The organism is Candidatus Amarolinea dominans (assembly GCA_016719785.1).
Lineage (GTDB): Bacteria > Chloroflexota > Anaerolineae > SSC4 > Amarolineaceae > Amarolinea > Amarolinea dominans.
Genome location: JADJYJ010000006.1, coordinates 288358 through 337034 on the forward strand (window position 1 = coordinate 288358; position 48677 = coordinate 337034).

Annotated in this window: 35 protein-coding genes, 1 pseudogene and 1 riboswitch (1 of these 37 running past the window's edge); of the genes and pseudogenes, 14 read left to right on the forward strand and 22 right to left on the reverse strand. The window is 62.2% G+C overall.

All coding sequences use genetic code 11. From position 1 onward, the window contains the following. Window positions 1-284: the beginning of an ATP-dependent zinc metalloprotease FtsH gene (gene ftsH / locus IPM84_09695; protein MBK9093038.1), read on the reverse strand. Its footprint begins 1702 nt before the window's first position; 284 of the gene's 1986 nt are visible here — the first part of the coding sequence; it begins with the start codon at window positions 282-284; its stop codon lies off the left edge, out of view. 219 nt (window positions 285-503) lie between these two features. Next, window positions 504-648, forward strand: a riboswitch (cobalamin riboswitch). Window positions 649-670: 22 nt separating this feature from the next. Between ftsH and IPM84_09700 the strand changes: the two genes are divergently transcribed. From IPM84_09700 to IPM84_09750, 11 genes are all read left to right on the forward strand, one after another. Beyond that, window positions 671-1828 carry a terpene cyclase/mutase family protein gene (locus tag IPM84_09700; protein MBK9093039.1) on the forward strand — a complete coding sequence of 386 codons (1158 nt, stop codon included), beginning with the start codon at window positions 671-673 and terminating at the stop codon, window positions 1826-1828. Between the two features lie 76 nt (window positions 1829-1904). Beyond that, complete coding sequence (locus tag IPM84_09705) at window positions 1905-5414, forward strand: hypothetical protein (GenBank protein MBK9093040.1); 3510 nt, start codon at window positions 1905-1907, stop codon at window positions 5412-5414. Window positions 5415-5436: 22 nt separating this feature from the next. Then, window positions 5437-6510 carry an energy-coupling factor transporter transmembrane protein EcfT gene (locus tag IPM84_09710; GenBank protein ID MBK9093041.1) on the forward strand — a complete coding sequence of 358 codons (1074 nt, stop codon included), beginning with the start codon at window positions 5437-5439 and terminating at the stop codon, window positions 6508-6510. Between the two features lie 89 nt (window positions 6511-6599). Continuing rightward, window positions 6600-7799, forward strand: a complete 1200-nt coding sequence (locus IPM84_09715; protein ID MBK9093042.1) for a site-specific DNA-methyltransferase — start codon at window positions 6600-6602, stop codon at window positions 7797-7799. A 47-nt stretch (window positions 7800-7846) separates the two neighbouring features. Then, window positions 7847-8290, forward strand: a complete 444-nt coding sequence (locus IPM84_09720; GenBank protein MBK9093043.1) for a rhodanese-like domain-containing protein — start codon at window positions 7847-7849, stop codon at window positions 8288-8290. 52 nt (window positions 8291-8342) lie between these two features. Next, the gene (locus IPM84_09725) at window positions 8343-10049 is read left to right on the forward strand and encodes an energy-coupling factor ABC transporter ATP-binding protein (GenBank protein MBK9093044.1); all 1707 of its coding nucleotides are present in this window, start codon (window positions 8343-8345) and stop codon (window positions 10047-10049) included. A 142-nt stretch (window positions 10050-10191) separates the two neighbouring features. Further along, entirely contained in the window at window positions 10192-11250 is a 1059-nt protein-coding gene (locus IPM84_09730) for an N-6 DNA methylase (GenBank protein ID MBK9093045.1), read from the forward strand. Window positions 11251-11927: 677 nt separating this feature from the next. Then, window positions 11928-12719 carry an ECF transporter S component gene (locus tag IPM84_09735; GenBank protein MBK9093046.1) on the forward strand — a complete coding sequence of 264 codons (792 nt, stop codon included), beginning with the start codon at window positions 11928-11930 and terminating at the stop codon, window positions 12717-12719. A 182-nt stretch (window positions 12720-12901) separates the two neighbouring features. Next, window positions 12902-13192, forward strand: a complete 291-nt coding sequence (gene groES, locus IPM84_09740) for a co-chaperone GroES (protein MBK9093047.1) — start codon at window positions 12902-12904, stop codon at window positions 13190-13192. A gap of 54 nt (window positions 13193-13246) precedes the next feature. Beyond that, on the forward strand, window positions 13247-14890 hold the full coding sequence (gene groL, locus IPM84_09745) for a chaperonin GroEL (protein ID MBK9093048.1): 1644 nt from the start codon (window positions 13247-13249) through the stop codon (window positions 14888-14890). A gap of 316 nt (window positions 14891-15206) precedes the next feature. Then, entirely contained in the window at window positions 15207-18596 is a 3390-nt protein-coding gene (locus tag IPM84_09750) for a response regulator (GenBank protein MBK9093049.1), read from the forward strand. A gap of 2658 nt (window positions 18597-21254) precedes the next feature. On the opposite strand, the gene IPM84_09755 is transcribed toward IPM84_09750, so the two are convergent. From IPM84_09755 to IPM84_09810, 12 genes are all read right to left on the reverse strand, one after another. Next, on the reverse strand, window positions 21255-21803 hold the full coding sequence (locus tag IPM84_09755; protein ID MBK9093050.1) for a hypothetical protein: 549 nt from the start codon (window positions 21801-21803) through the stop codon (window positions 21255-21257). Between the two features lie 3 nt (window positions 21804-21806). Further along, window positions 21807-22889, reverse strand: a complete 1083-nt coding sequence (locus IPM84_09760; GenBank protein MBK9093051.1) for a hypothetical protein — start codon at window positions 22887-22889, stop codon at window positions 21807-21809. 604 nt (window positions 22890-23493) lie between these two features. Further along, window positions 23494-24228, reverse strand: coding sequence for a histidine phosphatase family protein (locus IPM84_09765; protein MBK9093052.1), 735 nt, complete (start codon window positions 24226-24228; stop codon window positions 23494-23496). Window positions 24229-24264: 36 nt separating this feature from the next. After that, complete coding sequence (locus IPM84_09770; protein ID MBK9093053.1) at window positions 24265-25233, reverse strand: fructose-bisphosphatase class II family protein; 969 nt, start codon at window positions 25231-25233, stop codon at window positions 24265-24267. Between the two features lie 79 nt (window positions 25234-25312). After that, window positions 25313-27427 carry an STAS domain-containing protein gene (locus tag IPM84_09775; GenBank protein ID MBK9093054.1) on the reverse strand — a complete coding sequence of 705 codons (2115 nt, stop codon included), beginning with the start codon at window positions 27425-27427 and terminating at the stop codon, window positions 25313-25315. Between the two features lie 50 nt (window positions 27428-27477). Then, window positions 27478-29181 (reverse strand): hypothetical protein, encoded by a 1704-nt coding sequence (locus IPM84_09780; GenBank protein ID MBK9093055.1) that lies wholly within the window; start codon window positions 29179-29181, stop codon window positions 27478-27480. Between the two features lie 56 nt (window positions 29182-29237). Continuing rightward, on the reverse strand, window positions 29238-30020 hold the full coding sequence (locus IPM84_09785; GenBank protein ID MBK9093056.1) for an ABC transporter ATP-binding protein: 783 nt from the start codon (window positions 30018-30020) through the stop codon (window positions 29238-29240). 24 nt (window positions 30021-30044) lie between these two features. Then, window positions 30045-30929: a tetratricopeptide repeat protein gene (locus IPM84_09790; GenBank protein ID MBK9093057.1), complete on the reverse strand. Its 885-nt coding sequence runs from the start codon at window positions 30927-30929 to the stop codon at window positions 30045-30047. Window positions 30930-30954: 25 nt separating this feature from the next. Continuing rightward, window positions 30955-31824, reverse strand: coding sequence for an NAD(+)/NADH kinase (locus IPM84_09795; GenBank protein MBK9093058.1), 870 nt, complete (start codon window positions 31822-31824; stop codon window positions 30955-30957). Between the two features lie 43 nt (window positions 31825-31867). Next, on the reverse strand, window positions 31868-32890 hold the full coding sequence (locus IPM84_09800; GenBank protein MBK9093059.1) for a TIGR03617 family F420-dependent LLM class oxidoreductase: 1023 nt from the start codon (window positions 32888-32890) through the stop codon (window positions 31868-31870). Between the two features lie 24 nt (window positions 32891-32914). Further along, entirely contained in the window at window positions 32915-35152 is a 2238-nt protein-coding gene (locus IPM84_09805) for a DUF2723 domain-containing protein (GenBank protein ID MBK9093060.1), read from the reverse strand. Beyond that, window positions 35109-35453 (reverse strand): DUF2007 domain-containing protein, encoded by a 345-nt coding sequence (locus IPM84_09810; protein ID MBK9093061.1) that lies wholly within the window; start codon window positions 35451-35453, stop codon window positions 35109-35111. Before IPM84_09810 ends, IPM84_09805 begins: the two co-directional genes overlap by 44 nt. Before the next feature lie 207 nt (window positions 35454-35660). Here IPM84_09810 and IPM84_09815 point away from each other — a divergent pair, with 207 nt between their 5' ends. Then, entirely contained in the window at window positions 35661-36416 is a 756-nt protein-coding gene (locus IPM84_09815) for a hypothetical protein (protein MBK9093062.1), read from the forward strand. 106 nt (window positions 36417-36522) lie between these two features. Here the strand turns inward: IPM84_09815 and IPM84_09820 are convergent, their stop codons facing one another. From IPM84_09820 to IPM84_09835, 4 genes are all read right to left on the reverse strand, one after another. Continuing rightward, window positions 36523-37674, reverse strand: a complete 1152-nt coding sequence (locus IPM84_09820; protein MBK9093063.1) for a site-2 protease family protein — start codon at window positions 37672-37674, stop codon at window positions 36523-36525. After that, window positions 37671-38114, reverse strand: a complete 444-nt coding sequence (locus IPM84_09825) for a dehydratase (protein MBK9093064.1) — start codon at window positions 38112-38114, stop codon at window positions 37671-37673. Before IPM84_09825 ends, IPM84_09820 begins: the two co-directional genes overlap by 4 nt. A 27-nt stretch (window positions 38115-38141) precedes the next feature. Further along, window positions 38142-38591: a MaoC family dehydratase N-terminal domain-containing protein gene (locus tag IPM84_09830; GenBank protein MBK9093065.1), complete on the reverse strand. Its 450-nt coding sequence runs from the start codon at window positions 38589-38591 to the stop codon at window positions 38142-38144. Between the two features lie 154 nt (window positions 38592-38745). Next, the gene (locus IPM84_09835; GenBank protein MBK9093066.1) at window positions 38746-41490 is read right to left on the reverse strand and encodes a DUF11 domain-containing protein; all 2745 of its coding nucleotides are present in this window, start codon (window positions 41488-41490) and stop codon (window positions 38746-38748) included. 60 nt (window positions 41491-41550) lie between these two features. Between IPM84_09835 and IPM84_09840 the strand changes: the two genes are divergently transcribed. Continuing rightward, window positions 41551-44151 carry a CHAT domain-containing protein gene (locus IPM84_09840; protein ID MBK9093067.1) on the forward strand — a complete coding sequence of 867 codons (2601 nt, stop codon included), beginning with the start codon at window positions 41551-41553 and terminating at the stop codon, window positions 44149-44151. A gap of 1 nt (window position 44152) precedes the next feature. Here IPM84_09840 and IPM84_09845 read toward each other — a convergent pair whose 3' ends face one another. The 5 genes and pseudogenes from IPM84_09845 to IPM84_09865 all read right to left on the reverse strand — a co-directional run bounded on the left by IPM84_09845 (window position 44153) and on the right by IPM84_09865 (window position 46971). Continuing rightward, entirely contained in the window at window positions 44153-44944 is a 792-nt protein-coding gene (locus tag IPM84_09845) for a hypothetical protein (protein ID MBK9093068.1), read from the reverse strand. Window positions 44945-45035: 91 nt separating this feature from the next. Continuing rightward, the gene (locus tag IPM84_09850; protein MBK9093069.1) at window positions 45036-45821 is read right to left on the reverse strand and encodes a sigma-70 family RNA polymerase sigma factor; all 786 of its coding nucleotides are present in this window, start codon (window positions 45819-45821) and stop codon (window positions 45036-45038) included. A 91-nt stretch (window positions 45822-45912) separates the two neighbouring features. Then, the gene (locus IPM84_09855; GenBank protein MBK9093070.1) at window positions 45913-46077 is read right to left on the reverse strand and encodes a hypothetical protein; all 165 of its coding nucleotides are present in this window, start codon (window positions 46075-46077) and stop codon (window positions 45913-45915) included. 407 nt (window positions 46078-46484) lie between these two features. Next, window positions 46485-46649 (reverse strand): annotated as a pseudogene (locus IPM84_09860) (nucleotidyl transferase AbiEii/AbiGii toxin family protein). Beyond that, window positions 46642-46971 (reverse strand): hypothetical protein, encoded by a 330-nt coding sequence (locus IPM84_09865; GenBank protein MBK9093071.1) that lies wholly within the window; start codon window positions 46969-46971, stop codon window positions 46642-46644. The pseudogene IPM84_09860 and the gene IPM84_09865 overlap by 8 nt, the downstream one beginning before the upstream one ends. A gap of 256 nt (window positions 46972-47227) precedes the next feature. On the opposite strand from IPM84_09865, the gene IPM84_09870 reads away from it, so the two are divergent. Then, window positions 47228-48625 carry a cation:proton antiporter gene (locus tag IPM84_09870; protein ID MBK9093072.1) on the forward strand — a complete coding sequence of 466 codons (1398 nt, stop codon included), beginning with the start codon at window positions 47228-47230 and terminating at the stop codon, window positions 48623-48625. Window positions 48626-48677 lie beyond the last annotated feature (52 nt).

Sequence of the window (48677 nt, forward strand, 5' to 3'; positions counted from 1 at the left end):
TCGGTCAGGCCGATGATCGGTTCTTTGCGCGAAATGATGACCTGGTCACTCGCCTTACAGGCTGTCTCTGTGGCTCTGCGACCGTCGGCGCACACACGCACGCGCACTTCGTCGCCCACAATGGCGACCGAGGCGACTTTGCCTTGTTTGATCCATTCGGCAATCGTGGAAATTTCCTGCGTTTCAACCTGGCTGGTCTGAGGGAACAGGCTGAAGAAAAGCGCCGCCACAGCCACCAGGATGAGTAGATATACAAAACCGTTCTTTGTCCAATTGGCGTTCAAGGAGTCCTCCCCGCCCGGCTAATGTGAGTTGGCTGCCGGACGGCGGTTACCTGCAACCGTGGCGGCATTATACCAGAAACTCACTGAATACGCTAGCTGTTTAGATTACAATCAATTATGCGGCGCAGACCGCCAAATCAACCCTGAACAGACCTTTGACAGCCTGCCTGCACCGTGCTATACTGCCGTCATTCAACAATCTAGCAGGGCCATGCAAGCGCAGGCACACCGCTGTGTCGTGCGCAACGTGGGGGAAACCGGTTCGAAGCCGGTGCTGTGCCGCAACTGTCATCATGGAACATTGATCTGTCACATTGATCTGTCCATGTAAGCCAGAATACCCACCTCATGGTCGCTCTGGAACCTTCGAGCGAAAGGGTCTGGGCATGAATTTTTTTCATGATCTGTCACCCTTGTCAACCGACAAGGGTATTTTATTGCGCCGCCTTCTTTTAGACCACGGACAGTCTGTAAACGTCACTCCGCGGCGCCAGCTCCTGCGCGCTGGCTTCTCCTGGCTACTGCTGGCAATCCTGGCACTTTCCGGGCCAGGCCAGGCGCGTGCAAATCCCCTCGATGGGTACGCAGTCCACCTGCGCGACCCGGATCCCGAAACGGGGATCCGTTCCACGCCTGCGAACAACACCTGGCCGGCGCGCACCGCGGCGGTCGTGCGCGCCATCAATTGGCTGCACACGCAGCAGCAGCCCGATGGCAGTTTTGGCGTGCGAACCGCAGACGCCGTTTTTCTGATCGCCCGTGCGGGCGAAGACCCGGACGGCCCGGCCTGGCGGCCTGCCAGCTTCAGCGCGCTCGATGCCTTGCGCAGCCAGATACCCGCGTATCTGACTGACGCCGGCCGCACGGCCAAGTTCCTGCGCGCGGTTGCGGCCGCGGGCCGCGACGTGCATCACTTCGCCGGCATAGACCTGGCCGCACACCTCTCCAGCTACTACCAGCCAGCTACTGGTTTGTATCATCCCGGACACCTCTATTACCACACCCTGGCCGTGCAGGGCCTGCGCCTGGCCTCGCAACCACTGCCGGCGCCGGCCGTGACCGCCATCATCGCCCAGCAGCATGCCACCGGCGGCTGGGAATGGCGCATCGGCGGCCCGTTGGATGAGGTTGACACCACCGGCCTGATCCTGGAGACGCTGCCCCTGGCCGCTGTACCCGTCAGCAGCACCACGGTGATTTCCGCGGTCAGTTTTTTGGCTTCGACGCAGCACCCCGATGGCGGCTGGAGCCTCGGCGCCGCCGGTACCACCAACAGCAATTCGACGGCGCTGGCCCTGGCCGGCCTGCTCGCCGTGGAACATCACCCCCTGGCCGCGCCATTCGTTCATGGCAGCAACACGCCGCTGTCAGCCTTACTGGCGTTGCAGGCGGCCGATGGCGGCTTCAATTTCATGGCGACGGCCGCGGGCGAGCGCTTGATGGCGACCCTGGACGCGCTGGATGCCCTGCTGCGCCCCTATCCAGGCGATGTGCTCCCGCCGCCGCGCCTGTTTCTGCCATTCGTCGCCCGCCCGCCCATCTGAGATTCCCGAAGCCTGCGAGGCTGCAGAAGCCCAGCAAACAAGCTAATTTGGTAGGATTATGTTTTCAAGACGCACATTGTCAGTTATTCTCTTAGTCGGCGCCCTCCTCATATCCACCCTCCCCACGCGCGCGGCCAAAACCATCCCCAATACCATTGGCCTTGTGGTTCAGCACGCCGACGGCCGCGTGGAGACGCGCACGGTGCTGTTTTCTGAGCCGACCATCAGCGGGCTGGAAGCCTTGCAGCGCTCTGGCCTCGCGCTGGAGCTGAGCGGCGCCCTGGTCTGCCGCATTGGCGGCACGGGCTGCCCCAGCGCCGATTGTTTCTGCGGCTGCCCAGCGCCGTTCGATCCCTGCTTCTACTGGTCCTATTTCAATTGGAACGGCCACGCCTGGGACTTTGCCGCCGTGGGCGCAGGTGAACGCCAGTTGCACGACGGCGATGTAGATGGCTGGCGCTGGAGCCAGGGACAGCCGCCGGACGCCAGCGCCTTCACGCAGTTGGCCGTGCAGCGGGCGCTCGCCTGGCTACACACCCAGCAGCAGGCCGATGGCAGTTTTCCCGGCTTTGGCGTGGGCGCCACCGCGGACGCGGTCATCGCCCTGGCCGCCGCCAACGAAAAAGCGGCTGACTGGCGAGTAGGACAAGGCCCCAGCGCGCTCGCTTACCTGGCGACTCAGGCGGGAACGTTTGCCAGCAGCGCCGCAGCCACCGGCAAACTGATCCTGGCCGTTGCCGCGGCCGATGCCAACCCCACGGATTTTGGCGGTCTCAACCTGTTGACCCGGCTGGCGACGTTTGCGGACGCCGGCGGTCGCTTCGGCGCCAGCAATTGGGATCAGGCGTACGCGATCCTGGCCTTGCGCGCCAGCCAGGCGCCGATTCCCGATGGCGCCGCCGGCCACCTGCTCGCCGCGCAAACGACGGCGGGCGGCTGGGGCTTCATGCCCGGCGACACTGCGGACGTGGACAGCACCGCCCTGGTCATGCAGGCGCTCAGCGCGGCCGGCGAACCGCTTGCCAGCCCGGCCATGACCCAGGCGGTCGCGTTTCTGCACACGCAGCAGAACCAGGATGGCGGATTCCCCTACCAATCTCCCTTCCCCACCAGCGTCAGCTCCACCGCCCTGGCCTTGCAGGGACTGCTGGCCGTGAGCGACAACCCGTTGGCCGCGGGCTGGACGATCAGCAATACGACACCGTTCCAGGCCCTGTTGGCGCAGCAGAGCGCGGCCGGCGGCTTTGTCGGCTTCAGCGGCCCCAACGATCTGTTTTCAACGGTGTCTGCCTTGCCGGCCCTGGTGGGTAAACCGCTGCCGCTGCGCGGGCGCCAGGTGGCGCTCGATCACGCGCTGACCTGGCTGCACAGCCAGCAGCAGGCGGACGGCAGCTTCGGCGCTCCCGGTCAGAGCGCGGATGCCGTGTTCGCCGCGGTCAGCGGCGGGCAAGATCCGGCCACCTGGACACAAGGCGGTCCCAGCCTGCTCGCTTACCTGGCATCGCAGGCCATGACCTACACCCTCTCCTCCACCGCGGCCGCGGGCAAGCTCACCCTGGCCGCGCTTGCCAGCCGGCCGGACCGTGCGCCGAACGATTTTGGCGGCGTCAACGTTGGCGCCCGCGTGCTCGATGCCTTCGACCCAGGCAGCGGCCAGATCGGCAGCAGCCTGTTCGATCACGGTTTTGGCCTGTTGGCGATGTCCGCGCAGTACGCGCCGGGTCGTTGGCTGAGCCGCGCCTGGCTGCGTCAACAGCAGCTTGCCAACGGCGGCTGGGAACTCGGCAGCGGTTGGGGCGCGGACACCAATACGACGGCCGTCGCGCTGCAGGCCCTGCTCGCCGCGGGTGAGCCGGCTGACGCGGCCTCCGTGCAGCATGGCTTGACCTTCCTGCGCCAGCAACAGAACCCGGACGGCGGCTTCCCCTATCAGAAACCGTGCGGCTATCCGGCCTGTGATGCCACCGATGTCAATTCGACCGCCTATGTGGTGCAGGCCCTGGTCGCAGCCGGGCATGACCCGGACGGCTGGGCCTGGAGTCAGCACATCACGGCCACGAATCAGATTACACTGACCCTGCACACCCCGCTTGATGCGCTGTTGGCGCGGCAGAGCCAGGATGGCGGCTTTGCCGGTTTCAGCGGCGCCAATGACCTCTATGCCACCGTGCAGGCCGTACCCGCCGTGGCCTTGCGTGCCCAACCGTTGGCGAGCCGCGCACGTGGTATTATCCGGGCATCCGGCGGTAGAACCCGGCCACTGGGACAAACGATGACCCAACTGCACCATCACCCCCCTGACCGCAATCTGTTCGGCTTTGCCCGTCCGCTGGGCGCGCGCGGGCTGCTCCTGGGCCTCCTCCTGGCGTTGGCGTGCGGATTTGGCGTCAATCAGACGGCCGCGCGGCCGCTCACCCACCAGGCCGGTCTGGTGGTGCAGTTTGACAATGACCAGGTGCAGACCTACTGCGTCAATTTCGAGGCGGAAACGATCAGCGGCCTGCAGTTGCTGAAGAGCGTCTCCAGTTTGCAGGTCATTTACGATGCCACCAGCACGGGCATGGGCGCCGGCGTCTGCAAGATCAACAACGACGGCTGCAGCTTCCCCATCGAGGACTGTTTCTGCCAGTGCCAGGGGCTGGCGTGCGTCTACTGGTCCTACTGGCATCTCAGGCCCAACAACACCTGGGACTATTCACAACTGGGCGCCAGCAGTTTTGTGCTGAGCAACGGCCAGGTGGATGGTTGGCGCTGGGGCGCGGGTGCGGACGGCAACGGCCAGCCGCCGCCGGTCATCACCCTGGGCGAAATCTGTCAGCCCGCGGCGACAGCCACGCCCACGCCAACCCCTTCGCCCACGGTCACGGCCACGCCAACCCCGACACCCACGGCGACTCCGACGAATACGGCGACCGCCGCGCCCGGCGCAACGCCCACCCCGACGCCCGTGGTGCAGATCAGCTTCAGCGCAGCGCCGCTGACGTTGACCGCGGGGCAGTGCAGCAGCGTCAGTTGGAAAGTCAGCGGGCCGTGGACCGCCATCTACTACAACGAGGCCATCGTCACGCCCGAGGAGCAGCGCCAGGAATGTCCACAGCAGACGCAGCCATTGGTTTTGCGGGTAGATACCGGCGCGGGCGTATTGACGCGCAGCATCACGCTGCAAGTGACGGGCGCCACCGCCACGCCACCCCCTGCGCTGACCGCGACGCCAACGCCCGCGCTCACGCCGACGCCGACGGTGACGCGCGCACCCGTGGCGACCGCAACGCCCGCGCCCACTCAGACGGCGGTCGGGACGGCCGCGCTTGCAGGTGAGACGGCCGCGCCCACTCAGACTGCGGTCGGGACGGCCGCGCCCACTCGGACTGCGGTCGGGACGGCCGCGCTCCCAGGAGGGACGGCTGCGCCCACTCAGACTGCGGCCGGGACGGCTGCGCTCCCCGGTGGGACGGCTGCGCCCCCGGATCGTCATAGCGGCGGGCTGTTGTGGCAATACGCCCTGTTTGGCTTGATCCTGCTGGCGCTGGGCGGCGCGGTGATCTTTGTCCTGGGGCGCCAGGGCGGGACGGAGGAGGAACCGTGAGCTTAGCCCGCGGCGCGCATCTGTGAACGAGACTTTTCATCCCATCGCCTGGCTGTTGTGGTTGACGGCCGCCGCGTTGCCGGCTATGCTGACGCGCAATCCGTTGTATCTGCTCCTGCTCCTGCTGGCCACTGCAGCCGTCTATGGCACGCTGCAGCGCCGCACACCGTCGGCGCAAGCGTGGGGTGTTTTTTTGCGTGCCGGGCTGTTCCTGGTGGCATTCAGCGTGCCGTTCAACGCGCTGATGGTTCACGCCGGCAACCTGGTGCTGCTGCGCTTACCGGCGGCCTGGCCGATCGTGGGCGGGAACATCACGCTGGAGGCGCTGCTCTACGGCCTGAGCAGTGGGCTGAACCTGCTGGCCCTGCTCCTGATCTTCGCCGCCTTCAACCTGGGCCTGGATCAGTCGCGGCTGCTGCGCCTGATCCCCAAGCCGTTTTACACCGTTGGCGTGGTAGCCGCCATTGCTGTGACCTTCGTGCCGCAGATGCTAACCGCCTTGCAGGAGATTCGTGACGTGCAGCGCCTGCGCGGTTTTCGGCCGCGTGGTCTGCGCGACATGGGGCCGTTGTTCCTACCGCTGCTGACCACCGGGCTGGAGCGGGCCATTCAACTGGCCGAATCCATGGAGGCGCGCGGCTTCAGCAGCACGCAAACCCGGCTGAGCGGCCGCGCCGTGCTCGGCCTGCGCCTGGCGCTGATCGTCTCCCTGGCTCTGCTGCTCGTGGGTCAGTTTGCGGCCAGCTATTGGCCAACCGCGCGGGCCTGGGCGCCGCTGTTGTCGGGCGCGGGGCTGCTGTTGTTGGCGTATCTTTTTTGGCGGCAAGGGCGGCAAATTCAGCGCACACGCTATCGCCGCTGGGTGTGGCGCCGGCGCGACACCTGGCTCAGCCTGGCCTGTCTCGTTACCCTGAGCGTCACCGGCACGCTGTGGTTGACCAGCCGCATCGGCCTGCTCTACTACCCCTATCCGCCCTATTCCCCCTGGCCGTCGTTTCAACCGGTGCTGGGCGCGGCCCTGGCCCTGCTCATCGCGCCCGCGCTGCTGCTGCCTCCGCCGCGCCGCGGCGCGAACGCCGAGACAACTGACGCGTGACGGTTATGCAAATGGGCAAGCCGCGATGATAGGGCTATAATCACAGCCACTAAGATGATGAGAGAGGTGTCGCGATGACGCGTGGGCGTATGGTAACGCAGTTGAGGAAATATAGCATCATTGATGTACAGGCGGCCAAAGAGGTCGCCATGGTTTGGTTGGAACAGGCGCAACTGCAAAATGCTGTGACCTTTGGCCTGCCGGAAGTAGATGACCGCTACCATGTTTGGCGTGTGCCGTTGCTCAACCAAACGGGCCAAGAGCGCATCGGGGAAGTGGTCATAGATGCACGGACATCGTTGATTCTGGAAAACAAATCAACGGCGCCGGGCACGCTTGAGGCGCGTCTTTTGGGCCGCAAGGTTGAATCGGCACCATCGGCGCCGCGTGCGCGAGATACGTATGCGCTCTCTGCGCTGCGGAATACGGTGATCCAGGGTGACTCGGAAGCAATACTGTCTGATTTGCCGGCCGGCAGCGTTGACCTGATTTTTACGTCGCCGCCCTATTACAACGCACGACCGGAATACACGGACTATGTGACGTATGAAGAATATCTACTGAAAATTCGAAAGATCATGCAGCAAGCGCATCGGGTACTGGCCGAAGGGCGCTTTTTTGTGATGAACGTGTCGCCGGTGCTGATCCGACGCGCCAATCGCAGCGAAGCCTCGCGTCGTATCGCCGTGCCGTTCGACATGCACCGCCTGTTTACCGAAGAAGGCTACGAGTTCATTGACGACATCATTTGGGAAAAACCAGAGGGCGCCGGATGGGCCACCGGACGCGGACGCCGCTTTGCCGCCGATCGCAATCCACTGCAGTACAAGCCGGTGCCGGTGACCGAGTATGTGCTGGTTTATCGCAAGCAAACCAGCCGCCTGATTGACTGGAACATTCGCGCCCATTCGAACCAGGCGTTAGTGGAAGCCTCGAAAATTGGCGATGATTACGAGCACACCAACATCTGGCGCATCAAGCCCGCGTACGATGAGCGCCATCCGGCCATTTTTCCGCTGGAATTGGCCGAAAAGGTCATCAGCTACTACTCGTTCAAGGATGATGTCGTGCTTGATCCGTTCGCGGGCGCCGGCACGGTCGGCAAGGCGGCCATCAAGCTGGGCCGGCGTTTTGTCTTGATCGAACAAAATCCACAGTACGTGGCGGTAATACGCGAAGAGATGCCCAAATGGTTGGGCAAAGAAGCTGAGCAAGTCCTGACCATCAACTGCGCCGCGGTTGACTCCCAATTACTCGAGGCGCCTTTGGAGAGTTTTGTTGGTCTGTAGTCTAATCAAACGAAAATTTGGTGTAGATATTCCAAGGAGTTGAGACGATGGGTGTTTTCGATGCCATCAAGCGCGCGGTTGGCTTGGGCAAGCAGGAGAAGCCGGTTTCTTGGCCGGCCAGTGTGCCGGAGCCAGAACCGGAACCGATCCAGGTAGCGGAGTTGACGCCGGCTGAGCTTGTGGCGCAGCAGGCCGCCGGCAAGCCGTTTGTGTTGGTGGACGTGCGCAGTTCTGGCGAGCAATTTATTGGCCACCTGGTTGGCGCGCGCCTGCTGCCCATGCCGACGTTGCCGCGGGCCATCAGTGAGTTGGACAAGACCGCGCCCACGGTAGTTTACTGCGCCCATGGCTACAGCAGCGTGGCCGCGGCCGGCTATCTCATGCAACAGGGTTTCGGCGAAGTCTACAGCCTCAAGGGCGGTATTACAACCTGGCAAGCTGAAGGCAATCCGGTGGAGGAGCCTTACAAGCAAGCGCGCAGCGGGAAATGAGAAGTGGGAAGTGAGGGGGAAGAAGAAAAATGACAGAGGCGCGGTATGGGCGGTGATTAAGTTCGAGCGGGTGTCGTATGCCTATCCGCAGCAGAGGGCGCCGGTGTTGCGCAACCTGTCGCTGGAGATTGCGGAGGGGGAGTTTGTCCTGGTGGTGGGGCCATCGGGCGCGGGCAAGTCAACGTTTCTGCGCTGTCTGAACGGCCTGGTGCCCCATTTCTACGGCGGACGCTTCAGCGGGCAGGTGCGCGTGGCGGGTCGCGATCCGGTCAACCTGGAGCCGCGCGGCATGGCCGACGCGGTTGGCTTTGTGTTCCAGGACCCGGAGGCGCAGTTCGTTGTGGACACCGTGGAAGATGAACTGGTCTTTGCGCTGGAGAATTTCGCCCTGCCGCAGGCCGTGATGCGCAAACGGGTCGAAGAGGTGCTCGATCAACTCGGCATCGCGCACCTGCGCAGCCGCCGCGTCTCCACCCTGTCGGGCGGTGAAAAGCAGCGCGTGGCCCTGGCCGCCGTGATGACGCTGCATCCGCAGGTGCTTGTGCTGGATGAACCAACCTCTCAGCTCGACCCGCAGGCGGCCGAAGAAGTGCTGATCGCCCTGCGCCAGTTGAACGAAGACCTGGGACTGACGGTCATCCTGTCTGAGCATCGCCTGGAACGCGTGGTGCAGTACGCGGACCGCATTCTCTACTTCCCCGGCGCCGGCGCACCAATCGTGGATGGCACGCCGGATGATGTCCTGAGCCAGGTGCCGCTGACGCCGCCGCTGGTCACGCTGGGCAAGGCGCTGGGCTGGCGCCCGCTGCCGCTCACGATCAAGGACGCGCGTCGCTTTGCCCGTCAGTTGGACCTGACACCCCTGCGCGGCCAGGCCGTAGCCCCCCAGCCAGGCGACAAGGTGGCGCCCAGCGTGCAGATCGAGAACGCCTGGTATGACTACGCGGGTCGCGAGGCGTTGCGTGGGGTGTCGCTGACCTTTCGCCCCGGCGAACTGGTGGCATTGATGGGGCGCAACGGGGCCGGCAAAACCACCCTGATGAAGCTGCTGGTGGGACTGCTGCGCGCCAAGCAGGGCCGCATCCGCCTCGCCGGCGCCCATGGCTATGCGGGCCGTGCCGCGCCTGGTCACAGCCAGGGCAACGGCCAACACGCCGCGGACCTGTTGGTGGACACGAGCAAGCTCTCCCTGGATGAGATCGTCAAGACCGTGGGCTATGTGCCGCAGGACCCCGGCCTGCTGCTTTTCCAGGACACTCTGGCGCAGGAATTGACCTTCACACGCAACGGACATGCCCTGCCGGCCGATCGGCCGGCCGACCAGGCGCTGCTCGCCAGCCTGGGCCTGGCGCATTTGAGCGATCATTACCCGCGCGACCTGAGCGGCGGCGAACGCCAGCGCGCGGCCCTGGCCGCGATCCTGGTGGCCGATCCACAAGTGCTGCTTCTGGACGAACCGACGCGGGGCTTGGACTATCAGCAGAAAGCGGAGTTAGTCAAGCTGCTCAGAAGTTATCGCCAGGCCGGCAAAACGATCATCATGGCGACGCACGATGTCGAGTTGGTGGCGGGGTGCGCCGATCGTGTCATTCTGTTGGCCGAGGGACAGGTGGTGCTCGATGCGCCCACGCGTATCGCGATGAGCGAATCGTTGGTCTTCGCCTCGCAAATCAACAAGCTCCTGCGCGATCCGGCGTTTCTGACGGTAGATGACGTGCTGCGTAACATGCAGCGAAACGGCGCCAATCCGTGGCAGTGAGCGCAGGCAGCGATGTTCTTGCCACGAATTACACGAATTGACACGAAACGAGGCTTGAAGTTTCTCTAGCTGTGTAGTAGAATCGTGCCATAGACAATGAAATCATCGTCACACCAGAGACACAGGAATCTCTCAACCTCCAATGAGCATTGCACGACTATCCAGAGACCGAAAGCGACAACTGGGGCAGTTCTTTACGCCACCGGCGACGGCTACAGCCATCGTACGCGATCTAACGATCTTGCCTGCGTACCGGGTTCTTGAGCCGTCGTTCGGCAATGGGTCATTCGTTTTTGCAATCGTGGATGCACTAACCAAAGTCATTCGATCCACCGAAATTCAAACCTGGCGCCGCGATCATCTCTACGGCTGTGAAGTTGACGATGTAGCATTCGCACGATTCTCAGAGAAGTGGGACAAGGCGGGGCTTGGCCCTCTTCCTCCCCACATGGAGAATTCCGATTTCTTCAGGTGGATGCCTCCCGGATCTGATCGAAGCGCGGCCACCAACCGGCAACGATACTTTGCCAGCCGCCTTGAAATGTTCGATCTAATCATCGGAAATCCTCCTTTTGGTGGCAGCATTGATCCCTCTATTCAAGATGAACTCGACGACATATTCGGGGTGCGAAACTCTCGCAAGATCAAGAAGGAGACATACGCATTTTTCATCGTCAAGTGTGTTGATCTGCTCAAGCCGGGCGGCAAGCTTGTTTTCATCTGTAGTGACACGATTTTGACAATTCCCACTATGACCGGCCTACGTTCATGGCTCCAGGAAACCTGCCTTGTGGACGTTTCGGTTGTGCCCGGTTCATTTGCAGATACGAATCAGGACATGCTTCTCCTTTCGCTGACCAAGCGGGCCAACGAACCCCGGCGTGTCTCGATATTTGGAGTGGACATGTCGTTGATTGAGATCGAATCTACCCCAAACGTCAGTTGGAGGGTCAACGGCGAGTATGCGAAATACTTCACCGGCGTCCTCGTTGGCGACAAAATGGTTGCCACCTCCGGCATGACGATCGGCAACAATGAGCTGTTCCTTCGCCCAATCCAGCAAGGCGCAGTTGATGAACCTTACGAGTTTCGGTTTGATTCACAGGCTATCACGGTAAAGAATGCAATCGCGCACGTCTGGGCAAAGTCTCCCAGGGCCAATTGCAGCATATCGCAGAACAGGAGGCGCGCGGTGCAGTAGAGAAGATCGTGTCTTGGCAGAAGCTAGATACAACGCGTCGAATCGCATTACCCCACAGTGACTATTGTTCCTATAACAAAGCAACGTCACGAATCCTCTACTCCGAACCCGAGTGGGTCATCTTCTGGCGTGACAATGGTGATTATGTTTATACGTTCAAGAAGACAGGAAATTGGTATCTTCATGGTGTTGGCGGAATGAAGTATTTTGGGCGAGAGGGTTTGACGTGGTCACTTATCGCACCGAGACTCTACGCACGGTACCTGCCATCAGGGTATATTCTCGATAGCGGCGCGCCGTGTGCCTTTCTGCGACCGGGAGTTCCTCACGATGAACTATTCTTCATTATCGGATGGGCGCTCACTGACCTTTGCACGCGCATTCTAAAGGATGTTCTGAATCACACGAGAAACATTCAGAGTAAGGACTTCGAGCGGCTTCCATACCCAACATGGGTTCCGCCGCACCTCAAGGCGGAAGCCATTCGTCATGTTCAGGTCATCATTTCGCTCGCTATGTCGGGGCGAGAGTTCACCTTCAAAAGCGAGGAGGTGCAATCTCTCAACGAGCTGTACGCCTGGAGGCAGGAGCCTGTCCAAGCGTGCTCACGCAGGACGTCACCGAAGCAAATGGCTTTGTTCTGATGTTGTACATAGGACTTCCTACTGTTGACCAAAATGACTCACTGGCTCAACGCCGCTATCCTGCTCCTTGCCAGCGCCATCGGCGCGGTGGCGTTCGTGGCGCCCTTTTTCAGCCTGGAGACAGCGCTGCCCGGCGACGGCGGCGCGCTATCGCACGCGGCCGATGCGCCTTTCTTCCTCATCCTGCTGATCGTCATCTGCCTGGGCGCGGTGCTGTTGAACCTGTCGGCTGGGCAGATGAACACGCGCACCGTCGCGGTGCTTGGCATTTTGACCGCGTTCAACGCGGTGTTGCGTGCGCTGCCCGGCCCTGGCGGCTTCAACGCCATCTTTTTCCTGCCCATCCTGGCCGGGCATGTCTACGGCGCGACCTTTGGCTTTCTGCTCGGTTCCCTGTCGCTCCTGGTATCGGCGCTGTTGGGCGGCGGCGTGGGGCCGTGGCTCCCCTTTCAGATGTTCGCCACCGGCTGGGTGGGAATGCTGGGCGCATTGGCGCCGAGTTGGCCCCGCCATCCCCGGCGTGAAGTGCTCCTGCTGGCCGTCTGGGGATTGTTCCTCGGCCTCCTGTTCGGCGCCATCATGAACCTCTGGTTCTGGCCTTTCGTCTTTCGCCCCGATCAAGCCGCCCTCTACTGGCAGCCTGGCCTGGGGTTGGCGGGCATCCTGCAGCGCTACCTGCCTTTTTACCTGGTCACCTCACTGGCCTGGGACCTGTGGCGGGCTGGCGGCAATGCCCTGCTCATCCTGTTTCTCGGCCTGCCGGTGCTGCGCCTCCTGCGCCGCTTTCAACTGCGCTTTCGCTTCGAGATCACTTCCGAAGAATAAGCCGATTTTTGATTTTCGATTTTCTTCTCACACCTCGCATCTCAAATTTGACCAATCGTACCCTTTTGGATAAAATGGCCCCGGATTAGCACTCTGATATTTTGAGTGCTAACCGGTGTGTAGAAAAAACGAATCAATTCTAACACATCAATCATGGGATACCATTGAGGAGGCATAAGCATATGAAGCTTCGACCACTAGGTGATCGGATCGTTGTTGAGCCGGCAGAGCAGGAAGAGCGCACGGCAAGCGGAATCATCTTGCCGGAGACCGCAAAAGAGAAGCCACAAGAGGGTAAGGTCATTGCGGCCGGCCCGGGCAAGCTGAACGAAGACGGCAGCCGCAGTCCGATGGACACCACCGTTGGCGACCGTGTTTTGTACGCCAAGTACGCGGGCACCGAAGTGAAGTTGGACGGCAAGAAGTTACTCATCCTGCGCGAGAGTGACATCCTGGCAGTACTCGAATCATAATTGTCACCTGTTGACAGCGCGCAAATCAAACAAGAACCTGGGAGATAGAGCAATATGGCAAAGCAGATCAGTTTTAGCGAAGAAGCACGACGCAATTTGAAGGTGGGCATTGACGCTCTGGCCAATGCCGTGAAGACCACCCTTGGCCCTAAGGGCCGCAACGTAGCCCTGGATAAGAAATGGGGCGCCCCTACCGTCACGCATGACGGCGTCACCGTGGCCAAGGAAATCGAACTGGCCGATCCGTATCAGAATATGGGCGCGCAGCTTCTGAAGGAAGCCGCCACCAAGACCAACGACATTGCCGGCGACGGCACCACCACCGCGACCGTGTTGGCGCAGGCGATTGTACACGAAGGTCTGCGCAACGTGGCTGCGGGCGCCAACCCCATGCTGCTCAAGCGCGGTATCGAGAAGGGCACCGCTGCGGTTGTCAAGGCCATCCGCAGCCAGGCGATTGAAATCACCACCAAGGAAGAGATCGCGAACGTGGCTGCCATTTCCGCGCAGGATCGCGAGATCGGCGACCTGATTGCCGCTGTCATGGACAAGGTGGGCAAGGACGGCGTCATCACCGTGGAAGAGAGCAAGGGTTTGCTCTTCGAGACCGAGTATGTCGAAGGCATGCAGTTCGACCGCGGCTACATCAGCGCCTATTTCATCACCAACGCCGAGCGCATGGAAGCGGTGCTGGAGAATCCTTACATCCTGATCACCGACAAGAAGATCTCCGCAGCCGCCGACATCGTGCCGCTGTTGGAAAAAGTGATGGTGTCGGGCCGTCGCGAAATCGTCATCGTTGCCGAAGACGTGGACGGCGAAGCGCTGGCGACCCTGGTCTTGAACAAGCTGCGTGGCATGTTCAACGTCGTGGCGATCAAGGCCCCGGGCTTTGGCGATCGCCGCAAGGCCATGTTGCAGGACATCGCCGTGTTGACCGGCGGCAGCGTCATCACCGAAGAACTGGGCCGCAAACTGGAAACCACCCAGATTACCGACCTCGGCCGTGCCGACAAGATGGTCTCCACCAAGGATAACACCACGTTGGTGGGCGGCGCCGGTGAGTCTGGGGAGATCAAGGGCCGTATCGAGCAGATTCGGGCCGAGATTGATAAGAGCACCAGCGACTACGACAAAGAGAAGCTGCAGGAGCGCCTGGCTCGTTTGGCCGGCGGTGTGGCGATCATCCGCGTCGGCGCGGGTACCGAAGTCGAACTCAAGGAAAAGAAACATCGCGTCGAGGATGCGTTGAGCGCGACCCGTGCAGCCGTCGAAGAAGGGATTGTTCCCGGCGGCGGCGTGGCCCTGTTGAACGCCGTCAGCGCCCTGGACGACGTGGCGACTGACTTCGAAGATGAAAAGACCGGCGTCAAACTTCTGCGCCGCGCCCTCGAAGAGCCGATGCGCCAACTCGCTGTGAATGCCGGTCAGGACGGCGCCGTGGTGGTCGAGAATGTCCGCCGCGCGCAGGATGCTGCGGGCAACCCACGCATTGGCTACAATGTGATGAGCGAAACCTACGTTGACATGGTCAAGGAAGGCATCATTGACCCGGCCAAGGTAACTCGCGGTGGTCTGGAGAATGCGGCCTCGATCGCGGCCATGATTCTGACGACCGAAGCCCTCATCACCGACATTCCTGAAAAGGAAAAGGCCCCGGCTGGGCCGCCTCAGGGCGGCGGCGGTATGGACTTCTAGGACCGACCCGCCTGCCGATAGCCTTATCCGCCATCGGCGCCAATGGCGTCAATGCATGAAACAAAAGCCCACCTCAGTACTGAGGTGGGCTTTTCATTCTGCCCTGACCTATGGTAAACTATCTGCCCTGACCTATGGTAAACTATCTGCCCTGGCCTATGATAAACTATCTGCCCTGGCCTATGATAAACTATTTATGCGCATGACCAGCCAGGCAGTCAGAGTCACTCGCCTTCCCTTGTCCTGTCAACCCCCCCGAATATCCATCCGGCGCCTTCCTCCGATGAGGCTCTGGCCGATTGGGAGCTTCACATCTATGCCAAACGAGAGCAACGATCAACGCACCTGGGACGCCTTTTTCTGGATCCAGACTGGCAATCTGGCGCTGATCTATGTCATCATGGGGGGCATTGGCCTCGCCTTTCGCGCCTACAACCAGATCGTGGTGGGTAGCATCATTGCGGTTGCCGCCATTCTGGTCTACTACCGCCTGTGGCGTGTCGGCCGTCAGCAGCCCTATCGTCCTCTGCGCATCGGCATGCTGATTCTCATCAGTTGCATCCTCTATACCGGCGGTATCTTCGTCATGGGCGGGGCGCGCAGCCCTGCTATTTTTCTTTATGTGATTCCCATCCTGACCGCCGGCCAATTCCTCCCGCCGCGTTGGTTTGTCGCCATCGCCGCCTTCTGCTTTGGGATCTTCAATCTGCTGGCTGTGATCGAATGGCAGCAGCAGATTGACACCACTCCCTGGTTGTTCTACGCACCGCCTGGCCCTTTCACCGTGGCCGATCTTGTGCAAGCCAGTATGCTGGTCCTGCTGCTGTGCGCGGTGACAATGTTGAGCTACTGGCGTTCCAACCATGCCATGCACAGTTCGTTTGCCGCGCTGCGCGATAGCGAAGAGCGCTTTCGCGATCTGTTCGAAAACGCCACCGATCTCATCCAAATTGTGAATGGCGACAGTCATTATCAATTCGTCAATCACGCCTGGCGCCGCACCCTGGGCTATACCGACGCCGAAGCGTTGCAGTTGACGCTGGCCGACGTGATTGCACCGGAATCATGGCCGGCATGCCAGGTTGCATATCAGCAGGTGTTGCAAGGCCAATCGGCGCTGGACCTGGAAGCCGCCTTTGTCACACACCAGGGTGGCCGCGTCATCGTGCAAGGCAATGTTACGCCCAACATCAAAGACGGCAAATTTTTGGCGACGCGGGGTATTTTTCGCGATGTCACCCAACAGAGAAAGGATGAAGCACGTCAGCGCCGCCTGTTGGAGTTGGCGGTGGTGCATGGCGACATGTCCAAGCAGTTCTTGACCAGCGGGCTGCAGGCCGTGGATGAGGTTTTGCTGCGCCTGGGAAAGACGCTCGATGTGTCGCGTGCCTATATCTTCCGCTATCGAACCACGGACCGCCTGTTGGACAATACGCATGAGTGGTGCGCAGAGGGGGTCGCGCCGGAGATTCAGCATCTGCAGGGTATTGCCGTCGAAGAAACCATTCCTTCCTGGCAGCACATTCTCGATGAACAGGGCCTGATCATTGCCTCAACCACGCAGCATCTGCCCGAAGAAGTACAGCGCCTTCTGCGCCCGCAGGGCGTGCAGGCGCTCTTGCTCGTCGTTTTTTCCGTCAACAACCAACTGGCAGGTTTCATCGGGCTGGACGAGGTACGCCACGCGCGGCAATGGCTGCCGGAGGAGGTGACCGCGGTGCGCAACACCGCCGAGGCCTATGCGCGCCTGTTGGAACGTGAGCAAGCCGAGCGCGAACTGCTGCGCGCACGCGATGCCGCGTTGGAATCGGCGCGCTTGAAGAGCCAGTTCGTGGCCAACATGAGCCACGAGATTCGCACCCCGATGAACGGCGTCATCGGCATGCTTGATCTGTTGCACGCCAGCGACCTGAACCCGACGCAGCTCGACTATGTCAACACCGCACACCACAGCGCCGAAGCGCTGCTGTTCATCATCAATGACATTCTCGACTTTTCCAAGATCGAGGCCGGCAAGATGGAACTGGAACATGACGATTTCGACCTGCAACATGTGGTGGAAGATGTGGCCGAACTGCTGGCACGACCGGCGCAGAGCAAGGGACTCGAACTGGCAACCCTCATCCATCGCGATGTGCAGACCCGTCTGCATGGCGACCCCATGCGCCTGCGCCAGGTGTTGACCAACCTGGTCAGTAATGCGATCAAGTTTACGGAGCATGGCGAGGTCATTGTCCAGGTGACACGTGAACAGGAGACCGACACGCAGATCATCGTGCGCTTTGTGGTCTCCGATACCGGCATCGGCATTGTCCCAGAACAACAGAAAACCATTTTCCAGAGTTTCGTGCAGGCCGATGGCTCCACCACGCGCAAGTACGGTGGCACTGGGCTGGGCCTGGCCATCAGCAAACAACTGGTGGAGTTGATGGGCGGCAAGATCGGCACGCAGAGCCAACTGGGCCGGGGCAGCATTTTCTGGTTTACGGCGGTGTTCGGCAAACAAGCGGCGTTGGCAACTGGCGAGGCAGCGACACCGGCCGATCTCCGCAACGTGCGCGTGCTCGTCGTGGATGACAATGCCACCAATCGCCTCATCCTGCATCAGCAGTTGTTGAGCTGGGAATGTGTACCGGTGGAAGTGACCGGGGGCGCCGAAGCGCTGACCGCGCTGCGCGACGCACAGCGGTCGGGCAATCCCTTCCGCGTGGTTCTGTGTGATTGGCAGATGCCCGACATGGATGGTGGCATGTTGAGTGTACAGGTCAAGCGCGACCCCGTGCTGGCCGCGACGCCGCTGGTCCTGCTGACGTCGGTCGGTGAATTTGGCCTGGAGCGTATGGCCGACACCATCGGTTTTACCGCCAGTCTCACCAAACCGATACGCCAGCTTGCGCTCTACGATACCCTGGTCACCGTGCTTGGCGCCACACATGAGCCACGCACACCTCGTCAGGCTGGCATGACGGAGACACCCGGACCGGCGCCGGCACTGATCGCAGGGGGGCATGTCCTCTTGGCCGAAGACAACCCGGTCAACCAGAAGCTCGCCACGCACATCCTCACCCGTCTGGGGTACCAGGTTGATGTGGTGGACCATGGCGGGTTGGCGGTGCAGGCCTACATGGAAAAACCCTATGACCTGATCCTGATGGATGTGCAGATGCCAGAGGTGGATGGGTTTACCGCGACGGAACAGATACGCGAGTTCGAGGCCCGTCGCGGCGGGCATGTGCCCATCATCGCGCTGACCGCCGGCGCGCTGGCCGGCGATCGCGAGCGCTGCCTGGCGGCGGGCATGGACGCCTACGTCAGTAAACCGTTCAAGACGGAGGAATTGCGCCAGATGGTCACCCAGTACGCTGCCGCGCCGCCTCTCGATCCCCTGGTTCTGGCCGAGCTGCGCTCCATCGGCGGCAGTATGCCCGGGCAGCCGGACATCCTGGATGAGATCATGCATCAGTTCACGGGCGACCTGCCGCAATATACCGCCAAGATGCGCCAGGCGCTGCAAAGCCAGGACGCCAACGCGTTGCAGCGCACCGCGCACAGCCTCAAAGGCAGCGGCGGCAGCTTCGGCGCACAACGGGTGGCTTACCTCTGTGCCCACCTCGAAGACATGGGACGCAGCCAGGACCTGAGCAACGCACAGCCCTGGCTCGACCGCCTCGAAGTTGAGATCGAACGCATCCGCCGCGCCGACTGAGCATGACATCCCCTCGCAGGGCTGCAGCAAGATGACGACCTCAGAGGCACGCGACACCGTGCCAAGTCAACGCTGCGATGTGTACGTACCCCTGCGAGGGTTGGGCAGCCGAATAATCGTCCAACCTTGCGCAGTTGTCGTTGTAACACGGTCTTCAGACCGTCCCCCTCGCAGGGCTGCAGCAAGATGACGACCTCAGAGGCACGCGACACCGTGCCAAGTCAACGCTGCGATGTGTACGTACCCCTGCGAGGGTTGGGCAGCCGAATAATCGTCCAACCCGGGCGTTGTGTTGTACGGGGGCAGCAGGCCGGCGGACACGCCAGTCACCGTGTACGTACCCCTGCGAGGGTTGGGCAGCCGAATAATCGTCCAACCTTGCGCAGGCCCGCCAGGGCCTTCCACCTCGTAGCCCGATCCGTTTACGGTCGGGCGCTGTCGGCTTGCCCGGTGATTTGTGTGGCAGCCAGCCTGCGCAAGAGGAGGGGAGCGTCCAACCTTGCGCAGGCCCGCCAGGTAAGGAGCGTGCGCCGCGGCAGGCGCTTCCCACCCCACCTCCGGTCCAATTTCCCTGCAGCCAGTAGGTGCATGCTTTATTGACAGCGCATGCGCCGCATCCGGCGTCTAAAGAAGCTGTCCAGGAAAAAGTACACTCGCCGGTAGCATATGTCCCATTGGGTGTAACGGGTACTGACGGCGCAGAGATGTCTCTGCTGATATTCGCCCAGTTTGACCAGTTTCCGTTTTGTCCGGATACGTTTTTCCCTGCGACGCGCACGCCATAGCTGCCGGTTGAAAAACCCGAGTTGAAATTGGATGTAAAAGAGATCGCTGTCTGATTGCTTGTCCAGTCCCATCCGCTTCCCTGTCGTTGCAGATCATAGGATGCTGCTGCGGGAGATACTGCAGACCATGTCCATGTACCATTACCGCTTGTACAGGCAGGACTCGCATTTACCACCGGTGTACCCGGTGTGGGCGACGGGATGGCAGTTGGAAAAACACAAGAATCATTTGTTGCCCATGCTGATTGCGTATCAAAACTATCGCGGGAGCGGACTCTGCCGTAGACCGTGATGCCCGGGCCAAAAGCGCTGGCCGGCGTTGATTTGGTAATACCCGATGTCCAACCGTCGGGCCAGGTATCGTTTGAATAGATGACAGATGATGAGCCAAAATTGGGATCTGTGGAAAGCCGCGCCCAGTACGGATAGTTGTGCAACCCGCCGCAGCCTGTATCGGTCGCAGGGCTCCAAGAGGCCGAGACTGAACCGTTGGTGTTACAGATTAAGTTCAGCCCGCCGGGCGTTGTGGGAGCTGTGACGTCGCGGCCGATGTTGAGCCAGGAGGACCAGATCGGCTCTGCCATTTTCCAGGAAACACGAATACCGTAGTTGCCGGTCGCGTAGCCTGAAAAAGATGGGGTGAACGAGTTGCCGGAGACAGAGCTTGTCCAGTTCCAGGCAGTGGCGCCGGCCGAGTTTTGGCGAGAGACATCATAGTTTCCGGCTTGTCCTGTCCAGCTCCAGGTGCTGTTGGTGTTCGTGCAAAGAGGAGATGCAGATAAAGTAACCGGCGTTGGCGCCGGCCACAAGGAACCGCAGCAGGTGTCTTTACAGTTGAACGTATTATCCTCACACCACTGATCTTCGCAGTTGGCATCGCCAATGCCCCCGTCCCCGGGCGTCCATCTATAATGTCCAGCCAGATAGGTTAAGTTACACTGGCTGTTACCATTAGTTCCGCCACGCCATATATTATCCGGATCAAATGGGTTACCTTTCCGACAGTCTCCTGTACATGCATTACCGGAACAACTACAGTTAGTACTATTATATGTGCTCGCACTTCGACAACACGAGCCGTTGTTTTGACACATAAACTCACCCGGTTGACAGCCTGGCGGTTGTACATCGCACGCACCGCAGGTACACGTATTGTTATTGCTGCAATAGTTACAGCTTGGTGCCCCGTTAAACTGTCCATTACTCCAACATCCGCTGGCATTTCCATTCCAGTTGCTACATGGCCCTCCCCAGTTCGAACCTTCGCATCCTTGCGGAATGGGTGTTATGGTAGGACTTCCCGGAGGGGCAGATGAAGAGCTTCCGCTTCCGGCGCAGTCACTGCTCACGCCGGATCCCCAGACTGTCTGATTGGGTGTACAAATGCCGTCGTACTCACCGTTAAAGCAGGTCACAGCCTGACCATAGGCGTTACAGCAGGTTTTATAAATAGAAGTTCCAATAGCACACCCATCAGAAGTACATTTTCCCGGCCGCAGGCCAGTCTGGCCCAGACAACTGTCTGTAACAGGGCAGCGCACAGGCTCCCAGTGGTAGGAGCAGTCTGTGACGAATCGAGGATCTACCTCATCAACAAGGCATTCCGCATTATGAAAATAGGTCCAGATCCGCTCTCCCTGACACACAGACTCTCCGCTCCCCGGCACACAACAAACATTGGGAGGAGGAGGTCGGGTACAGCCGTCTTCCCGGCAGAGCGCGCCGGGCGCGCAGTCCGGGTCTCCCTCATAGGTACAGTCGCAGTTTTCCGCACAGCTTCGCGCCTGAACGGAAAAATCCGCCGAATGCCGAAAATACACGTTGGCAACACTCAAGACAAGGAAAGCAGCAATGGCGCAGACAAATGCGTTTCTCATAAGGTTGTAAAATCAGCCGGCTGGATCAGCATAACCGGCTTGCTCTTGGCATCTGTCCGGCGAAGATAAATAACTATGTTGAAGCCTGATCCGACCAAGCGCGCTTCCTGCGCCTCCGCAATCTTTTCCCCTTGCCTGGCCACATCATAGCGGGTGAAACTTTGGCCGGTGATACGGTACACGGCCTCCAGTTTCAGCTTCTTGTTTTCCAAAATGATCAGAGGCTCCCGGCTGGCAGACGATACTGCCCACCCGGGCCGCAGACCCCCGCCAAACACCGCGAACAGGCCTGCTCCGACCGGCAAAGCATAGCCCACCCCGGCGTATTGGCCTTCGAGGGTGACGACTTTGCCTGTCTTGCAGTACTGTTTGGAAACCGGACAGAAAAAACGGGTAGCAGGAGTAGGAGTGGATGCAGTCTGCTTGCCGGGCCGGCGGGTCGTCAGCAGCACGACAGTGAAAACAAGAACAACGACAGACAGAGCAAGAAAAAGTAAAAGTAGTTTGCGCCTCATATACATCAGTATAGAGGAAAGTCCGCGCAAAAATCAACTCATTTTGTTGCCGGCAAATACAAATGCGCCGTTGGCCTGAAGCACATGGTGAAATGAAAAATCGCCGGCTTTACTCAAGTCAAGGGAACCAATATACAATTCTACCTGTACATTTTTCCCATACATTGAAACCGGTAGCAGGTCTCCTCTGACTCCTTTGAGTATTGCTTCTCCGGGCGCCACTTGCTTGCCCGCGTTATCTACAAATACCGCGTCGGCGTTATAGAAGGTCAAACCGGGACCCCAATTAATATCTTGGTAAGGAGCAAGTTGGTTCGGTACAAAAAACTTGACCTTACTGATCTGAACGCTTTTTGACAGCCCTGCACCCGGCTTGTAGCTCTTAATTTTCATGGGAATGTGGTATGGATTTACTATGACGTTATCTTTTGGCAGGCCATTGATGTCTATCATTATTGGCCCAGCCGGACTTGGAACTTCCCACATCCTCGTCTCAGGTCCGGGTTCAAATGGCAGGGCGATTTTCCAGTTGCCTTTCTTTATCTCCTCCGGGGTGTTAGCTTGCTCTGTCAGCCTCGCAAGCACCTTTGGCTCCGTGATCACCACGGCCGGCGCCGGCGCAAACTCGCGAATCGTTTTTTTCTGCTGGCCGTCCCACCTCGGCGCGCCCAACACCTGCACCGACGACACTCGCCCCACCACCTCGCCCACAGTAACGCCGTAGGGATTGCCCTTTTCCGCCACATACTGCATCCCGCCCTTGCCATCAGGCTTGAGGCTCAGCCCCGCAATGGCCGGCCCCGTCACCATCTCGGCCGTTGGGGTGGGTGTTGATGTTTCGGTGGGGTCTACAATCGGCGTGTTGGTGTCGGTTGGGGTGGCGGTGTCAATGGCCGGCCGGGTGGGGGTGGCGGTTGGGGTGGCGGTGTCAGGGGCGGGAAGCGGCGTATTCGATGCGCCCCTCGTGGCGGTGATCTCAGCCACGCGGCCGGCGATGGGCGTCGGCCCGCGGCAGGCGCTCAGCAGGAGCAGCGCGCAGACAGCAAGCCAGGCTACGCATAGGAATTGACGCTGCGTTTTCATCGTCAGCCTCCAGACAGGGAAATACTTCTTCAAGGAATTCTCACACAAAGCCACTAAGACACAAAGGAATCGGTTGGCGTCTTGGTGTCTTGGTGTCTTGGTGTGAGCTATGTTGCGCCCTCGGCGGTGATTTCCGCCTTGCATTCTCCACTTTACCGTAGTTTCGGGCCTTTGGCAAGGGCTGCCGGCCTGCCTCAGCAAATCCAGACGAATTCACCGCGGAGTATCAAGCCCACCGAATGAATTCGGTGTCTGATACGTCAAACCCGCTCAAGCGGGTTACGCTGGTGGGAACTGGTCTTGTGGGGTTGTGGTGGTTGGGGTTATGAATTCGCTCTGCCATGAATTTTACGCCTTGAACTGACACACCCAACACCAACCTGCTTCAGCAGGTTTCGGTGTATCAGACCGTGAATTCATTCACGGGGCGGTCCTCAACGCAGAGACGCCAGGGCGCAAAGACGCAAAGGATATTCGGGAGAGCGCTGCTCATTCACGGGTGATTCAGCTTGTGAATTCGTTCTGCCACGAATTTTACGCCTTGAACTGACACACCCAACACCAACCTGCTTCAGCAGGTTTCGGTGTATCAGACCGTGAATTCATTCACGGGGCGGTCCTCAACGCAAAAGCATTTTTACGTGAGCAAATCGGCCGGCAGATGTGCGCAGCGGTTGAGGTAGCGAATAGAGATGCGGCCCGCGGCTGGCACATCCAGGCGCGAGATCGCGGTGTTGACCAAGAAATAGGCCACGCCATCCAACGCCTGCTGGCCGTAGACTTTGAGCAGGCGGTCGCTGAACGCGCCGTGCGTCATCATGCAGATGCGCTCGTCCGTGCCAGCCCATGCGGCCAGGCGCTCCATCACCCGGCCGGCGCGCAGCAGGCTCTCCGGCCGGGTTTCGCGGCCGCCCCACCACCAGCCATCTTCGCCGATGGCGTCCGGCAAGATCGCCTGCGGAAATTCGGCCTGCAGATCGGTGCGCGTGCGGCCCGGCAGTCCCACCTCACCAATCGGTCCGCCATAGTCCAGATAAATCCCGCCGACCTCGAAAATGTCAGCCCACACCTCTGGAATCAACCCCAGCGCGTCGGCCAGCACCTGGGCGGTTTGCAGCGTACGCGTCATCGGGCTGACCAACAGGCGCGTGAAGCTGTAGCCCTGCTGATTGAATTGATTGAATTCATTGCTGCCGTTGGTCGCCAGGTGCGCCGCCTCGGTCGCGGGTAGGCGCTGCGCGGCCAGGTAATCGGCCAGACGCCGCGTCTGCTGCCAGCCCACGTCGGTCAGGCGTGGGTCTTCCACACGCAGGGTCTGGTCAGGCAGGGCGTTGTTGGTGGACTGGGCATGGCGAATCAGATAAAGCTCCACGACTCGAAGAACCTCCGCACAAAGGAGATGAATGAGTTAGTGTAGCACGTGCTCGGCGTAGATCAGACGCCGCGTGCCGGTTTCGCCGCGCAGGATCAACGAATGGGTCTCGGCCCGTTTGCCGTGATAGCGCACGCCAGACAGGAGCGGCCCATCGGTGATGCCGGTGGCGGCAAAGAAGATATTGTCGCTGGCGATGATCTCGCGCGCGCTGAGGATCTGTCGCGTGCTCAGCCCGGCAATCTTGATCTCCTCACGCTCGACATCGCTTTGCGGCGCCAGGCGTCCCAACATGCCGCCGCCCAGGGCGCGCACCGCACAGGCCGCCATGATGCCCTCGGACACGCCGCCCACGCCCATCAGCATGTCGGCGCGGCCGTTGGGCGCCACCACCAGCAGCGCGCCAGCCACGTCGCCGGCCGCGCGCAGCATGACGCGGGCGCCGGCGCGGCGGATTTCATCCACCAGCTCGGCATGGCGCGGCCGGTCGAGCACGAAGACCACCAGGTCGTGAATGTCCTTTTTCTTGAGGCGCGCCACCAGCGCCAACGTCCAGGCGGCCGGCGCGTCCATGCACTCCGGCACCAGCGCGGGGGCCACCTCGGCGTCCACGATGATCTTCTCCATGTAGATGGCCTGCTGCGGCGCCCACATGCTGCCGACCGGCGCCACCGCGCAGGCGGCGATGGCGCCGGATCGTCCCGAAGCCAGCAAACTGCGGCCTTCGATGGGGTCCACCACGACATCCAACATCGGCCCTTTACCGGTGCCGATGCGGGCGCCGGTGTCGAAGGGTGAATGCATTCCCAGTTTGAGTTCTTCGCCGGTGACGATATAGCCGTCCATGTCTAGCGAGTTGAGGATCTGGTACATCGCGTCACCGGCGATGTGATCGGCCTCGTCGGGATGATCCAAGCCCACATAGCGCCCGGCCGCCAGGGCCGCAGCTTCCGTCGCGCGGACCAAATCCAGACCCAGGTTGCGTGAGGTGACGACTTTGACCATCGAAGGTGCGTTTGGCATATCTCAAAACCTCTCTTGGCGGCTCCCCGAACGAGTTCGGAACTCCCGGCCGCGAAAACAGTTACCCATCCACCGCTTCCAGCAGGCCGGCATCTTCCCAGGCTTGCATGCCGCCCTTGAGCACGCCGCAGTTGTTATAGCCCTGGTTGTGCAGCGCGTAGGTGGCGCGTGCGCTGCGCCGCCCGGCGCGGCAGGCCAGAATGATCAAACGGTCGTGCGGCAGGGTCAGCGGTCGGGTCAGCAGCTCATTCAATGGGATATTCTGTGCCTGGGCAATGTGTCCCCGCATGAACTCACGCGGCTCACGCACATCCACGACAATGGGCGCGCTTTGTTCGCGCAGGCGATTCCAGAGCGCGCGCGGTTCGATCTCGGTCAGCATACCGGCCGGAATGTCGGTATGCAGGACGATCGGCACGCTGTACTCTGGCCGCGGCAGGTTCTGGCACTCGCGGAAGACGCGTACATCGCTCTCGTAGATGCAGATGGCGGGGTCGAGCACATGGTAGAAGAGGTGTTCGACCGCGTCGTCTTCACCCAGAAAGTGATCGGCGCCCACATCCCGGTAGAAGGCGGTGGATTTCATCAGCTTCAATACCGGCTCGCGTACCCGCGTGAAGTAGACGTCGCCGCCCCGTTCGCGATAGAGACGCAGAATGCTCTCCAGCGCGTGGATGCCGCTGATGTCGCAGTGATCCACGCTCTGCATGCGCAGCAGGAGGTAACGCTGCGTGGGATGCTGCGCCTGCAAGGCCCGCACCATCTCCTCCACATGGCTGGCCGCGCCAAAGTAGAGATCGCCCAGGATGTCCACCACGCCCAACTGCGGGCAGACCGGCTTGCTGGGCTGGAAGATCCAATGGCGAAAGTGCTCATCCGGCACCACCGAACGCACCTGTGGCATACTCGTTTTGAGCAGATAGTAGCCCAGCGACATCAGGATGCCAGAGAGGACCGCAAATTGTAAGGGCAGCAGCAGGGTTGCCAGCAGCGTCACCACCATGATGAGCGTATCGCCACGCGCCCCGCGCCAGATGCGCTGCATCTCCTTGCGGTCAATCATGCCATAGGCGCCCACGATGAGCACGCCGGCCAGGGCTGCGCGCGGGACGAAGGCCACCAGGGGGCCGAGCAGCAGCGTGGCGATCAGGACGAACAGGCTGGCGAAAACATTGGACAGAGGGGAACGCGCCTTGGCCTCAAGATTGAGCGCGGAGCGATTGAAGGAGCCGGAGGCGGGGTAGCCGGAAAAGAGGCCGGATGCGATGTTGGCCAGACCCTGTCCCACGAACTCCTGGTTGCTGTTGAGACGCTCGCCGCTCTGGCTGGCGATGGAGCGGGCGATGGACGTGGCTTCGACCAGTCCGATGGCCGCCATGGCCAGGGCGCCGGTGGAGAGATGCCCGATCAGGGTCAGGTCGAGCAGCGGTAGGCGGGCCAGGGGCGGAAACCCGCCCGGCATTTGACCGGTGATCTTGACGCCGGCGCTCGCCAGGTCGGCCAGGCCCACCACCGCGCCGGCCAGCCCCAGGGCAATCAACGGGCCAGGCAGGCGCCGATTCAGCCGCTTGAGCAGCCAGATGAGGCCGACCGCGCCCAGGCCCAGTGCCATGCTCAGCGGATGCGCCTGCAGCGCGGTCTGCGCCAGTTTGATCAGGTTGTCCAAAAGGCCCGACGCGCTGAAATCGAGGCGCAGCAGGTGGCGCACCTCTCCCACGGCCACCAGCACGCCCGCGCCGGCCGTGAAGCCGACGATGACGGAATCGGAAACGAAGTTGACCAGGATGCCCAGGCGGGCAATGCCCATGGCGATGCGCAGGATGCCAGACATGACGGCCAACATACCGGCCGCGGCCATGAAGGGCGGAGTGCCCGGCGCGGCCAGGGGCGCCAGGATCGAGAGCGCCAGCACCGAGGCAGCGTTGGTTGGCCCGCTGTTGAGATGACTGGAAGAGCCCCACAGCGCGCCCACGATGCCAGCCATCACCGCGGTGTAGATGCCCATCTGCGGCGGCAACCCGGCCAGCAGCGAAAAAACAATGGCCTGCGGCAAGAGCACCACCGCCACGGTCAGCCCGGCCAGCATGTCCGGCTGCAAGTTGGTACGGCGGTAAGTGCGCAGCAGATAAACCGGGCGCAGAAACAGAAGCGGCACGGCCCGTACCGCCGGAGACAAGAAAAAGGAAACAGGAAGTGAAAAACCCTTACTCACGGCTTACTCAATAGTCAGCTCTCTCCCACTCGCGCCAGGCGCTGAACGCCAAAGCTGAGGATGGGGAAGCTGACCGCGAAGGTCAGCACGAGCGCGCCGGCCGGACCGATCAGCCAGGCAACCGGCGCCCATGCGGGTAGCCACATGGCAGCCAGCGCGGGTAGGGCCAGAAATGCCAATCCTATCAACGTGTAGGTGGTCTGGATGATGAACGCGATGAGGCCGCCCCAGCCAGAGCTCATGCGCCGCGGATCATCCCAGTCGAGTCGCGCCCAGGGTACGCTCAGCCCCACGCAGACGGCCATGACGCCCGCGCCCAGGATCAACGTGCCCAGGGTGGTGTAAGTAAAGGCCAACAGGCTGAACCGGCGCCAGATGGCCGCGCCGAGCATCAATAGAAGATGCAGGCCGACAAAGGGAATGTAGGCGCTCAGGAATTTGCCGCGCAGCAGTTCCCAACTGCCCAGGGGCGCCGCCTTGAGCAGCCACCACGACTTGCCCTCCATGCTGATGCTGGTCAGCGCGACGCGGGTGAAGACAAGCGACGCGATGAAGAGGACGCTGCCCGCCAGCCCGATCTCGATTAGCGTCAGCGGGCCGCCGCCCTCGAAACGACCGAGAAACTGGCTGATGTTGGCTTGCCCGCGCGGGCCGCCGTTGGTGACGATGTTGATATAGATGATGGGCACCAGCAGGAGCGGTGAGAGCATCTGCGCAAAGTTGCGCAGGTCACGCGGGATGACGCGCCAATCTTTGAGCGCAATCGTGAGCAGGCTGGGCGCATTGACCAGCGCACCGCCGCGCCGCGCGCGCGCCTGGTCGCGCGCACTGCGCCGCGCTGTGCCCGTGCTCTGCATACGCGTCCAGCCACTGGTGTACAGGCTGTCGGCCAGCACGACACAGAGGGCAAAAAAGCCGAAGGTGATGAGGAGAAAGACCGCCAGGTCGAGCAGGCTGGCGCCGACGCGGCCATAGCCGGCCGCGGCCAAACCCCGACCAGCCACCAGCGTGGGCAAGGGCACATTGGAAAAACGCTCGACGGCAGCCAGGAGCGCCTGCGGATCGGATTCGAACTGCTCGAAGCGCTCCGCCCATAAGCGCGAGGTTTGGCCGAGCAGGCTGCAGCTCAGGCCGAAGATGGCCGCCACAAAGCCGAGCACCTCGCGCACGCGGTGGGCCGGGGCAAAGCGCGCCACCAACATGACGGCCAATGCGCCGATGCCGGCGGTGAGCAGGGGGGCGCCCAGCAGCGTGAGTAGGGCAAACAAAAAATACCAGACCTGGTAGCCCAGGCGCCAGCCGTAGGCGAACAGGCCCGGTACTGCCGTGATCGCCAGGATGGCGTAGTACCAGGCGATGCCATCGAGCAGTTTGGAGAGGAAGACCGCACGGCGATTGACCGGCGCCACCATCAGCAGTTCCAGGTCATTGCTGAAGAAGAGACTGCCCAGGGCGATGCTGAACGCGCTGAAGAGCAAGATGAGCGCGGCCGCGGTCAGGATCAAGCCAGGGACGAGCGGCTCCAGCCCGGCGCCCAGGAAACGCCGCACCACCGCCGCGCTGCCCCAGCCGATGGCGCCGGAGAGGCCGCCCCCGATGACCGTGAGCCAGAGCACGCCCACCAGGGTGAGGATTTTGCGCCAGCGGGTGCGTTTACGCCAGTTATTCCAGTTCAACTGCCAGCGCAGTTGCAATAAGAGTAGGGTATCAGCGATCATTTGTTTCTACACCAAAACTCGTCTGTGTGGCTCCAGCCCCGGGTGGCCCTGGGTGGCTATGAAAGCAGTTCGGTCAGCTCCGCGTAGTCCGCGCCGCCGGTCAGGCTGAGGAAGATGTCCTCCAGCGAGCCGCTGACGCCTCCGGCGCGCAGCTCCTGCATCGTGCCCACCGCGATGATCTCGCCCTTGTTGATGATGGCCACGCGGTCGCACATGCGCTCGGCAATCTCCAGGATGTGGGTGGAGAAGAAGACGGCGTTGCCGCGGTCGGCAATCTGGCGCAGCAGAGCCTTGATCAGCCGGGCCGACTTGGGATCCAAGCCCACGGTTGGCTCATCCAGGAAGAGCGCCTGCGGGTTGTGGATCAACGCGCCGGCCAGGACCATCTTCTGCTGCATGCCGTGGCTGTAGCCTTCCAGCAGGTCGCCCGCGGCCTCTTCCAGGTCGAACAGCTTGAGCAGTTCGGCCGCGCGCGCTTCCAGGAGTGCGGCCGGCACACGATAGAGACGGCCCATGAAACGCAGGAACTCCCAGGCGTTGAGCTTGCCATACAGGTTGGGCGTATCGGGCACGTAGCCGATGCACGACTTGGCCTGGATGGGTTGGGCCTGGATGTTGTAGCCGCAGATGCGCGCGGTGCCGGCCGTTGGCGTCAGGAGGCCGGTCAGCATTTTGATCGTGGTGGTCTTGCCTGCGCCGTTCGGCCCCAGGAAGCCCATGATCTCGCCCCCGCGCACCTGTAAATTGACGCCTTTGACCGCCTCCAGCGGCCCGTAGGTCTTGCGCAGGCCAAGCGCCTCGATGGCCCATGTGTCACTCGCAGTTGTTGTCAATGTCATATCAAATCGAATTCCAGTATGAATTTAGCGCAGGCGCGCGTACGTCGTGCTCAGGGCCAGGCCGGTGAAGATCAGCGTGACCAGGCTGAGAAGGGGAAAAAATCCGGTGAACAAGAAGATGGCGATATTGCCCACAAGCACGCCCAGCAGGATTCCGCCAATTGCTACGACCCACAGGTAGCGGCCGCGCCGGCGGGCGATGGCGCGGCGGATCATCTCGGCCAGGATGCCCCCGGCCGCGGAGCCGATCAGCACGGCAATCCACAGGCCGAAGAAACCCAATCTGCCCAGCAGCAGCCCGGCCAGGGGTGAGGCGATGGCGCAGACGATGAAGCCGACGCCAAAGGCAATCGGATAGTCGAGCGACTGCGCGTTGAAGTAGATGGTCTGCTGGCCGGTGATGCACTCTTTGCAGCGGTAGCCCACATCGGTCAGCCGCACGCAGCGTACGCACATGGGGCGATCACACTTGTTGCAGCGCAGCATCGTTTCGACGGTGCGATGATTGGTGCAGAAGATCCGTTCTTCCTCAGCGATGGGCGCCGGCGCGCCACGGTCGGCCTGCGCTTCTGCGGCGGCGAGACGTTGATTCGTCTTTTCGATCAGGCTGCCCAGGGTAGCATCGGGCAGCGGCGCGACCTCACCCTGCTTGAGGGGAATCTGGCTGCGACGCCGCAGGAACTCGATGCCGGCGACGGCTTCCCGGTTGGCCGGGTCGAGCCGCAAGGCCAGCTCGAAGCAGGCGCGCTTGTCGTCAGGGCTGCCGACCAGGCCGGCCAGACCAAGCCAGGCCTCCACATTGTCTGGCGCGTCGCCAATCGCTTCTTCGTACAAACTGCGCGCCTGCTGCATCTCCCCCACACGCATCGCCGCCGAAGCACGCGCTAATTTTTCCACTACAGTTTCCATCTCATTGCCCTCTGCCCTCTGCCCTCTATACATTCCACTTCAGCCGCTCGATCAGCGTCTTATAGAAATAGTTACGCGCCCGCAGCCGCAAGAAACGCGCGACGTTGGGGCTGGAAGTGACGATCACGGTGTCGCCGTTATGCACGTCAATCTCGAACTGCCCGTCCACAGTCAGGATGGCCTGATGATCGGCGAAGACCTGCAGGCTGACGGTGGCGCCTTGCGCCAGCACGAGCGGCCGGTCGAAACTGAGATGGGGCGCGATGGGCACGAGCAGGATATTTTTCAGTTCGGGCGGCAGAATGGGGCCGCCGGCCGCCAGGGCATAGCCGGTACAACCGGTCGCTGTGGCCACAATCACGCCATCGGCTGCAAAAGTCGTCACGTAGCCCTCATCGAGCGACGTGGCGATACGCACGATACGCGCCAAGCTGCCGCGGCTGACCACCACATCGTTCAACGCCTCGTAGTGATGATCGTGCGGGTTCTCGTTGGCATGATGTTTGACTGAGACATCGAGCATCATGCGTTCTTCCAGCCAGTAGTGGCCCGCCAGCAGTTGCTGCAACGGTTCCTGCCATTGATCGGGCTGAATTTCGGCCAGGAAACCCAGACGGCCCAGTTTGACGCCGATCATGGGCACGTGGAAGCGAGCGCCCAGGCGTGCGGCGCGCAGCATGGTGCCATCACCGCCGAGGGTGATGAGGAGATCGAGTTCCTGCACATGAGCGCTGATTTCTTGTTCTTCCCAGGCCGAGAAGAGCGACGGCTGACCCCCCCGGCGCTGAATCTCCGTCGCGATCCGTTCCGCCAACGGCAGAGCGTCCGGCTTTTTGGGATGGTGTAAAATACCGATGCGGCGCAGAGTCGGATTGTCTGGTGCATGATTTGGCATAGCGGCTATTGTATCAGACCGATGATGGAGGGTCAATTTGACCTCAAACTTGATGGAACGCCCCAGCGACGCGGCGCCAATGCGCATCCTGTTGACCGGGCACAAAGGGCACGTAATAGTTGACGCGGTCGAGCAGGCCGGCATAGCGCTGCTGAATCTGCGCCGCCAACTCGTCCGGCGCGCCGCTGACGGCAAAGATCTCCAGCATGTCATCGGTGATCAGGCTGGCCATCTCCTGCCACTGCTGGCGCGCGGCCAACATGCCCAGTTTCTCCGCGGTCTCCAGCCAGCCGTGTACTTCCATCACACTGTGATAGCTTGGGGTGGACGCGTAGAAGGCGATTTGGCTGCGCACGGCCTGGCGTGAGGCGGCCAGCGCTTCGGCATCCTGACCGGTGATGACAAAGACCGAGCTGGAGAGGCTGATATCGCTGCGCTGACGGCCGCTGCGCACCAGTCCAATGCCGATATTGGGCAGTGTGACCTCCTGCAGGTACTTGACGGTGTGGAAGGGGTGGACATGGAAACCTTCGCACAACTCGCCGGCCAACTGACACAGCCCCTTGTTCACGCCCGCGATGTAGATGGGGATGCGCGGATGTTCGATGGGGCCAGGGTTGAAGAAGGGGGACATCAACGTCAGCTTGTAATACTCGCCGCGAAAGTTGAGGCGTGCGCCGTTCTGCCAGCAGTTCCACAGGGCGCGCATGCCCAGGATCATCTCACGCAGGCGCGCGCTGGGCGAATCCCAGGCCATGCCAAAGCGGCGCTCGATATGCGCCTTGACCTGCGTGCCCAACCCCAGGATGAAACGCCCGTGCGAGAGCGCCTGCAGGTCCCAGGCGGTGTAGGCCAGTTCAGTGGGACTGCGCGAGAACGCGACCGCGATGGCCGTGCCCAGTTCGATGCGCCGGGTGTGTTCGGCCGCCAGCACCAGGGGCAAGAAAGCATCGTGCTGCGTTTCGGCCGTCCATAGGCCATCGAAGCCCAGTTCTTCAGCCGCACGCGCGGCCGTGCCGGCATCATGGATGCCCTGTTCGTAAGACAAAACGACATCAATCTTCATCGCTCTTCACTCCCGCATCACGCGTTATTTCAAGGCAGCCAGGCGCTGTTGTGCCTGCACGTTGTCCGGCTCCAGGAACAGCACCGCCAGCAGCGAACGCCGGGCCGCGGTCAGGTCGCCCTGGCGCTGCTGCACATCGGCCAGCAGCAGATAGGCCAGGCTGTACGTTGGATCAATCTGCGTCGCCAACTGCAAATCGGTCAGCGCCTCGGCCGGGCGGTCGAAGCGCTGGCTGAACGTGCCACGGTTGACGGCCATGACGGCATGGGCGCGACGAATCTTGCGCGCCGGCTCATCCAGGTAGCGATTGGCGGCGATGGCCTCGCTGAATGGCGTTACGTTCCAGGCTAAGGGCGGCAGGGCCGGCGCCCCTGTGGGCGCTTGGGGCAGCAGACGCAAGAGCACCCCGCCGGGCAGTGCCTGGCCGCTCAGGTCCAGCTCAAACTGGCGCAAATGCCCCAGCGCCTCCGGCGTCACATAGACCGGCCGCGTGGCCAGTGCGCTTCGAAGCAGCGCTTGCCACAGGGCCGTGTAACGCTGACTGATCTCCGCATCATCTTCGGCCAGTTGATCGGCTTCGAACTGACGCAGCTTGACCAGGAAGGCTTCGTGCTCGGCTGTCACCGGCGTCAGCAGATCAGGATGGCTCAGTTCGATCTGGCGGTGATACCAGGGGCGATTCTGAAACAGCAGCACATCGAGCACGGCGACATCGGGCCGCTGCTGATCCACCCCTTGCAGCGTCAACAGCGGCGCGTAGAGCTGCCAGTCGCCGGTCAGGATCAGGGCGTTAGGCGCGGCCTCGTCCAGGGCGTTCTGCGCATAGAGAGCCGGATAGATGTAATGGCGATGATCGGCCTCGCGCCAGTTCCAGGCCAGGGTGAGCAGGGGCAGGAGCAGCACGGTCAGCGGCAGCAGACGTCGCCAGCCAGCCGGCGCGGGGAGCGGCGCCCGGCGCCGCTGGTCGGCGCCTCGCGCCGGCTGGGACGGCGGGCGGCGGCTCGTCCTGGTGCGATTTTCGCTCGCCTTGGTGCGTTCAGCGGGCCGTGCCGGCGCGGGGACCACCGCGTTCAGTCCCAGCGCCCAATCGCGCAGCCACTGCCAGGCCGCGGCCAGCCACAGGGTTGAGACCAGGAACGAGGCCAGGTAATAGGCGTCACGATCATCGGCGATTTCGTAGATGACCGCGTAGCTGACGCCGAAGAACGCCACGAGCAGGCTAAAGAGGGTCAGGGCACGGTCACGGCGCCACAGCGCCCACACGCCGCCGAGAAGCAGCGGGACCGCCAGCGGCGTGAACTGCTGCGTCCACAGCAACAGCCCAGCGACCAGCTCACGCCCCATGCTCTCCCATGTGCCGCCGAACAGATTGACGCGGTACTGCTTGCCGCTCACATGCCACCACAGGCGCTCCAGGTTGTGCGGGTCGCCCCAATTGAGCAGCGGATCCTGGCTGGCGCGCCAGGGCAGATAGAGGTAGATCAACGCGCCCAGGGCCAGCGCCAGCGCGCTGAGGGCGATCAGCCGCAGGTTCAAGCCGCGGCGGTTGCTCCACAGCCAGAAGATGATGGCCGGCGCCAACAGGCCGATCGTCAGGTTATGGTTGCCCAGGGCCAGGCCGTAGACCAGGGCGGCCAGGATCAGCCAGCGGCCGGCCTGTCGCGGCGGCTCCCCCTGCTGCACATGGTGGCGCCAGGCCAGCAGCAGGCACAAGATGGTGGCCGTCAGGAAGACGTGCAGGCTGTAGACTTCGGCCACCACGCTCCATGCCCACAGCGTGCGCGAGAACGCGAAGGTCAGGGTGACCGCCACGCCGATGACTGCTGAGACAGCCAGAAACCAGGGAGCAGAGACGAGGGAATCGCCATTGATCCCCGGCCTCTGTCCCCTGGTTTCGGGCTGCAGCGCCGCGCGCAACAGCAGGTAGGTCATGCCCACGGCGGCCGCACCCCAAAAGGCAGACATAGCATTGAGGCGCTGGGCGATGCTGCCGATGGGCAGCAGGTGGCTGAAAAGCCAGCCCAAGACGATCCACAAGGGAAAACCGGGCGCATGCGCCACTCCGGGCAACCAGGCCGCCAGGATCAACTCGCCACTGTCGGTGGGCGGAATACTGGGCGCTAATGTCACCAGGTACAGGAGCAGGGCGCCGAGAGCGAGCGCCAGCGCGGTCAGGCGCGGGTGATGAACGATGCGCTCTGCGCTGCGCCGCAGCCGTTCAGTTGGCGTCATCGGCGTCAGCGGTGGCATCAGCTTCTTCATCGAACGCATCGTCGGCGTCGGCCTCGACGCTGAGGAGAGCCAGGGCCGCGTCTGCGAACTCCTGCGGCACCAATACACGCACAACGCCCAGGGGGACGCTGGGCACGGGGAAGAGACTGGTGCCCATGCTCTCGTACTGTAGAGCCGCCGGGATACCGGCGCTCTCCAGCCGGCCACGGATGATCTCTCCGTTGAGTTCGCCGGCGGCTTCAGCCACGATCACCAGTCCCTCCGGCGCGTGGTGTCGCGACGCGTGGTGGGTGGGTTGCGCGCCTGCATTTTCTTGCGCTGTTTGTGCCATGGGTTTCTCTCCTGTGGTGTGATATGTTGTCTGCTGACCGTGGGCGACCGCGAGCGGCACCCATCTGATTATAGCATGTCCGGTGCAGAGGTGACAAGGCGCCGGGCGCGTGCGCTTGGCGGCCGCCTGCTGCCGGGCGTTGTTTGCGCGAAATGCACTCTTGACCTACAATCTGCCCGCCATCCAAACAGAACGACGAGGCAGATTATGTGGCAATATGCGATGGGCTGGCGTGAGATTTTCACCCGCATCCTGGGCGATTTTACCGTGGAAGAGAACGTCACGCCAGCTTGGTTACGCAATCCAAACACCAAACGACTCCTCAAGCTCGATCTTTTCTATCCTGATGTCGGGGTCGCTGTGCGGCTGCAAGGACTGCAAGGTCAACGCAAGGTGCGCAAGAGCGATCAGGAGGAGCTGGAAGAAGTGCAGCGCGATGAGTTGCGCGAGGAGCTGTGCCGCCAGCACGGTGTGCGTCTGATCAATGTGGATCTGGCTGCGGAGGAAACGCGCGTCGTTTTCAATGAGTTGAGCCGCGCCCTGGCCACGGCCTCGCGCGTGGTGGCGCAAAGCGATAGCCGCAGCGTGGACAAGGGACGCTTGATGCCCAACCTGGCCCAGGCGCGCCAGACGCTGGAACGGGTGCGCATGCAGGTGCGCCGGTCAGAGGATGTGGCGCAGTACGCGGATGCCTGGCGCGATCGGGAGATGGCCGCCATCGCGACGGCCCAGGCCGAAGCCAAGCCGGCGAACGCACCCGGCGGCTCGCTGTTCAAATCAGGCCGCATCATCGCCACCGTCTACAAGCCCGGCGCCGAGGTCAAGCATGACCGCTTCGGTCGGGGTACGGTCGTCGCCGCGCAGCCAGACGGCAATGACATGGCGATTACCATTTCCTTCGTCACCGCCGGCGAGCGCAGATTCCTGGTCAGCCTCGTGCAAGACAAACTCACCCTGGTTTAGCAGAAAAACCTCACACAAAGACACCAATCTGGCTCACACAGGGACACCAGGACACCAAGAAGGATTCTCTGAACCCTTTGTGTTCTTTGTGTCCCTGTGTGAGAATTTACGGAATGGATGCCAGGGGAATCGGTGCGAAGAGCAGGATGAAGATTACGATGGCGATGGCGCCCAGCCAGCGTCGCGGGGGATCAAGCCTGGTGATCTCATCGAGTGGCGCGGGATGTTCCAGGCCGGTCACGAAGTAGATCAGCGCCGCCCAGACGTACCAACCGCTCCAGGCCAATGCGCCCAGCACCAGCAGCACGGCCAGCACACCGTAACCGAGCCAGCGTGAGGTCACACCCAGGGCGTAGAGGATGTGTCCGCCGTCCAGTTGACCCACCGGCAGCAGGTTGAAGGCCGTCACCAGCAGGCCAAACCAGGCCGCGAATGCCATCGAGCTGAGGTGGACATCCACGCCGTTGCCCGGCAGCCATTGGTGATAGATCAACAGCTTGAGCAGGCCATAGAGCAGCGAATTGCCCTCCTGCAGACCGCCGCCGCCGCTGATGATCGGCCTGACCGGCGAAGTGAGCAGGCCGATGACCAGCAGCGGCAGGGCCACGACCAGGCCGGCGAGCGGCCCGGCCACCGCGACATCGAACAGGGCGCGGCGATTCTCCACAGGTGATTTCATCTTGATGAACGCGCCGAAGGTGCCCAAGCCAAACGGCACCGGGATGAAGTAGGGCAGGGTCACGTCCACCTTGTGCCAGCGAGCCACGAAATAGTGCCCCAGTTCGTGGGTGCCCAGGATGGCGAGCAGGGTGAAGGAGAAGGGAACACCGGCCAGCCACGCGGCCAGGGTGCTGGGCAGGCCGCCATCCGCCATCTCCATGCTGGCGCCGATGAAGAGCGTCGTCAGCAGCGTCAAGAGGAAGAGCGCCGCGTTGATCCACGCCCGCGCAGGCTGGGCCGTGGTGACGCCGGGCATGGCGAGCACCACATCCTCATCACCGGCGCGGCGTAAAATTGGGGTGTAGCCGAGACGCTGAAAGCGGCCGCGGATGATGGGAAACGCCTGCTCGGCCGCGTTGAGCAGACGGCCGCCAAAGCGGATCGGCTGTTCCGCATTGACCGGAAAAGTAATAGATTCTATGGAGAACTGATCCTGCAATTCACTGCGCAAAGCTCGCACCGCCGTCTCGTCCAGGCCTGGGGCCGGAGCCGCCGGCCCGGACGAAGCAGCCGGGAGTAAAGTTGAAGAAGTAGTCATGAACTCCCTTTGCCCGCGACTCGCCGGGGCAGGGCGGCGATGAACTCACCCTTGACTTTGGCCTGACCGTTTTGATCCACGGCCTCGACCTCGCCGCGCACGCGGGCTTCACCTGCGACCTCGAATTTTTCGACCACCTGGCCGCGACAGGTGATGACATCACCGGCGCGGCTGATGGCGGTGAAGCGGACGGCAATTTTGCGCACCTGCCGCGGCTCGATCCAATTCGTTACCACGCGGCCGAGCAGCCCGGCAACCAACATGCCGTGCGCGATGACGCCGTTATTGCCGGCCTCGATGCCGGCCTGTTCCACGGTATGAATGGGATTGAAATCACCGGACGCGCCGGAATAGCGCACAAACTGGATCTGCGTCAGCGGCTCATTCACCACGGTGGGCAGCGCGGAGCCGATCTGAATATCGTCGAAGTAAATGGTCATTTTCGCCTCATTTTCTCGGCTGCACGCCTATCGCCGCAGGACCATCGTGGCCCGTGCTATGACCACCACCTGATCACTCTGATTGCGGTAGGTGGCCCGCGTCTTGACGAAATCCATGATGCCCGAACGCCCTTCTTTGGTTTCGATGCTCACAATTTCGAGACGCCCCGTGATCTCGTCGCCGGCCTGCAGGACATCGAAATACTCATACTCCTCCTCGCCGTGCAGCAGGCGCATGATGTTGCCCCCCATCTGGGTGAGGATGCCCCGCGTTTCCGTGCCGCCCCAGAAGCGGAACAACGTTGGAAAGGTGACCGGCGCCACCAGGTCACGATAGCCGGCCGCGCGAGCGGCCTCCACGTCGTGAAAAAGCGGGTTGGGATCGCCGAGCGCCGTGGCCAATTCACGAATCTTGCTACGATCCACCTGGTAGCGAATGAGCGGCAGTTCTTTGCCGATGTAGCTGGTATCGAGCATAAAAAGCTCCTCCAAGATAATGGTGCCGCAACCTGTCCGATTGCGCCCGCCCGCGAAGGCACAGTCGTATCATCTTCATCATAACACAGACCGGGCGATCTTCGTAAAACGCTCAGAGGTTTGACCATCCTTGCCCTGGCGTGTTATGATGGGCCTACCAGTGCCACTCCCAATGACCGGCGATGGTCTGAATGTCCAGCAGGGTCACGCGGCCGTCGCGATCCAGGTCGAAGCGGGCGTTGAAGCCGCCGCCGGCCAGGGTTGCGTTCCAGGCCTCAGCCGCCGCGACGATGTCGGTGAGGTTGACCATCCCATCGCAGTTGATGTCATAGCGGGCGCAGGTGCGGAATTCGGCCGGCGCGGACAACAGCGTACCCCCGGCCGCCTGTGCGCCGGCCTGGTTCGTCACAACCTGGTTGACCAGCGCGGTGCTGCGTATCTGCGCGGTGATGGTCACGACCAGGAGTGCATTGGGCGGCACGTCGCCGAACCAATGCGCGTTTTGACCGTTGAATCCGGCCTGGCCCGGCCGGTTACTGGTGATGGTCAGCGGCAGGAGCACGGGCGGGAGTGGGTCGCTCACCAGCACGTCGCGCAGCCAATCGTTGTTCGGATTGTCCAGGCCGATGGTGTAGGTGACCACCGAGCCGATGATCGGATCAGGCGCGTCGACGCGCTTGTAGAGGCAGGCCCCCTCCGGCCGCAGCAGGGCAAAAGCGCCTGTGTGGCTCACCGGGAACGAGACGACATGCACCGGCAGTTCGTTGACCAGCCCGAGCGGCGTCCAGCCCTGGCCGGTTGCCCCGTACTGATTGAGCGTCAAACAACTGGGGCGGCCGCCGGGGAGTTCATCGTCACGCACGTTGAGCCACAGGGCCAGCGGCGCCTCCAAATCGGCGGCCGCTTCGCTGACCGCGGTTGCGCCGGCCACACTGAAGCCGGTGCGCGCGGCAATCAGGCGCTGGCCGGGCGGCGCCGGCGGCTGACCGCGGGCATCCCAGAGGATGGCGGGTTGCTGGGCGGCCGACCCGGTACGCGCCAGGTGCGCGTCAGCGCGCGGCGAGTGGGCCGTATCATGCACGCTGGGCGCGCCGTCGCTGAGGGCAAAGGGCGCCACAGTCTCCAGCCCGCCCTGCGCGGTGATGTGCAGAAAGCCGGCAAAATCGGGCAGGGGCGCGAGGAAAGTGGCGACGGAGATGCCGGACTGGCTGCTGAGAGGCAGGTTCAGCGGTGGGCTGGCGCTGCCGCGTTCGTAGAGGGACACACTTAGTCCGCTCAATCCGCCGACGCCGCTCAGGTTGACCGTGACCTGGCGGCTGGCGGAAGGTGTGAACGACAGGTTGGGCGACCAGCCGGGCGCAGTCAGAGTCAGGGTCAGCGCGGTGATGGGACCGGCTACGACGGTGCGCGTATAAACCACGCCTTCCGGGTCAATCACTAGCAGCTCGTCGCCGCCATAAACGCCAAGCAGGCGCAGGGTGTTGCCCGCGGTAATGACGCCCTGGCTGACCAGACGCGGCCCGCTGGGGCGATTCAGCCCGGCGAATTGATAGACCTGTAACTCGCCCACCGAGCCGGGTGCGCCGAACACGGCCAGGGTGCGCACCGGCGGCGCGCTGGGGCTGGGCACAACCTGGATCGAGGTCAGCCCGGGCGGCGCCGCTTCTGGGCCAGGGTTCGGGCCGTTCACCGGCATTTGGATCTGCCAGCGCGGCGGGGAGTTGGTGTCCCCAAAGCGGGAGGCCAGCGTCTCCCAGTCCGACAGGTGGTACATCTGGAATTGGATCGTCTGACGGCAGCGCCCTGTCCACTGCATGGGATTGCCGTCGCGGCGCAGGGCAAATTCGTTGGCTTTGTACTGGTACGACATGAGCGAGGCCCAATCGGCCGCGTAGCCAGGATCGGACGGCGAGATGGTGCAGTAGGAGGAAAAATCGGTCCCGTCCGGGGCCAGGCCCAGGTATTCATCGAACAGCGCCAGTCCGTAATGGCCGAACTCATGCACCAGGGTGCGGGCGCCGGTCGGCTGGCTCCAAAGGCCCTGGTTGGCGCTGTTGCCATCCCAGCCGCGGCCCACGCGCAAATGACCAGGGCGGAAGCCGATGCCGTTGCCCAGTTGCGTCACGTTGGATACGATACCGCCGACGTCGGCGTTGGGCCAGACATCGTTGCCGGCCATAATCTGAAAATCGGCATCGCGCCAGTGTTCAGCACCGGCCACGATCAGCGCCCGCCCCAGGGTCATTTGACCGTTGCTGGCGTCGAACAGATCGGCGCCAAAGGCAGACAGCGCGTTGGCAAAGACAGCCAGCTCGGGGGCCTCATGCGCGTCCCATTCCAGGGAGATCACCAGGTTGAAGAGCACCAGCGGCGCGTCGGCGCGGGTGGTCAAAAGGATGGGAAGGCCAGGGCTGCTGACCGTCGGCGAGATGAGCGCGCCGTCCGTTCCCACGGTCCAATTCGTGTTGACCGTGACGTAGGCGATGTTGCCGGTGGCGCCGAAGGGTGCGAAGGCGGGAAAAGGGTGGAATTCCTTCGTGGTTGTGACAAAACGTTGTGGCGCCAGCGCCAACAGGCAATCGCCCGGCGCAAGATCGAGCAGGATGGGATATGACGCAGGATTCGTTACGGTGGTGACCGTGGGGTCATGGCAATTGTTGCGCAGCGTCAGCACCAGGGCCGGCTGCAAAGCCCCGGCCTCGTTTCTTACCTCCAGCAGCGTTGGGGTGGTTGGCGCTGTGTCCTGCGCCAGGGCCGGTGACGGGCTGAGCAACAGCCAGAGCGTGGCGATCAGCCCAAAAGACACGGCCGCCGCCATCAGCAGGCGTAAGGCCCATTTTCCCCGCACCCATCTTGGTGTTCGTTGCTTCTGCAAGTCCCCTGGTGTACGTGTGGTCATCGTTGTTACTCCCAACCGGTCAATCCCCGGTCTGTTTTCATGCATGAGGTTCATGCGTTCATGAACGATCTGTGGCTGGCTGCCCTGCCCCGCTGGCTCGATCCCCCACTGTGGCAAACCGTATGTCAGGCGCTCGCTGCGGCCCTGGCGGCGCGTGACTGGGACGACCTGCTGCCCCACCTGACCCCGCAGCCGGAAGGTCGGTGGCAACTGACGCAGCGCGCTGAACACCTGGCCGCGGCACGTGCGGCCGATCCTGCCGCCTGCCAGCAGTGGCACCTGGCGTTCGTTCAGGCTCTGCGTCAGCGCGCAGCGGTGGCGGAGGCGGTCTACCATTTCGAGCAGGCCGGCAACCTGTGCCTGGCGCGCCTGGCCTACAACGAGTTAGCGCAACTCGTGACCGCCCATGAGCCGACGTACCTGCCTGTGCCCCGGTTTGCCCACCTGCTGACCTACTATCGGGCCGTGCTGGCCGTCGAGCAGCATGCCTGGGACGAAGCCGCCGCGCTGCTCACCGACCTGCGTCGCCTGCCCAACCTGGACGCCGATCTATACGCCCGTTCCACCAACACCCTGGGCGTGCAGGCCTACCATCAGGCTCAGTATGATACCAGCTTTCGCTATTATCAGGAAGCGCACCAGGCCTTTCAACAACTGGGTGACGGTCTGGGTCAACTGCGTGCGCTCATCAACATGGCCATCGTTCACAATCTGCTCGGTCAGTTTCATGACGCGATTGCCCGCCTGCAAGATGCGCTGACCTGGGCGCACACCCTGCACGAGGCGGTTTGGGAGAGCTGGATTCTCAATGAGCTGGGCATCAACTACAAGGATCTCGGCCATTGGGAGAATGCGCAGGCCCATTTGGAGCAGGCGCTGGCGATGTCACGCGCGCTCAATCGGGTGCGGGGCAGCGCGACGGCCCTGGCCAACCTGGGCGAGCTTTTTCTCCTGCTCGGCCAGACCGCCGCCGCCGAGCAGCACTTTCAGGAAGCGCTGCAACTGGCCGGTTCGCCCTTCGTGACCATCGAGGTGCTGGGGAATCTGGGCCTGCTGCGCCAGTTGCAGGGTCAAGCTGCCGCGGCCGCCGACTTTTTTCGCCAGGCTTTGGCTCACGCCGCAGAAATCCACAGCGCTTCGTACCAGGTACACAGTCATTACCGCCTGGGCACCCTGGCCTGGCAGCAGGGTGATCTGCCGGCGGCCCGACTCGCCTTCGAGCAGGCCATTCATCTCATCGAAGCGCTGCGCAGCCAGATTCGGACCGAAGATGTGCGCATCCACCTTTTTGGCGGCTGGCAGCAGGTTTACAGCGCACTTTTTCTGCTGGCCCTGGCCCAGGGCGACACCGCGGCCGCGCTCACTTACGCCGAACAGGCGCGTGCGCGTGCCTTTCTCGACTTGCTCAGCGATCGCACCAGCAATCCCGCCGCGTTGGGCGAGCCGCTGACCGCGGCGGCCATCCAGGCACACCTGCCGGCCGCCATGCTGCTCCTGGTCTATTTCAACACGAACGCCCCTGCACGCTTTCTGCCGGTGGCCGACTGGCTGCGGCGCTATCAACCTGCGCTGTCTGAACTGCTCTTTCCGGCAGAGCGCACGGTCCTGCTGGTGGTCACAACCCAGGCCATCGAGGCGTTTACGCTGGCGCTCGACGCGCCCAGTGCGCTGCGCCGCGCCTTTGCCGCGGACCGGCGGGCGTTGGCTGGCATGATTCCCGGCGCTGATGGTCGCCTGGCTGCGCCGTGGGTCACGCAAAGCCTGGGGACGCTGCTCCTCGGTCCGGTGCAGGCGCACCTGGCAACGGCCCGTCAGATTGCCATTGTGCCCCATGGTCCCCTGCATTACGTTCCATTCGCCGCGTTGCGAACCGTCACGGGCGCCGCCTGCTTTGCGCCGGCGTGTGATCTTCTGCTGGCGCCCAGCGCCAGCGTGCTGTTGACCCATAGCCGCCGACAAAACCACGTGCAGCCCGGCGCGACGCCCCTGGTTGTTGGCTATGCGCCCGATCTGCGCCACGCCGAAGCCGAGGCGAACACCGTGGCGGCCTTGCTCGGCGGTCAATTGCTGTTGGGGCCGGCAGCAACCCAAGAAGCCCTCCTGCGCGAGGCGGCGACGGCTTCGCTGATCCATCTCTCGTGCCACGGCACCTTCGATGCCCAGGCGCCCCTTCATTCTGGCCTGCACCTGGCCGACGGTGTGCTCACTGCGGCGGCGCTCCTCGACCGGCCGCCGTTCTTGCAAGCCGAATTGGTCACCTTGAGCGCGTGCGAAAGTGGACGCAGCGGGGTTTTGGGCGGCGATGAGCTGTTGGGACTGGTCAGGGCGTTCTTGGTGGCGGGTGCGCCCGCGGCGTTGGTCAGCCTGTGGGCGGTAGATGAACTTTCGACGCGGTTGCTGATGCAGTTTTTCTATGCGACCCTGGCCGAGGGCGTCCCCGCGGCGGCTGCGTTACGCCAGGCGCAGCAGAGGCTGGCCGGGCTGACGGCCTCTGCTCTACGGGCTGTTCTGGCCGCCGAGGGCCTACCGCCGGCGCTCATCAGCCGCGAACTGGCGCGTTTGCGTCAGGCTTGTGCTACGCTGTCAAACCGTCGCTACATCCTGAGCCATCCTTACTACTGGGCTGGCTTCGTGCTCATCGGCAGCGGCGTTTCCGGGTGATTCAGCCAGCCGCCCTGAGTTCGATTTCGGCCAGGCTGTGGCGCGGGATGTCGGTGAAACAGACACGGCCCTCTTCGTCAGTGGTGGCCTCGCGTGCTTCGCCTGGGGCATACAAGGTGACGGCGGTCCCGGCAAAACCATCCAAAAACTGACCCGATCGGCGCACCAACACTTCGACATTGACCTTGTCGTCGCCCGCGCCATCCGGCCAGGCGATCAGCTCCAGGTTCAAGTCCGGCTGCGGGGTCAATGTCACCTGCAAGAGGGGCAACGTCTGCCGCGGGCCGGCCTTGACCGCAACCGGGGCGAACGCCGGCTGCTGTTGCATCACCAGCCTCATGCTCAGCCAGACCTCGCCGCTGCGATTGACCAGCCAGTAGGAGCCATACTGCACCGCGTGATTCATCTGCTGACGCCAGCGGGTCAGGGGCGACAAAGGCTTTCTCAGAAAGGTCAAATCGGGCTGCGGCACATAGGTTGGCATGGACAGGTTGTCATGTTGGGACAGCAGGCGCATCTCGCGCACCGTTTGCTGGCAGGCCGGGCAGTGTTCCAGGTGACGGCGTGCGCGCGGCGCCAGCGCAGAATCTGCATCGTCCTGCAGCCAAGCCAGCAATGCAGGCTCGGCGTCAGTGCAACTCAGGCGGTCAGGCGGCTGAAAGGCAATCTCATGCAGGCGTAGGAGGTGATCGCGGCAGGATGGGCAGTGGGCCAGATGGATACCCAGTTCCGGTTGGCCGGCCGGATTGTTCAAGAAGGCCATTAGTTCTATGCTATCAATCGGGCACTTCATAGGCTCACTCGCTTCAGTGATTCGACGATTATGGGACACTTGTGACAAAAAAGAACAATTACTGCTTGTGTTCTTGCAGTGCGGGCCGGGGTCATGTGGGGCCGGCTGCCTCGGTCATTTCCAGGCTGCGGCGCAGACAGACTTCCAGCTTCTTCAAGGCGCGGCTGCGCAGCACATGCACGTTGGCCACGGTCGTGTCGAGTCGTTCAGCAATCGTGACATCGTCCAGTTCATCGAAGTATTTGAGAATCAGCGCCTTCAGTTGCTCGGACGCGCGCGGTTGCTGGCGCCAGAGCTTTTGCAGGCAATCGCGCACCGAGGCTGCCTCATCGCCGTGCAGGGCGGCCTCTTCAGGCTGGGGCAAGCTCATGAAGAGCGGGGTGGCGTAGGGCGGCGGTTCCTCAGCGCCGGCCTCCGACCAGGGATCCAGCGATTGGACGCGACTGAGGCGCGCCGGCCGCACGCGGTTGATGGCATGGCGCAGGCGAAAGTAGGCAAACTTGAGAAAGGTTTCCGGCTGCTGGCAGGTGTCCAGTTTTTCATACACCAGGCGCAGCGCCTCTTGCACCACATCGGCGACGTCGGCCTCCGGCACCCGGTTGTAAGCCAACTTGTACAGGTAGAAGAACAGTTCGCGGTAGCCGGCCTCGCGCTGCGTTTCGCCCGCGCACGCGCCGAACAGCAGGCGTGAGTAGACCGTCTGACAGGCGGTAATCGCCTGCGTCAGGCTGACATCAGTGACATGCCCCAGGTGACGCGCCGCCTCTGCTGCCAGCTCATCGGCGGGCACCAGTGACCAGGCAAAGTCGGCAAGCAGATGCAGTGCGGCGCGGCGAAATACGGCCGGTGGGGCAGGAACAACCAGATCGTGAGGCACGTGGGAAGTCATGTCCAGATTCTAGCACACCTGCACAGCGTGTGCAAGAGACCGATAACATGGATTTGGCCCCAAAGAGGGATGCAACTCCTCACTCGGTGACTCTGTTGGCGCTGCGGATCGGCTTGGCGCCTTCACCGGCGCCAAGCCGATCCGCAGCGCCATCCAAACCATGCTGATCGGTGGAGTGGCGGCGGCCGCCGCTGCGTTCGTCATCGCGCGCGCCATCGGCTGAGCGACGCGCTTTCTCTGACAAATTGCCAGGCGCTCCCTGGGTTCGTTCGTCAGGCAGCCACGCTGTGTTAGGCCAACGGTTCTTAGCCCAAATCCTCTGGCGGACGAATCCGATCGAGCAAACGGTCGGCCAACGCAACAATGAAAGATTGCAGATCTGCCAGGGCCAACGGAGGCGTAGTAACCGGCAGGCGAGACAGTCTGCGCACCTCGAGCAACGCCCCTGCCATGTAAAAAGGCTGCAATCCCAAATCTTTTTGCTGTGCCATACTGTGGGCCGAAATCTCGCACCAAGTCTATCTGCAAAGTTTGGTCATGGGCCGGCTCCAACAAGAATTGCCGGAAGTGTTCGGTGCGCCGCGCGCGTCCAATGCGGCAGCCCAACTCCGTCGCTAACTTCGGTATCAAGATGTCAGTCTCTGACAGGGCCAGGTCATCAAGCGTGAATAGGTCTAGATCCACGCTGTGGCGATGGTGTAGATGGAAAGCGGCCAGAGATGTCCCTCCAGTGAGGAAGAAACGCTGGCTGGCTTCGGCGGCGAAGAAACCATTCAGAAAAGCCGCCTGTAACGGCGTGAGCCAATTATTAGTCACGTTGTGACCACCTGTTCAGAGCATAGGTCCATAATTCACGGTCTGCGGGGCGACGGAAGCGCATATTCGCCAGGTGCTGGTGAATATCGGCGGGTGTCAGGTAATGCCAGATATCCTCCCATTTCGCGTATTCCAGGATGCGAGTGATTAACCAGGTTTTGTCCAAAGAGCTACCCTGGCGCAACAATTCGTGAATTTGGCTGTCCGTAATTTCGTATTCCCAAAAGAAGTAAGGCCGCTCGTCCGGTTGAAATGTCGTACCCACCTGAACGCTAGACATGAGTTGACTCCATTGGCTGGTGAAGCCGAAACGGGGGCGCATGTGATCTCATTCAACAAGGGTGAGTATACCACCAATGCCTGCGTGTCACAAGGGCCAAATGTCGGCTGGCCCAATGGGAAAGATCAGTCACCGGGAAAATCTGTCGCCACGGCTTGCAGGATCGCCCCGCGGCCGACGAGACCAACCAACTGACCGCCCGTGTCCACCACCGGCAAGCGCTTGGTCAAGTCAATCGCGGCGTCCCCGCCGGGCCGGGCAACTTGGCAGATAGTAGCGCATACGGTATGATCATCCCATGGAATCAGACTCCGCCAAGCTAACTGCATTGCGCACCAAATCGCCTGTCCGCGCGGCGATCGGGTATGTTTTGATGGTCGTTGTCTCCGTCGGCGCCTTTCTGCTCATCCGCAGACAGGGTGAAATGCTGGTGGCGCCGCTGGCTGGCAATGCAGGGCCGTCCTTGGTCACGGCCCCCACGCCCGATATCTTCCTGCACGTGCTTGTGGCGCTCACAGCCATCATCATCACGGGGCAAGTGCTGGCCCGGTTGTTTGCGCGCCTGGGTCAACCGGCGGTGATCGGCGAGGTGGTTGCGGGCATCCTGCTCGGTCCCTCTCTGCTGGGGTCACAGCTCTCGGCGTTGATCTTGCCGCCGTCCGTCGGTCCCTATTTGGGCGTGATCGCTCAGCTCGGCGTCGTTCTATACATGTTCCTCGTCGGCCTGGAACTCAATCCCGCGCGGCTCAAACATCGCACCCGCGCCACCCTCGCGACCTCGCACGCCAGCATTCTCGTGCCCTTCATACTGGGCGCGCTGCTGGCGCTGCTGTTGTATCCTCAGCTTTCAGATCGCAGTGTGCCGTTCACCAGCTTCGCCCTGTTCATCGGCGTAGCCATGTCCATCACCGCCTTTCCCGTGCTGGCGCGCATCCTGACCGACTATGGGATGACCCGCACCAATCTGGGGGTGCTTGCCCTGAGCTGCGCGGCTGTGGGCGATGTCACGGCCTGGTGTTTGTTGGCGTTTGTCGTCGGTGTGGCCAAGGCCCAGGTCGGCCAGGGGCTTCTCGTCGTAGCCGGCGCGCTGGTCTTCATCGCCTTGATATTGCTGGTTGCGCGGCCGTTGCTACGCTGGGTTGCCCTGCGCTGGGAGACGGAGTCGCCGTCGGTCGGACTGATGACGGTGGCCTTTGTGGCCTTGCTCCTATCCGCGCTCACGGCCGAGGCGATCGGCATTCACGCCATCTTCGGAGCCTTTTTGCTCGGCGTGGTGGTCCCGCATGACAGCGCCCTGGCCCGCGCCTTCACCCAGCAGTTGCGACACGTGGTCACCATCTTACTGCTGCCCGCCTTCTTCGCGTTCACAGGGATGCGCACCCGGATTGACCTGCTCTCTGCGCCGGCCCTATGGCTGCTGTGCGGCCTCATCATCGTGACCGCCATTGCGGGCAAGTTCGGCGGCACGTTCGCGGCCGCCCGCCTGACGGGCCTGCGCTGGCGCGAGGCCGCCTTGCTGGGCGTGCTCATGAACACCCGCGGCCTCATGGAACTGATCGTTCTCAACGTCGGGCTGGAGTTGGGGGTGATTTCCCCAACCCTCTTTGCCATGATGGTGCTGATGGCCCTGGTGACGACGATGCTGACCTCGCCGCTGTTGCGCATCCTAAAGCTGCAGACAATACCTGAGGAGTAAATAAAGAGCCTATCCGAACCACCGATCAAGCCGGTCTTCTGACCGACCCACG

What these genes read in the sequence shown, in the direction of transcription:
- IPM84_09700 (MBK9093039.1), top strand. Translation starts at nt 671, where the DNA reads ATGAATTTTTTTCATGATCTGTCACCCTTGTCAACCGACAAGGGTATT.
- IPM84_09715 (MBK9093042.1), top strand. Translation starts at nt 6,600, where the DNA reads ATGGTAACGCAGTTGAGGAAATATAGCATCATTGATGTACAGGCGGCC.
- IPM84_09720 (MBK9093043.1), top strand. Translation starts at nt 7,847, where the DNA reads ATGGGTGTTTTCGATGCCATCAAGCGCGCGGTTGGCTTGGGCAAGCAG.
- IPM84_09730 (MBK9093045.1), top strand. Translation starts at nt 10,192, where the DNA reads ATGAGCATTGCACGACTATCCAGAGACCGAAAGCGACAACTGGGGCAG.
- IPM84_09735 (MBK9093046.1), top strand. Translation starts at nt 11,928, where the DNA reads ATGACTCACTGGCTCAACGCCGCTATCCTGCTCCTTGCCAGCGCCATC.
- groES (MBK9093047.1), top strand. Translation starts at nt 12,902, where the DNA reads ATGAAGCTTCGACCACTAGGTGATCGGATCGTTGTTGAGCCGGCAGAG.
- groL (MBK9093048.1), top strand. Translation starts at nt 13,247, where the DNA reads ATGGCAAAGCAGATCAGTTTTAGCGAAGAAGCACGACGCAATTTGAAG.
- IPM84_09750 (MBK9093049.1), top strand. Translation starts at nt 15,207, where the DNA reads ATGCCAAACGAGAGCAACGATCAACGCACCTGGGACGCCTTTTTCTGG.
- IPM84_09770 (MBK9093053.1), bottom strand. Translation starts at nt 25,233, where the DNA reads ATGGTCAAAGTCGTCACCTCACGCAACCTGGGTCTGGATTTGGTCCGC.
- IPM84_09780 (MBK9093055.1), bottom strand. Translation starts at nt 29,181, where the DNA reads ATGATCGCTGATACCCTACTCTTATTGCAACTGCGCTGGCAGTTGAAC.
- IPM84_09785 (MBK9093056.1), bottom strand. Translation starts at nt 30,020, where the DNA reads ATGACATTGACAACAACTGCGAGTGACACATGGGCCATCGAGGCGCTT.
- IPM84_09790 (MBK9093057.1), bottom strand. Translation starts at nt 30,929, where the DNA reads ATGGAAACTGTAGTGGAAAAATTAGCGCGTGCTTCGGCGGCGATGCGT.
- IPM84_09795 (MBK9093058.1), bottom strand. Translation starts at nt 31,824, where the DNA reads ATGCCAAATCATGCACCAGACAATCCGACTCTGCGCCGCATCGGTATT.
- IPM84_09800 (MBK9093059.1), bottom strand. Translation starts at nt 32,890, where the DNA reads ATGAAGATTGATGTCGTTTTGTCTTACGAACAGGGCATCCATGATGCC.
- IPM84_09805 (MBK9093060.1), bottom strand. Translation starts at nt 35,152, where the DNA reads ATGAAGAAGCTGATGCCACCGCTGACGCCGATGACGCCAACTGAACGG.
- IPM84_09810 (MBK9093061.1), bottom strand. Translation starts at nt 35,453, where the DNA reads ATGGCACAAACAGCGCAAGAAAATGCAGGCGCGCAACCCACCCACCAC.
- IPM84_09815 (MBK9093062.1), top strand. Translation starts at nt 35,661, where the DNA reads ATGTGGCAATATGCGATGGGCTGGCGTGAGATTTTCACCCGCATCCTG.
- IPM84_09820 (MBK9093063.1), bottom strand. Translation starts at nt 37,674, where the DNA reads ATGACTACTTCTTCAACTTTACTCCCGGCTGCTTCGTCCGGGCCGGCG.
- IPM84_09825 (MBK9093064.1), bottom strand. Translation starts at nt 38,114, where the DNA reads ATGACCATTTACTTCGACGATATTCAGATCGGCTCCGCGCTGCCCACC.
- IPM84_09830 (MBK9093065.1), bottom strand. Translation starts at nt 38,591, where the DNA reads ATGCTCGATACCAGCTACATCGGCAAAGAACTGCCGCTCATTCGCTAC.
- IPM84_09835 (MBK9093066.1), bottom strand. Translation starts at nt 41,490, where the DNA reads ATGACCACACGTACACCAGGGGACTTGCAGAAGCAACGAACACCAAGA.
- IPM84_09840 (MBK9093067.1), top strand. Translation starts at nt 41,551, where the DNA reads ATGAACGATCTGTGGCTGGCTGCCCTGCCCCGCTGGCTCGATCCCCCA.
- IPM84_09845 (MBK9093068.1), bottom strand. Translation starts at nt 44,944, where the DNA reads ATGAAGTGCCCGATTGATAGCATAGAACTAATGGCCTTCTTGAACAAT.
- IPM84_09865 (MBK9093071.1), bottom strand. Translation starts at nt 46,971, where the DNA reads ATGCGCCCCCGTTTCGGCTTCACCAGCCAATGGAGTCAACTCATGTCT.
- IPM84_09870 (MBK9093072.1), top strand. Translation starts at nt 47,228, where the DNA reads ATGGAATCAGACTCCGCCAAGCTAACTGCATTGCGCACCAAATCGCCT.